This window comes from Curtobacterium sp. PhB115, assembly GCF_003752025.1.
GTDB lineage: Bacteria > Actinomycetota > Actinomycetes > Actinomycetales > Microbacteriaceae > Curtobacterium.
The window spans coordinates 1-55579 of record NZ_RJKR01000013.1; the positions used below are offsets into that span (position 1 = coordinate 1).

General features: G+C 71.5%; 58 protein-coding genes and 3 tRNA genes (1 of these 61 cut by a window edge). 33 read left to right on the forward strand and 28 right to left on the reverse strand.

Features of this window, described 5'->3' with window-relative positions:
* Positions 1-223: 223 nt before the first annotated feature.
* From EDF19_RS17760 to EDF19_RS19470, 5 genes are all read left to right on the forward strand, one after another.
* A complete protein-coding gene (locus EDF19_RS17760; RefSeq protein WP_123682197.1) occupies positions 224-1153 on the forward strand; it encodes an ATP-binding cassette domain-containing protein in 930 nt (309 codons plus the stop codon).
* Positions 1150-2151 (forward strand): D-isomer specific 2-hydroxyacid dehydrogenase family protein, encoded by a 1002-nt coding sequence (locus tag EDF19_RS17765; RefSeq protein ID WP_260217278.1) that lies wholly within the window; start codon positions 1150-1152, stop codon positions 2149-2151. The genes EDF19_RS17760 and EDF19_RS17765 overlap by 4 nt, the downstream gene beginning before the upstream one ends.
* A 114-nt stretch (positions 2152-2265) precedes the next feature.
* Positions 2266-2338 (forward strand) — tRNA-Asn (locus tag EDF19_RS17770).
* 151 nt (positions 2339-2489) lie between these two features.
* Positions 2490-4049: a hypothetical protein gene (locus tag EDF19_RS19465; protein ID WP_123682198.1), complete on the forward strand. Its 1560-nt coding sequence runs from the start codon at positions 2490-2492 to the stop codon at positions 4047-4049.
* Positions 4046-4756 carry a pentapeptide repeat-containing protein gene (locus EDF19_RS19470; protein WP_311317127.1) on the forward strand — a complete coding sequence of 237 codons (711 nt, stop codon included), beginning with the start codon at positions 4046-4048 and terminating at the stop codon, positions 4754-4756. Before EDF19_RS19465 ends, EDF19_RS19470 begins: the two co-directional genes overlap by 4 nt.
* A gap of 23 nt (positions 4757-4779) precedes the next feature.
* On the opposite strand, the gene EDF19_RS17785 is transcribed toward EDF19_RS19470, so the two are convergent.
* Positions 4780-6183, reverse strand: a complete 1404-nt coding sequence (locus tag EDF19_RS17785) for a glycosyltransferase family 39 protein (protein WP_123682199.1) — start codon at positions 6181-6183, stop codon at positions 4780-4782.
* Between the two features lie 143 nt (positions 6184-6326).
* Here EDF19_RS17785 and EDF19_RS17790 point away from each other — a divergent pair, with 143 nt between their 5' ends.
* Positions 6327-6812, forward strand: coding sequence for a hypothetical protein (locus EDF19_RS17790; RefSeq protein WP_148071146.1), 486 nt, complete (start codon positions 6327-6329; stop codon positions 6810-6812).
* 28 nt (positions 6813-6840) lie between these two features.
* On the opposite strand, the gene def is transcribed toward EDF19_RS17790, so the two are convergent.
* On the reverse strand, positions 6841-7416 hold the full coding sequence (gene def / locus EDF19_RS17795; RefSeq protein WP_123682201.1) for a peptide deformylase: 576 nt from the start codon (positions 7414-7416) through the stop codon (positions 6841-6843).
* Between the two features lie 39 nt (positions 7417-7455).
* Here def and EDF19_RS17800 point away from each other — a divergent pair, with 39 nt between their 5' ends.
* The 6 genes from EDF19_RS17800 (at position 7456) to EDF19_RS17825 (ending at position 12443) form a co-directional block, all read left to right on the forward strand.
* Positions 7456-8367, forward strand: coding sequence for a DMT family transporter (locus tag EDF19_RS17800; protein ID WP_185022934.1), 912 nt, complete (start codon positions 7456-7458; stop codon positions 8365-8367).
* 125 nt (positions 8368-8492) lie between these two features.
* Positions 8493-9704, forward strand: coding sequence for a glycosyltransferase (locus tag EDF19_RS17805; protein WP_123682202.1), 1212 nt, complete (start codon positions 8493-8495; stop codon positions 9702-9704).
* Between the two features lie 10 nt (positions 9705-9714).
* A tRNA-Ile gene (locus EDF19_RS17810) sits at positions 9715-9789 on the forward strand.
* A gap of 7 nt (positions 9790-9796) precedes the next feature.
* Complete coding sequence (locus tag EDF19_RS17815) at positions 9797-10921, forward strand: AI-2E family transporter (RefSeq protein ID WP_185022948.1); 1125 nt, start codon at positions 9797-9799, stop codon at positions 10919-10921.
* Entirely contained in the window at positions 10918-11763 is an 846-nt protein-coding gene (locus EDF19_RS17820) for a DUF1684 domain-containing protein (protein ID WP_123682203.1), read from the forward strand. Before EDF19_RS17815 ends, EDF19_RS17820 begins: the two co-directional genes overlap by 4 nt.
* A 179-nt stretch (positions 11764-11942) precedes the next feature.
* Positions 11943-12443 carry a DUF3145 domain-containing protein gene (locus EDF19_RS17825; protein WP_260217279.1) on the forward strand — a complete coding sequence of 167 codons (501 nt, stop codon included), beginning with the start codon at positions 11943-11945 and terminating at the stop codon, positions 12441-12443.
* 170 nt (positions 12444-12613) lie between these two features.
* On the opposite strand, the gene EDF19_RS17830 is transcribed toward EDF19_RS17825, so the two are convergent.
* The 6 genes from EDF19_RS17830 to aceE all read right to left on the reverse strand — a co-directional run bounded on the left by EDF19_RS17830 (position 12614) and on the right by aceE (position 20314).
* A complete protein-coding gene (locus EDF19_RS17830) occupies positions 12614-13858 on the reverse strand; it encodes a beta-ketoacyl synthase (RefSeq protein WP_123682205.1) in 1245 nt (414 codons plus the stop codon).
* 87 nt (positions 13859-13945) lie between these two features.
* Positions 13946-14194 (reverse strand): acyl carrier protein, encoded by a 249-nt coding sequence (locus EDF19_RS17835; RefSeq protein WP_017886710.1) that lies wholly within the window; start codon positions 14192-14194, stop codon positions 13946-13948.
* 87 nt (positions 14195-14281) lie between these two features.
* Positions 14282-15286 carry a beta-ketoacyl-ACP synthase III gene (locus EDF19_RS17840; RefSeq protein ID WP_123682206.1) on the reverse strand — a complete coding sequence of 335 codons (1005 nt, stop codon included), beginning with the start codon at positions 15284-15286 and terminating at the stop codon, positions 14282-14284.
* The gene (locus tag EDF19_RS17845; protein ID WP_123682207.1) at positions 15283-16224 is read right to left on the reverse strand and encodes an ACP S-malonyltransferase; all 942 of its coding nucleotides are present in this window, start codon (positions 16222-16224) and stop codon (positions 15283-15285) included. The genes EDF19_RS17840 and EDF19_RS17845 overlap by 4 nt, the downstream gene beginning before the upstream one ends.
* 93 nt (positions 16225-16317) lie before the next feature.
* Positions 16318-17472: a CdaR family transcriptional regulator gene (locus tag EDF19_RS17850; protein WP_123682370.1), complete on the reverse strand. Its 1155-nt coding sequence runs from the start codon at positions 17470-17472 to the stop codon at positions 16318-16320.
* A gap of 97 nt (positions 17473-17569) precedes the next feature.
* Positions 17570-20314, reverse strand: coding sequence for a pyruvate dehydrogenase (acetyl-transferring), homodimeric type (gene aceE / locus EDF19_RS17855; RefSeq protein WP_123682208.1), 2745 nt, complete (start codon positions 20312-20314; stop codon positions 17570-17572).
* 242 nt (positions 20315-20556) lie between these two features.
* Between aceE and EDF19_RS17860 the strand changes: the two genes are divergently transcribed.
* Both EDF19_RS17860 and EDF19_RS17865 read left to right on the forward strand, forming a co-directional pair.
* Positions 20557-21045 (forward strand): peroxiredoxin, encoded by a 489-nt coding sequence (locus EDF19_RS17860; RefSeq protein ID WP_123682209.1) that lies wholly within the window; start codon positions 20557-20559, stop codon positions 21043-21045.
* Between the two features lie 53 nt (positions 21046-21098).
* Entirely contained in the window at positions 21099-22025 is a 927-nt protein-coding gene (locus EDF19_RS17865) for an alpha/beta fold hydrolase (RefSeq protein ID WP_123682210.1), read from the forward strand.
* Between the two features lie 189 nt (positions 22026-22214).
* Here the strand turns inward: EDF19_RS17865 and EDF19_RS17870 are convergent, their stop codons facing one another.
* From EDF19_RS17870 to EDF19_RS17890, 5 genes are all read right to left on the reverse strand, one after another.
* On the reverse strand, positions 22215-23801 hold the full coding sequence (locus tag EDF19_RS17870) for an alpha/beta fold hydrolase (RefSeq protein ID WP_123682211.1): 1587 nt from the start codon (positions 23799-23801) through the stop codon (positions 22215-22217).
* Positions 23798-24745: an amino acid--[acyl-carrier-protein] ligase gene (locus EDF19_RS17875; RefSeq protein WP_221180697.1), complete on the reverse strand. Its 948-nt coding sequence runs from the start codon at positions 24743-24745 to the stop codon at positions 23798-23800. Before EDF19_RS17875 ends, EDF19_RS17870 begins: the two co-directional genes overlap by 4 nt.
* Positions 24742-25923, reverse strand: a complete 1182-nt coding sequence (locus EDF19_RS17880) for an acyl-CoA dehydrogenase family protein (RefSeq protein ID WP_123682212.1) — start codon at positions 25921-25923, stop codon at positions 24742-24744. The genes EDF19_RS17875 and EDF19_RS17880 overlap by 4 nt, the downstream gene beginning before the upstream one ends.
* On the reverse strand, positions 25920-26207 hold the full coding sequence (locus EDF19_RS17885; protein WP_123682213.1) for an acyl carrier protein: 288 nt from the start codon (positions 26205-26207) through the stop codon (positions 25920-25922). The genes EDF19_RS17880 and EDF19_RS17885 overlap by 4 nt, the downstream gene beginning before the upstream one ends.
* Before the next feature lie 101 nt (positions 26208-26308).
* Positions 26309-26686: a holo-ACP synthase gene (locus EDF19_RS17890; RefSeq protein WP_185022935.1), complete on the reverse strand. Its 378-nt coding sequence runs from the start codon at positions 26684-26686 to the stop codon at positions 26309-26311.
* A gap of 103 nt (positions 26687-26789) precedes the next feature.
* On the opposite strand from EDF19_RS17890, the gene EDF19_RS17895 reads away from it, so the two are divergent.
* Together EDF19_RS17895 and EDF19_RS17900 are read left to right on the forward strand one after the other, a co-directional pair.
* Positions 26790-27830, forward strand: a complete 1041-nt coding sequence (locus tag EDF19_RS17895; protein ID WP_123682372.1) for a hypothetical protein — start codon at positions 26790-26792, stop codon at positions 27828-27830.
* Positions 27827-29410, forward strand: a complete 1584-nt coding sequence (locus EDF19_RS17900) for a phenylacetate--CoA ligase family protein (protein WP_260217282.1) — start codon at positions 27827-27829, stop codon at positions 29408-29410. Before EDF19_RS17895 ends, EDF19_RS17900 begins: the two co-directional genes overlap by 4 nt.
* A gap of 196 nt (positions 29411-29606) precedes the next feature.
* On the opposite strand, the gene EDF19_RS17905 is transcribed toward EDF19_RS17900, so the two are convergent.
* Genes EDF19_RS17905 through EDF19_RS17915 form a run of 3 tightly spaced genes read right to left on the reverse strand, consistent with a single transcriptional unit; the run spans position 29607 to position 31698 of the window.
* Positions 29607-30158, reverse strand: a complete 552-nt coding sequence (locus EDF19_RS17905; RefSeq protein WP_123682215.1) for a hypothetical protein — start codon at positions 30156-30158, stop codon at positions 29607-29609.
* Positions 30155-31135, reverse strand: a complete 981-nt coding sequence (locus EDF19_RS17910; protein WP_123682216.1) for an aldo/keto reductase — start codon at positions 31133-31135, stop codon at positions 30155-30157. The genes EDF19_RS17905 and EDF19_RS17910 overlap by 4 nt, the downstream gene beginning before the upstream one ends.
* Before the next feature lie 35 nt (positions 31136-31170).
* The gene (locus tag EDF19_RS17915; RefSeq protein WP_123682217.1) at positions 31171-31698 is read right to left on the reverse strand and encodes a hypothetical protein; all 528 of its coding nucleotides are present in this window, start codon (positions 31696-31698) and stop codon (positions 31171-31173) included.
* 40 nt (positions 31699-31738) lie between these two features.
* On the opposite strand from EDF19_RS17915, the gene EDF19_RS17920 reads away from it, so the two are divergent.
* The 4 genes from EDF19_RS17920 to EDF19_RS17935 all read left to right on the forward strand — a co-directional run bounded on the left by EDF19_RS17920 (position 31739) and on the right by EDF19_RS17935 (position 34447).
* Positions 31739-31811, forward strand: a tRNA-Val gene (locus EDF19_RS17920).
* Between the two features lie 24 nt (positions 31812-31835).
* Complete coding sequence (locus EDF19_RS17925; protein ID WP_148071147.1) at positions 31836-32447, forward strand: hypothetical protein; 612 nt, start codon at positions 31836-31838, stop codon at positions 32445-32447.
* 147 nt (positions 32448-32594) lie between these two features.
* Complete coding sequence (locus tag EDF19_RS17930; protein ID WP_123682219.1) at positions 32595-33167, forward strand: helix-turn-helix domain-containing protein; 573 nt, start codon at positions 32595-32597, stop codon at positions 33165-33167.
* A 35-nt stretch (positions 33168-33202) separates the two neighbouring features.
* Positions 33203-34447, forward strand: a complete 1245-nt coding sequence (locus EDF19_RS17935) for an MFS transporter (RefSeq protein ID WP_123682220.1) — start codon at positions 33203-33205, stop codon at positions 34445-34447.
* Between the two features lie 125 nt (positions 34448-34572).
* On the opposite strand, the gene EDF19_RS17940 is transcribed toward EDF19_RS17935, so the two are convergent.
* Positions 34573-35286 carry an MBL fold metallo-hydrolase gene (locus EDF19_RS17940; protein ID WP_123682221.1) on the reverse strand — a complete coding sequence of 238 codons (714 nt, stop codon included), beginning with the start codon at positions 35284-35286 and terminating at the stop codon, positions 34573-34575.
* A gap of 53 nt (positions 35287-35339) precedes the next feature.
* Here EDF19_RS17940 and EDF19_RS17945 point away from each other — a divergent pair, with 53 nt between their 5' ends.
* The 5 genes from EDF19_RS17945 (at position 35340) to EDF19_RS17965 (ending at position 39159) form a co-directional block, all read left to right on the forward strand.
* Positions 35340-35888, forward strand: coding sequence for a TetR/AcrR family transcriptional regulator (locus EDF19_RS17945; RefSeq protein ID WP_123682222.1), 549 nt, complete (start codon positions 35340-35342; stop codon positions 35886-35888).
* Between the two features lie 126 nt (positions 35889-36014).
* Positions 36015-36434: a YciI family protein gene (locus tag EDF19_RS17950; RefSeq protein ID WP_123682223.1), complete on the forward strand. Its 420-nt coding sequence runs from the start codon at positions 36015-36017 to the stop codon at positions 36432-36434.
* Positions 36412-37707 carry an RNA polymerase sigma factor gene (locus tag EDF19_RS17955; protein WP_123682224.1) on the forward strand — a complete coding sequence of 432 codons (1296 nt, stop codon included), beginning with the start codon at positions 36412-36414 and terminating at the stop codon, positions 37705-37707. The genes EDF19_RS17950 and EDF19_RS17955 overlap by 23 nt, the downstream gene beginning before the upstream one ends.
* A gap of 163 nt (positions 37708-37870) precedes the next feature.
* Positions 37871-38503 carry a GNAT family N-acetyltransferase gene (locus EDF19_RS17960; RefSeq protein WP_123682374.1) on the forward strand — a complete coding sequence of 211 codons (633 nt, stop codon included), beginning with the start codon at positions 37871-37873 and terminating at the stop codon, positions 38501-38503.
* A gap of 59 nt (positions 38504-38562) precedes the next feature.
* Positions 38563-39159 (forward strand): DoxX family protein, encoded by a 597-nt coding sequence (locus EDF19_RS17965; RefSeq protein ID WP_123682225.1) that lies wholly within the window; start codon positions 38563-38565, stop codon positions 39157-39159.
* 85 nt (positions 39160-39244) lie between these two features.
* On the opposite strand, the gene EDF19_RS17970 is transcribed toward EDF19_RS17965, so the two are convergent.
* Entirely contained in the window at positions 39245-40441 is a 1197-nt protein-coding gene (locus EDF19_RS17970) for a ScyD/ScyE family protein (RefSeq protein ID WP_185022936.1), read from the reverse strand.
* A 391-nt stretch (positions 40442-40832) separates the two neighbouring features.
* Here EDF19_RS17970 and EDF19_RS17975 point away from each other — a divergent pair, with 391 nt between their 5' ends.
* Positions 40833-41147 (forward strand): hypothetical protein, encoded by a 315-nt coding sequence (locus tag EDF19_RS17975; protein ID WP_123682227.1) that lies wholly within the window; start codon positions 40833-40835, stop codon positions 41145-41147.
* Between the two features lie 24 nt (positions 41148-41171).
* Here the strand turns inward: EDF19_RS17975 and EDF19_RS17980 are convergent, their stop codons facing one another.
* Positions 41172-41510 carry a hypothetical protein gene (locus EDF19_RS17980; RefSeq protein WP_123682228.1) on the reverse strand — a complete coding sequence of 113 codons (339 nt, stop codon included), beginning with the start codon at positions 41508-41510 and terminating at the stop codon, positions 41172-41174.
* A 116-nt stretch (positions 41511-41626) separates the two neighbouring features.
* Between EDF19_RS17980 and EDF19_RS17985 the strand changes: the two genes are divergently transcribed.
* On the forward strand, positions 41627-42562 hold the full coding sequence (locus EDF19_RS17985) for an AraC family transcriptional regulator (protein ID WP_260217377.1): 936 nt from the start codon (positions 41627-41629) through the stop codon (positions 42560-42562).
* Between the two features lie 63 nt (positions 42563-42625).
* On the forward strand, positions 42626-43042 hold the full coding sequence (locus tag EDF19_RS17990) for a VOC family protein (protein WP_123682230.1): 417 nt from the start codon (positions 42626-42628) through the stop codon (positions 43040-43042).
* Here the strand turns inward: EDF19_RS17990 and EDF19_RS17995 are convergent.
* From EDF19_RS17995 to EDF19_RS18005, 3 genes are all read right to left on the reverse strand, one after another.
* Complete coding sequence (locus tag EDF19_RS17995) at positions 43023-43982, reverse strand: isoprenylcysteine carboxylmethyltransferase family protein (protein ID WP_123682231.1); 960 nt, start codon at positions 43980-43982, stop codon at positions 43023-43025. The genes EDF19_RS17990 and EDF19_RS17995 overlap by 20 nt on opposite strands.
* Positions 43983-44120: 138 nt before the next feature.
* Positions 44121-45020, reverse strand: coding sequence for an SDR family oxidoreductase (locus EDF19_RS18000; protein WP_123682232.1), 900 nt, complete (start codon positions 45018-45020; stop codon positions 44121-44123).
* Between the two features lie 11 nt (positions 45021-45031).
* Positions 45032-46261, reverse strand: a complete 1230-nt coding sequence (locus tag EDF19_RS18005) for a zinc-dependent alcohol dehydrogenase (protein ID WP_123682233.1) — start codon at positions 46259-46261, stop codon at positions 45032-45034.
* A 124-nt stretch (positions 46262-46385) separates the two neighbouring features.
* On the opposite strand from EDF19_RS18005, the gene EDF19_RS18010 reads away from it, so the two are divergent.
* The gene (locus EDF19_RS18010) at positions 46386-46721 is read left to right on the forward strand and encodes a DUF3140 domain-containing protein (RefSeq protein WP_123682234.1); all 336 of its coding nucleotides are present in this window, start codon (positions 46386-46388) and stop codon (positions 46719-46721) included.
* Positions 46722-46758: 37 nt separating this feature from the next.
* Positions 46759-46977, forward strand: coding sequence for a hypothetical protein (locus EDF19_RS18015; protein ID WP_123682235.1), 219 nt, complete (start codon positions 46759-46761; stop codon positions 46975-46977).
* Between the two features lie 57 nt (positions 46978-47034).
* Here the strand turns inward: EDF19_RS18015 and EDF19_RS18020 are convergent, their stop codons facing one another.
* Complete coding sequence (locus EDF19_RS18020) at positions 47035-47298, reverse strand: hypothetical protein (RefSeq protein WP_123682236.1); 264 nt, start codon at positions 47296-47298, stop codon at positions 47035-47037.
* A 75-nt stretch (positions 47299-47373) separates the two neighbouring features.
* Here EDF19_RS18020 and EDF19_RS18025 point away from each other — a divergent pair, with 75 nt between their 5' ends.
* Positions 47374-48336, forward strand: coding sequence for an SDR family oxidoreductase (locus EDF19_RS18025; RefSeq protein ID WP_123682237.1), 963 nt, complete (start codon positions 47374-47376; stop codon positions 48334-48336).
* A 209-nt stretch (positions 48337-48545) separates the two neighbouring features.
* The gene (locus tag EDF19_RS18030; RefSeq protein ID WP_123682238.1) at positions 48546-49781 is read left to right on the forward strand and encodes a hypothetical protein; all 1236 of its coding nucleotides are present in this window, start codon (positions 48546-48548) and stop codon (positions 49779-49781) included.
* Between the two features lie 24 nt (positions 49782-49805).
* On the opposite strand, the gene EDF19_RS18035 is transcribed toward EDF19_RS18030, so the two are convergent.
* The gene (locus EDF19_RS18035) at positions 49806-50441 is read right to left on the reverse strand and encodes a hypothetical protein (protein ID WP_123682239.1); all 636 of its coding nucleotides are present in this window, start codon (positions 50439-50441) and stop codon (positions 49806-49808) included.
* A gap of 205 nt (positions 50442-50646) precedes the next feature.
* Between EDF19_RS18035 and EDF19_RS18040 the strand changes: the two genes are divergently transcribed.
* A complete protein-coding gene (locus EDF19_RS18040) occupies positions 50647-51654 on the forward strand; it encodes a transporter (RefSeq protein ID WP_123682240.1) in 1008 nt (335 codons plus the stop codon).
* Positions 51655-51759: 105 nt separating this feature from the next.
* On the opposite strand, the gene EDF19_RS18045 is transcribed toward EDF19_RS18040, so the two are convergent.
* The 4 genes in view from EDF19_RS18045 to EDF19_RS18060 are tightly spaced (at most 45 nt apart) and all read right to left on the reverse strand, a layout consistent with a single transcriptional unit that may run on beyond the window.
* Positions 51760-52782 carry a Gfo/Idh/MocA family protein gene (locus EDF19_RS18045; protein ID WP_123682241.1) on the reverse strand — a complete coding sequence of 341 codons (1023 nt, stop codon included), beginning with the start codon at positions 52780-52782 and terminating at the stop codon, positions 51760-51762.
* 44 nt (positions 52783-52826) lie between these two features.
* On the reverse strand, positions 52827-53819 hold the full coding sequence (locus EDF19_RS18050) for a Gfo/Idh/MocA family protein (protein WP_123682242.1): 993 nt from the start codon (positions 53817-53819) through the stop codon (positions 52827-52829).
* Positions 53820-53864: 45 nt separating this feature from the next.
* On the reverse strand, positions 53865-55256 hold the full coding sequence (locus tag EDF19_RS18055; RefSeq protein ID WP_185022938.1) for an ABC transporter substrate-binding protein: 1392 nt from the start codon (positions 55254-55256) through the stop codon (positions 53865-53867).
* A protein-coding gene (locus EDF19_RS18060) for a carbohydrate ABC transporter permease (RefSeq protein WP_260217292.1) crosses the window boundary here: on the reverse strand, positions 55253-55579 show its final stretch. Its footprint extends 579 nt past the window's final position; the window shows 327 of its 906 coding nt (coding positions 580-906); its start codon lies off the right edge, out of view; the stop codon is at positions 55253-55255. The genes EDF19_RS18055 and EDF19_RS18060 overlap by 4 nt, the downstream gene beginning before the upstream one ends.

The window sequence follows — 55579 nt, forward strand, 5'->3', positions numbered from 1 at the left end:
GGCCGGGCCCCCCCCCCGGGGCGCCGGCGGGGGGGCGGCTGGCGGGGGCCCACGGCCCCCCCGGCGGGGGCCCCCCCCCCCCCCCCGCGGGGGGGGGGGGGGGGGGCGCGGCCCCCCCCCCCCCCCGCCTCCAGGCTGGTCGCCTCCACCGCAGCACGTACGACGGTCCTGCCCACCCGGCCCGTCGAGAACCGCCGCCAGGGGGCGGCGTGGAAGGGGATCCATGATCGCGGTCAACGGACCGGCGGTCGTCGCGGACGACGTGTCGATCGAGTACCGAGGCGGGCGGGGGTCCGAGACGATCCGAGCGGTCGACGGGGTGAGCCTGTCGGTCGGTCAGGGCGAGATCCTGGCGATCCTGGGGGAGTCGGGGTCCGGCAAGTCGACGTTCGCGGCCGCGATCGCCGGGCAGCTCGGCTCCCACGGCGAGGGCGAGGGGGCCCTCCGCCGGCACATCGTCGGGGGCGAACTGACCGTCCTCGGCCAGAAGGTCCGTGGGCTCCGCGCGTCGTCGCGGAAGGCCGAGCGCCTCAGCGGCCGGATCGGCTACCTGCCGCAGGACGGTGCCGACCGGCTCAGCCCGAACCTGACCGTCGGCGAGGCGATCGCCGAACCGATCTACCAGCGCGACCGGCGCTTCGACCGGAAGGAAGCCGGCCTCATCGTCGCGCGCCTGGTCGACGCCGTGCACCTGCCGCTCGGGATCATGCGGCTGAACACGTGGGAGCTGTCGAGCGGGCAGCGGCAGCGCGTCGCCCTCGCTCGCGCCCTCGTGCTCGAACCGGAGCTGCTCGTCGCCGACGAACCGGCCCGTGGCGTCGACGTCCTCGTCCGCCAGTCGGTGCTCGAGGCCCTCGCCACCCTGCAGCGCAACCGCCACTTCTCCGCGGTCGTCGTCTCGAGCGACCTGCGCGAGGCCGGCGCCCTCGCCGACCGCGTCGCCGTGATGGCCGACACCCGACTGGTCGGTCTCGGCACCTTCGACGAGGTGCTCGACAACCCCGTCGACCCCTACGTGAAGACCCTCGCCGCGACCGCCGCCCGCGGGGTGAAGCGCCGCCCTGCACCGACCACCCCGCGTCGGTCCACAGCGCCGCGCCGCCCCGTCACCGCCGGCACCGGCCCCCGCACGGATCGACAGGAGACCCTGTGAGCACCGCCGCCCGAGGCCACCGAGCCGTCGTCCCGACCTCCGGCGCACCGCTGCCGATCGACCCGCCGCACGCCGGCCCCGTCGCCGTGCTGCCGGAGCCGACCGACCTGCACGTGACCGCCGTGACCGAGGCCGGCGGGACCGTCGCGCCGCTCGACGCGGACACCCGCGGGGTCGTCTGGCTCGACCCGCGCGACCCGTCCGGCCTGGCCTCCGCGCTCGACGCGGCGCCCGGCATCGGCTGGGTGCAGCTGCCCTTCGCCGGCGTCGACGCCTTCGCGCACCTGATCGCGTCGCACGGCGACCGGGTGCTCTTCACCTCCGCCAAGGGCGCGTACGCCGAACCCGTTGCCGAGCACGCCCTCGCGCTGACCCTCGGGACGCTGCGGGTGCTGCAGAAGCGTGCCCGAGCGACGTCGTGGGCGACCGAACCGGAGGGCGTGTCGCTCTACGGCCGGAACGTCGTGGTCATCGGTGCCGGTGGCATCGCGCTCGAGTACCTCCGGCTGCTCGCACCGTTCGACGTGGACGTCACCGTCGTCCGTCGGTCGGCGGACCCGGTGCCGGGAGCCTCGCGCACCGTGACGACCGAGCAACTCGACGAGGTCCTGCCGGAGGCCGACGTCGTGATGATCGCGGCCGCGATGACCTCCGGGACGGCGAAGCTCTTCGGGGAGCGGCAGTTCGCGCTCATGAAGCCGTCGGCCCGACTCGTGAACATCGCCCGCGGGGGACTCGTCGACACCGACGCGCTGGTGGAGGCCCTGCGGACCGGGGCCATCGCGGCGGCCGGTCTCGACGTCACCGACCCGGAGCCGTTGCCCGACGGTCACCCGCTGTGGTCCGAGCCCGGGGCGGTCATCACGCCGCACCAGGCGGACACCCCGGAGATGGTCGCGCCGCTGCTGGCCGAGCGGGTGCGGCTCAACGCTGCGGCGTTCCTGGCCGGCACGGGCGAGGGCTTCGTCGGCGTCGTGGACCCGGTCGCGGGCTACTGACACGGGGCTCTGCCGCGCGGCGCGCCCGGGCGGCGTGTCCGATGCGGTGGAGCGGCTCGGGGTCCTGCTATGCTGTTACCCGTTGTTCGCACGACATTCGCCAGCGGACAGTGATCCTCGATAGCTCAATTGGCAGAGCAGCCGGCTGTTAACCGGCAGGTTGTTGGTTCGAGTCCAACTCGGGGAGCGTCTGGCCCGGATCCTCACGGATCCGGGCCTTCTGCGTTTCCGGGCCGTCTGGGTTCCCGGGCCTTGTGCGTTTGCGGGCCTTCTGTGTTTCCGGAGCATCTGGTGGCGTTCTGGGTTCGCATTGCGAGCGCTATATCATCGACTCCGCTATGACGATGGGTCAGGAGTCCGTGCGCGGGCGCTCGGAGCGTGTGCCGCTCACCGGTCCGCTCGGTCCGCTCGGCGGGCTCCGCGGGCTCGGTGCGCTCGACCGGGCGTTGTCGAGCCGCGCGGCGTTCGTGGTCGTGCTCGTGGCGTTCATCGTGATGGGGCTCGGGTTCGCCGCGACGTTCCACGTGCACGCCACCGCCGCCCCGGACGAACGCGGGCACGTCTGGAACATCCTGCTCTACGCCGAACGACCACTGGCTGCCGGGCCGTTCCTGGACCGGATGGAGCCGTCGCAGCTCTGGATGGGTGAACTCGTCCGGTCGCCGCTGTACTTCTACCACTACCTGATGTCGTTCCCGGCCCGCGCCGCACTCGGCCTCGGGCTCGGGTACGATCAGGTCGTCGTGGTGCTCCGTGCAGTGGACGTCCTCTGGGCTGCGGCCGGGCTCGTCGCCCTCCGCATGCTGTTCCGGAACGCCGGGGTGCCCGCCTCGATCGGCCTCCTCGCGATCGTGGCGACGGCGTTCACCGGGCGGTTCACCTGGCAGGCGGCGACCGTCAGCTACGACGCACCGGCGATGACCGCGCTGTTCGTGTTCGCCGCCGTCGCGGTCCGGTTCGTGCGAGGGGGTGGCCTGCGGACCCTGGCGTGGCTGGTCGTCGCGGCCCTGTTCGCGCTCCTGATGAAGTACTCGCAGGCGCCGTTCGTGCTCGCCGGGGGCTTCTTCGCGATCCTGCTCCGGTACCGCTCGGACGGGTGGGTGTGGCTGCGGCACCCGCTGCGGCGCGCCGTGCGAGGGGTTCGGGAGCGCCCGTGGGGGACGCTCCTGCTCGTGGTGTTGGGCGGCGGCCTCCTTGCGCTCGCCCTCGAACGGTTCGGCGTGAACCTGCTGCAGTTCCACGCGCTGAACCCCGCCTGCACCGCCTTGCACAGCCGCGCGGAGTGCATGGACTACGCCATCTTCCGGCGGAACTACGCCGCGACCCGGGCGCACGACCTGGCCGAGGTGAACGGCACGCTCCCGGCGTTCGCGCCGCTCTCGTTCCTCGGGTCGTGGGCGTCGACGTACTTCCAGTCGCTGTTCTTCTTCTGGGGTGCGTCGCTGCCCTGGCGGCCGAACGCAGCCGTCCTCGTCATCGGGGCCTCGAGCGTCGTCGTGGCCGTGGTGATCACGCTCTCGCAGCTCAGACGGCTCGTCGTCGATCCGGCGCTGGTGTGGTGTGCCGCGGTCGCCGGGTCCTACGTGTTCGCCGTGCTCTGCTTCAACGCGGCGACGATGGTCAACCTCGGGGAGTCCTACGCCTTCTCCGGCCGGTACCTGTTGCCCGCGATGCCCCTGGCGGCCGCCGTGGTGCTGCTCGGGATCCGGTCGTGGCTGCACCGCCTCGGTCCGCGGGCGCGGGTCGTCGCGACGGTGTCGGTCGGCGTGGTCCTGCTCGTGCTGTTCCTGCTCTACGACCCCGTCAGCGCCTTCTTCCCCTACGCCCGCTCCGCGGCGTGGTACTCCGACTGGGCGCTCCACGGACTGCCGGGCTGGTTGACCGGAGCAGCCTCGTGACGGCGTCGCCGCGCGTCCGGTCGGTGGTGGTCGGTGTCGCGTCGTGTGCCTTCGTCCTGGCGATCGGGGTCGCGGCGTTCCTGCGGCCGGGCGACGACGGCGGTTCGACGCACCAGGTCGACGGGTGCGCGGTCGTGTCGGCTCCGGCGCCCGGTGTCGTGACCACGTGCCCCGACGCGGCGCTGGCATCGGCCGACCTGTCCACGGCGGACCTCCGGTTGGCACGGTTGCGCGGCGCCGACCTGCACGGTGCGGACCTGTCGGAGACGGTGCTCTACGGCGCCGACCTGCGCGGGGCGGACCTCAGCGGGGCCGACCTGCGCGGTGCGGACCTGCACGCGGCCGACCTGCGGGACGCGGACCTGCGCGGCGCGCGCCTGTCCGCCGCCGACCTGTCGTCCGCTCGGGTCGACGGCGCCGACCTCGCCGACGCGGACCTGTCCGGTGCCCGGCTCGAGGGCATGAGCGTGCGTGACACGGTGCTCGAGCCGGCCGCCCTGACGCTCGGGAGCAGTGACGGGCGGGCGGTCCGTGCGTCGGTCCGGCTCGACCTGCCGACCGGGGTGACGTCGCCGAACTGCACCGACCGCTCGGTGACCGCACCCGTCGGCACGACGACCGTCCGGTGCCAGCTCCGGACGGACGCGCGGCACGGCGGGCGGCTCGAGGTGCCCGTGCGCGTCGTCGTCACCGACCAGACGCGCTGAGCGGCGGCGCCTGCGCTTCCTGCTCAGGGAGCGATGCGGAGCGTGCCGTCGCGGTTGTTGTCCTTGATGGTGCCCTGCCACGGCACGTAGACGTCGAGGTAGTCCAGGCGGAAGTGCTCGAGCTCCGAACGGTTCTCGTCCAGGAAGGTCCGCACCTGCTCGGGCATCGTGCGACGCGTGTCGGAGCCCACGACGACGGCGTCGAACGGACCGTTCTCCGGTTGCATCGAGCCTCGGTCGCCGAAGTAGATGCGCCAGGTGTTCGCGCTGAACTGGCTGAAGAGGATGCCCGCGGAGTCGTGGCCCCGGACCTCGAGCGCGTCCGAGAGCAGCGCGATGCCGCTCGGTCGGGTCTGTGCGACCGCGACGCCGAGCCGGACCGTGGGGACGAGCAGGCACGCGACGAGGACCGCGGCCGCGATGCGTCCCACGGGTGGGCGGACCGTAGCCAGTCGGGCGTACCCGATCGCGGCGAGGGCGATGACGAGCGGCATCCACGCGTCGTAGTAGTAGGGGAGCGAGACCTTCGCGACGATGACGTAGAACACGAGGAAGACCCCGAGGGCGATCCCGAGGTACGCGACGAGCCGGTCCGGACGGACGACGAGGGCCGCTATCACGCCGATGACGAGGACGGTCAGCAGGAACCAGCCGGTGCCGGCGAGCAGGAACGCGAAGTTCGCCCACCAGGGTGCCTCGGTGTAGACCGTTCCGAGGATCGTCGTCGGGTGCCCGTGCGCGTTCTGCTGCGCCTGGAACTTGAGCATGTGCCCGATCGCGCTGAACAGCCCGACGGGGAGGTACAGCAGCACGAAGACGACGACGAAGGCCACACCGCCGAACAGTGCGCCGACGCCCAGGTCGCGTGGCCGACGGAACAGCAGCGGGAGCGCCCCGATCGCGAGCACGAGGACCGCCGTCGACACCTTCGACGTCACCGACATCGCGAGCAGCGCCCCGGCCGCGGCGATCCACCAGCGGTTGCCGGTCCGCATCCACGTCCACGCGGCGGCGAGTGCGGCGACGGCGAAGAACATCATCAGCGGCTCGAGCATCGCGAACCGGTCGATGCGGGTCCCGATCACGGACCCGGCGTCGGCCCACGTGCTGCCGGAGCCACGGGGCGTCAGCCACCAGGCGCCGGCTGCGAGGAGTCCGGTCCAGAAGCCGACCTCGCGGCGGAGCCAGACGAACAGGACCCCGCCGGTGCCGAGCATCGCCAGCGCGGCGACGAGTCGCGGGCCGAGCGGCCCCTGGCCGAGCACGAGCTGCGCGACGCCGTACAGGTACTTCGCGGTCGGTGGGTGCTCGAGGTTGAGCGAGAAGTCGCCGTGCGCGTAGGCCCAGCTCGCCCGGAGGTACACGAACTCGTCGTTCACGATCGTCGAGCGGCCGAGGTGCCAGAACGCGACGAAGAGCGCGGCCACGACGACGGCCGAGAGGGCGGTCGCGCGGACGGGGCGGGAGTGCAGGCGGGGGATGGGGACCTCCAGGACGCAGGCGGTGCTGGACCATCATCGCAGCCCGAACCGTGCGGCTGCCTCGCGGGACATGCTGTTAGCGTTCACAGGTGCCCCGACCCCGATCAGCCCGCGCCGCCGTCCTCGGCGTGCTGTCGGTGGCGGTGCTCGGCCTCGTGGGGTGCAGCGGAGCCGGCCCGGACACCGACGCGTCCGAGGAGCCGACCAGTTCGGAGACCGGACTCGGGGCGGGCGCGTCGCCCGTCGTGTTCGCCTTCGTGTGCGACGACGGCCGTGACACCGAGACCTACACGACGTACTCGGCGGTGTGGGAGGCCGAGCGGACGGCGTGCACGGCGGAGCGGCTCACCGGGTCGGAGCCGTCCACGCAGCAGCAGGCCGCGGTCGACGCCGCGCAGGACGACGCCACCCTGGTCGAGCTCGCGAGCACGTGCGCGGTGCGGGGCACCGCGCCGTGGACGGCCGAGGTCTCGAGCGACGCGCAGGCGCACGTCGCGGCCGGGCTCCTGCAGTACTGCCCCGGACACCCGGAGACCGACCGTCTGCGCGACGCGTTGACGACGTACCGGAGCTGAGCCGGGCCTCCAGGCAGGGCAGTGGAGGTCAGCCCTCTGGGTGGTCGCGTCCCGGCAGCCAGGACTGGCCGGGGCCGCCCCAGCTGTTCTTGCGGATCGCCTTGGCGACCTGCTTGCCGTAGGGGTGCACGAGCCGGTCGGCGTACAGCCAGCCGTCGAGGTGGTCGTACTCGTGCTGGAAGATGCGGGCGAGCCAGCCGGACGCCTCGACCTCGAAGGGCTCGCCGTGCTCGTCGACGGCACGCAGGAGCGCACGCGGTGACCGACGCAGCGGGAACCGCTCGCCCGGGACGGAGAGGCAGCCCTCGGACTCCTCGTCCTCGTCGAGTTCCTCCACAGCCTCGGGGACCGGGGAAGTGATCCACAGGACGGGGTTCACGGCGACGCCGCGGTGCAGGACGTCGTCATCATCGGTGTACGAGTACACGAAGAGGCGCTGGCCGACACCGACCTGGGGTCCGGCCAGGCCCACACCGGGGGCCAGGTCCATGGTCTCGAACATGTCGGCGACGAGTGAACGGAGGTCGTCATCGAACGCGGTGACCTCGGCTGCACGCTCGTGCAGGACGGGTTCGCCGGTGATGCGGATCGGGAGAACGGCCATTCACCCAGGTTATCCGGCGGTGGACGATAGCCTCGACGCGTGACGACGGACCTCCAGCTGCCGGACGCAGTGAACCTGACGCCGTTCCAGGCGCTCATGATCCCCGTCGCGCTCGTCGGTGCGGTGTTCCTGTCGCTGGGGGCGCAGTTCCAGAGCCGGGGCGTGCAGCGGGTCGAGGCGCGGCTGGGGCGACAGTCGACGGGGCTGAGCGTCCGGCACGTCGTCGGGCTGGTCTCGAGCGGCTACTGGGTGCTCGGCACGCTGATGCTCGGCATCGCGGTCGTCCTGCAGCTCATCAGCATCACGTACGCGCCGCTGATCGTCGTGCAGCCACTCGGGGCGGTCGCGCTCGTGATCACCACGTGGTTCTCCTCTCGGTCGTCCGGCGTGCCGCTTGGCCGTCGGGCCAGGCGTGCGGTGTGGACCTGCATCATCGGTGTCGCGATCTTCGTCGGCATCGCGGCCTTCGTGGGGCACGAGAGCGCGATCACCCGGCAGCAGCTGGTGACCGTCCTGATCATCCTGGCCGTGGTGCTCGTGCTGGTGCTGGTGTCGTTCCGACTCGTGGCCAAGCACAAGAGCGCGCTCTACTACATCGTCGGCGCCGGCATCCTCTACGGGTTCGTCGCGACGCTCGCCAAGGTCGTGCTGAACCGGTTCGTGAACGGCACGTTCGACTGGTTGACGGTGCTGGCGATCGTGGGGGTGGTCGTCGCAGCGTCGTTGGGTGGGTACTTCGTGCAGAACGCGTACTCGAGTGGGTCGGCGGACCTGGTGATCGCGGGGTTGACGGTGATCGATCCGATCGTGGCGGTCGGGATCGGTGTGATCGTGTTGGACGAGGCCTCTGGTGCGCCGTGGATCGCGGTGGCGGGGTTCGTGGTCGCTGCGGCGATCGCGATCACGGGGGTGTTCCTGCTCGCCAAGCACCACCCCCAGACCCGGACCTGACCCCGACGGGTCGCGGCCCCGCCGGGCGACCCCCGGGTCCTCCGCGCGGCTGATGCGCCCCCGGATCGGGGTGCGGTACCGTTCCAGTCCGACCAGCCATCGCCCACGAGAGGACGACGCCCGCCGTGTCAGGAGACGCCACCACCGCCACCGCCGGACCGACGGGTGCGACGGGCGGAGACCGACCGCTGCGCGTGTTGATCGCCGCGGACACGTTCCCGCCCGACGTCAACGGCGCCGCCACCTTCGCCGAACAGCTCGCGGTCGGCCTCGCCGAACGTGGGCACGAGGTCCACGTCGTCGCCCCGGCATCGAGCCGCCACTACGGCACCTTCGACGAGGAGCACCAGGGCGTGACGCTCGTGGTGCACCGACTGAAGTCGTACAAGTGGCCGCTGCACGCCTGGCTCCGCTTCGTCTGGCCGTGGAGCGTCCGGAAGTGGACCGGCCCGATCCTCGACGCCGTCGAGCCCGACGTCCTGCACATCCAGTCGCACGTGGTGATCGGGCGCGGCATCGTGCCCGAGGCCAACGCGCGCGGCATCCGGGTCGTGGCGACGAACCACTTCATGCCCGAGAACCTGCTCGAGTACACGCCGTTCGGCAAGTGGACGCTGCCGATCGCGTTGAAGATCGCGTGGAGCGACGCCGCGAAGACCTACCGGCTCGCCGACACGATCACGACCCCGACGAACCTCGCAGCCGACTACCTCCGCAAGGCCATCGCCGGGCAGCGGGTGCTCGCGATCTCGTGCGGCATCGACGCCACCCGGTACGTCGCCCGCGAGGGGCGTCCGGTGAACAACGACATCGTCTTCGTCGGCCGCGTCGCGCCCGAGAAGAACCTCGACGTCCTCGTCCGCGCGCTCGGGCTGCTCCCGGCCGAGCTCTCGGCCACGCTGACCATCGTCGGCGACGGTGAGATGATCCCGAAGCTCACCGCGCAGGCGAAGGAGCTCGGGCTCGAGGACCGCATCCGCTTCCTCGGGTTCGTCTCCGACGAGGACAAGCGCACCGCCCTGACGAACGGCACCGTGTTCGCGATGCCGTCGACGGCGGAGCTGCAGAGCATCTCGTCGCTCGAGGGCATGGCCTCCGGGCTGCCGGTCGTGGCCGCGGACTCGATGGCCCTCCCACACCTGATCGACGGCAACGGGTACCTCTTCACCCCGGGTGACGAGCACGACCTCGCCGCCAAGCTCGAGGCCGTGCTCACCGCCCCGGAGTCGGAGTACCTGGCGATGCGAGCGCGCAGTCTGGCCATGATCGAGGCACACGACATCAACCGCACGCTCGCGACGTTCGAGTCGCTGTATCGTGGTGAGCCGGTGGCCTGACGGTCGCCGAGGGGCGGTAGCCAAGCTGGTCAAGGCAGTCGGCTCATAACCGAACGATCCGCGGGTTCGAGTCCCGCCCGCCCTACGTGCATTTGCCCAAGAAGCGCGAGACACAGCAGGACGACCACGCACCGACCCCGAACGTCACGTTCGAGGTGACCCGTGGTGGCACCGGCGTGCGCGTCAACGCGTTCCGGATCGGCTTCATGGGCGCGATCGGCGTGCTCGTCGCGTTGCTCGCCGGCACGATCATCGGCGAGCTCAGCACCGTGCTCGTCTACATCGGCGTTGCGCTGTTCCTGGCACTCGGCATCGATCCGCTGGTGTCGTTCCTCGAGCGGATCATCCCGCGCTGGGCGGCGATCACGAGCGTCGTCGTCGGGGTCCTCGCGGCCTTCGCCGGGGTGGTGTTCGCCGTGGTGCCGATCCTGGTGGAGCAGGCGAGCAACCTCATCCAGAACTTCCCCGAGGTCGTCGACGACATCTCGAAGCAGCATTGGGTGCAGGACCTGTCGAAGCAGTTCTCCGGGTCGTTCGACATCGACCACGCGCTGCAGTCGCTGCAGTCCTTCGTCGAGAACCCGGGGAACCTGCTCAGCGTCGGTGGCGGCATCCTCGCGGTCGGCAGCGGGATCCTCTCCGGTGCGACCGGCGCGTTGATCGTCCTCATCCTGATGCTCTACTTCCTCGCGTCGATGCGGGGCATGAAGCGGGCCGCGTACCGGTTCGTGCCGGCATCCCGCCGCGAGAACTTCATCGACGTCAGCGAGCAGATCACGCAGGCGGTCGGCCGGTACGTCGTCGGGCAGGTGTCGCAGGCGCTCATCAACGGCATCCTCAGCCTGGTGTTCCTGCTCATCATCGGTGCGCCGCTGCCCGTGCTGCTGGCGTCGTTCGCGTTCCTCGGCTCGTTGATCCCGCTCGTCGGCACGCTCGGCGCCGCGGTCGTCATCTCGCTGCTCTGCCTGTTCGCCTCGCCGGCGACGGCGCTGGCGGCTGCGATCTACTACCTCGTCTACATGCAGGTCGAGGCGTACCTCATCTCGCCGCGCATCATGTCGCGTGCGGTGCAGGTTCCCGGAGCGCTCGTGGTCATCGCAGCGGTCGCCGGCGGGACCATCGGCGGCGTGCTCGGCGCCCTGGTCGCACTGCCGGTCGCCGCGTCGATCATCATCATCGTGCAGAAGGTCATCTACCCGCGGCAGGAGCAGGCGTGACGAGCGGTGCCGACTCGATCGCGCGTGCCTTCGCCGACCACGTCGCCGAGCGCGACCGCTGGGCCCGTGGTCCGCGCGGACCGTTGGCCCTTGTCAACGCTCAGCGCGTCGACCACGAGCAACCGGTGTGGCCGGTCCCCGGCACGTGGGCGCCCGCGCTGGGCGGCCTGACCGTCACCGCTCGTGCGGACGACGGCGTCGTCGTGGACGGGGTGCCGGCGGACGGCACCGTCCTGGTCGCCGGGGACACCGCGGTCGTCCCGTCGACGGTCGCGTTCCCGGACGGCTTCGCGGGCACCGTCTCCGGCTCGACCCTGCGGGTCTGGGACCCGGCAGCCGAGCCGATGGCCCGGTTCGCGCGCATCGCCCGGTTCGACCGGTCCGACGACTGGGTCCGGTCCGGCAGGTACGTCCCGTCGGACATCGGTGACGGCGACGACAGCCTGGAGGCCCGTGGCAGCGTCCTCGACGCAGCCGGCGACGCGCTCCCGGTCGCGGGGCACATCGAGACGGCCTTCGGCAGCACCGTCGTGCGGTTGCTCGCGGTCCGGTCGGCGTCGTTCCGGGGTGCTCCGCGCCTGCAGCTCATCGTGCAGGACGCCACGAGTGCCCTCGCCGAGGACGACCCCGGCAGCACGTACTCGATGGGCCGCTTCCTGTACCTCGACGATCCCGGCACCGCGGCGACGGTGGAGCTCGACTGGAACCTGCTCGTGCTCCCGCCTTGCGCGTTCTCGTACCAGTTCGCGTGCCCGATCCCGCCGCCGGAGAACCGCGTGCCCGTGCCGATCACGGCGGGGGAGCGGCACCCGGTCGACGCCGACGGCGCCGTCCTGCACTGAGGCCCTTCGGTTCTCCACCGGGGCGGGCGGGTCCTTGCCGTTCCCAGCCGGCACGCTGCATAATGGGCGTGTCCTCTCGGACGTCACAATCGCATACCGAATGGTTCCGCGGCTCGCCGCCGCTCGGATCCTCCACACCAGGTCGATGGGGAAGTCGCACCTGACGTATCGGAGGAACCGTGAACGGAACGACGACAGGAGTGCTCTACGTGCACTCCTCACCCCGCGCGCTCTGCCCGCACGTCGAATGGGCAGCAGGTCGCGCGATGAACCGCGCCGTGAACTTCTCGTGGCTCGACCAGCCCGCGCAGGACGGGGCGCGTCGGACCGAGTTCACGTGGACCGGCGCCGTCGGTGCGGGTGCCGCGATCGCGTCGGCGCTCCGCGGGTGGGAACACCTCCGGTACGAGGTCACCGAAGAGCCGACGAGTGACTCCGACGGTGGCCGCTGGATGCACACGCCGGACCTCGGGGTGTTCTACGCACAGACCGACGTCACCGGCAACATGGTCATCCCCGAGGACCGCGTCCGCTACGCGATGGAGGTCGCGGGCAGCAACGCGCTCGAACTCCACCGTGAGCTCCGACTCGCCCTCGGGCAGGCCTGGGACGACGAGCTCGAACCGTTCCGTCACGCCGCCGAGGGCAACCCCGTCGTCTGGCTGCACCGCGTCGGCTGACCGCAGCGCACCACACGCCGGCGTCTCCTCCGTTTCGTGCTGACCGACATCTCACGCGACGCCGAACCCGTGGAGTGTCGCCCAGCCCGAAACCAGCCAGGCGAGCCACACGCACGACCGAGGCCCGCCCCGACGACGCGGGACGGGCCTCCAGGCTGGTGCTGTCGTGACTAGACGCTGCGGAACGCGACCACGGCGTTGTGCCCACCGAAGCCGAACGAGTTGCTCACCGCGAGCAGGTCACCGTCGGGCAGCGCACGCGGCTCGCGCGCGACGTCCATGACGATCTCCGGGTCCTGGTCGTTGAGGTTGATCGTCGGCGGGGCCACGCGGTTGTGCAGCGCGAGGACCGTGAACGCGGCCTCGATCGCACCGGCGCCACCGAGCAGGTGTCCGGTCGACGCCTTGGTGGCGGACACGACGATGTCGTCGAGGTGGTCCCCGAAGACCCGACGCATGGCGTGGTACTCGGCGACGTCGCCGACCGGGGTCGACGTGGCGTGCGCGTTGACGTGCACGACGTCCTCGCGGCTGGCACCAGCGTGGTCGAGCGCCTGCAGGACCGCACGGGCGGCGGCGCTGCCCTCGGGGTCCGGCGCGGTGATGTGGAACGCGTCCGAGGTGATGCCGGCACCGGCGACCTCGGCGTAGATCGTCGCGCCGCGGGCCTCGGCGTGCTCCTTCGACTCGAGGATCAGCGCCGCGGCACCGTCGCCGAGCACGAAGCCGTCACGGGTGACATCGTAGGGGCGGGACGCGGTCTCGGGGGAGTCGTTGCGCCGCGACAGGGCCTGCATCGCCGCGAAGGCCGCCAGGGGCAGCGGGTGCAGGGCAGCCTCGGCGCCACCGGTGATCACGATGTCGGCGTCGCCGTCCGCGATGTGGCGGTAGCCCTCGGCGAGGGACTCGGTCGATGACGCGCAGGCCGACAGGTAGGTGCGAGCGCCACCGCGGGCGCCGAACTCCATCTCGATGGCGGCAGCAGGGCCGTTCGCCATGAGCATCGGGACCGTCATCGGCAGGACGCGACGCGGACCCTTCTCGCGCAGGGTGTCCCACGCGTCGAGCAGGGTGTTGACGCCGCCGATGCCGGTCGCCCAGTCGACGATGAGTCGCTCGGGGACGACGGACTCGTCGTCGATGCCGGCGTCGGCCCAGGCCTCGCGCGCCGCGACGAGCGACAGCTGCGACGAGGGGTCGAGGCGCTTCGACTCGGGGCGGGTCAGCTGGTCGGTGAGGAACCGGCGCGCCTGGCCGGCGAACTCGACGGGGAGTTCCAGCTCGGCGTAGCGCGGGTCCTCGATGCGGGTGATGCCGGACTTGCCGGCGAGGAGTGCTTCCCACGTCTCCGGGGCGGTCGCGGCGAGGGGTGAGATCGCACCGATCCCGGTGACGACGACGGTCTTCTTGGTCATGGAACGACGTGTTCTTTCGTTGGGGTGAACAAGATGAGCGCCGCGGCCGACGGGGGTCCGCTGGCCGCGGCGCTCAGGAAGCTCGTGTCAGGCCTGGGCCTTGACGATGTAGTCGACCGCGTTGCCCACGGTCTTGAGGTTCTTGACCTCTTCGTCCGGGATCTTCACGTCGAACTTCTCCTCGGCGTTGACCACGATGGTCATCATCGAGATGGAGTCGATGTCGAGGTCGTCCGTGAAGGACTTGTCGGCGGCGACGGTGTCGGTGGCGATACCGGTCTCGTCGTTGATCAGCTCGGCCAGGCCGGCGAGGACTTCTTCGTTGGACAGGGCCATGAGTTTCTCCTTGAGGGGGGTGTCGTTTGACCGTTGACCAGCCTAGGGCACGCGGGGTCCGGGTGCGCGGAGGCTCGTCGGGATGGGTTAGGGGAGGACGACCACCTGGGCGCCGAACACGAGGCCGGCGCCGAACCCGATCTGCAGGGCGAGGCCGCCCGACAGCTCCGGGTGCTCCTCGAGCAGGCGGTGGGTGGCGAGCGGGATGCTCGCGGCTGAGGTGTTGCCGGTGGTGGTGATGTCGCGGGCGATCGTGACCGACTCGGGCAGACCGAGCTGCTTCGCGAACTCGTCGATGATGCGGATGTTCGCCTGGTGCGGCACGAACGCGGCGAGGTCCTCCGGGCGGACGCCGGCGGTCTCGAGCGCCTCGCGCGCGACCTTCACCATCTCCCACACGGCCCAGCGGAAGACCGTCTGGCCCGCCTGGCGCATGGTGGGACGGGGTGCGCCGGCTGCCCACTCGTTGTACGTCGCCGTCATGCCGATGGCGTCCCACTTGGAGCCGTCGGAGCCCCAGATGGTCGGGGCGATGCCCGGGAAGTCGCTCGGGCCGACGACGGCCGCGCCGGCGCCGTCACCGAGCAGGAACGAGATCGAGCGGTCCGTGGGGTCGACGACGTCGCTGAGCTTCTCGGCACCGACGACGAGCACGTGGTCGGCGAGCCCGGACTTGATGAACGAGTCGGCCTGGGCGATGCCGTAGGCGTACCCGGCGCAGGCGGCGCTGATGTCGTAGGCGGCGGCCGGCGTGGCGCCGATCCGCTCGGCGAGCAGGGACGCCATCGACGGGGTCGCCACGGTGTGCGTCACGGTGCTCACCAGGACGACGCCGATCTGGTCGGGGGACAGGCCGGCCTTCTCGATCGCCTCGCGTGCTGCGGCCTCGGCGAGGTCGACTGCCTGCACGTCGGCACCCGCGCGCTTGCGGGTGATGATGCCGGTGCGCTGGCGGATCCACTCGTCGGACGAGTCGATCGGACCGACGAGGTCGTCGTTCGGCACGACGTTCTCGCCGCGGGCGGCACCGAAGGCGAGGATGCGGGTGAACTCGTGTCCGCGTCGCTGCGAGAGGGTGGGACGTTCGGTCATGCGGTTGCGTCTGCTTCCTGGCCCGCGCTCTGCAGCAGGTCGATCGCTGCAGGCAGGTCGTCGGGGGTCTTGATGGCGACGGTCGGCGTGCCGCGGAGGCCGCGCTTCGCCAGACCGACGAGTGCACCGGCGGGTGCGAGTTCGATGATGCCCGTGACGCCGGCGCCCGCGAAGGACTCCATCACGGCGTCCCAGTGCACGGGGTTCGCGATCTGGTTCACCATGAGGTCGACGAAACGGCGGCCGTCGTCGACCCGGGAACCGTCGGCGTTGGTCCAGATCGGGAGCGTCGGGTCCTGCACGGTCGCGGCGGCGGCGACCGGGGCGACACGCTCGACGGCGGGGGCCATGTACCGGGTGTGGAACGCACCGGCGACGGCGAGCGGGATGACGCGGGCCTTGGCGGGCGGGTCGGCCGCGAGTGCCTGGATCGCCGCGGCGGCCCCGGCGACGACGGTCTGGCCGCCACCGTTGTGGTTCGCGGGGACGAGTCCGTGCGCCTCGAGCGCTGCAGCGACCTCGTCGGCGTCGCCACCGAGCACGGCGGCCATCGACGTCGGCTCGAGCGCGGCGGCGTCCGCCATCGCCCGTCCGCGCTCGGCGACCAGCGCGACGGCGTCGGTCGGCTCGAGGATCCCGGCGACCGCGGCGGCGGTGAACTCGCCGACCGAGTGGCCGGCGACCCCGCCCACCAGGGCGCGACGGCCCTCGGCGAGCAGCGCGTCGGCGGTCACGAGACCGGCCGCGACGATGAGGGGCTGCGCGAGTGCGGTGTCCTTGATGGTGTCCGCGTCCGAGGTGGTGCCGTGGGCGGCGAGGTCCACCCCGATCGCCTCCGACCACGCACCGACGCGTTCACGAACTGCGGTGTCCTCGAGCCAGGGGGCGAGGAAACCGGGGGTCTGGGAGCCCTGTCCGGGCGCGACGACGACGATCACCGGACAATCCTGCCGCCCACGCACCGCGGGGCCCGTGTGGACTTCCCACACGAAACCCCGCGAGACGTTGTGGGGATCGTCACCCGATCGGCCCTACCGTCGCGCGACGGGACGTCGGCGACCGGTCGCCGATTCCGACATCGCGCCGAGGATCAGCGCCGACTGCACGATCAGGGCGTCGCGGGCGTGTGTGGCGTCCCACCCGATGATGTCGGCGACCCGGCGGAGCCGGTACCGCACCGTGTTCGGGTGCACGAACAGCTCGCGTGCCGTGGCCTCGAGCGACCGACCGGTGTCCAGGTAGCACCAGAGGGTCTGCAGGAGCTCGGTGGACTGGTCCTTCAGCGGCACGTAGATGCGCTGCACGAGGGCGGAGCGGGCGAGCGGGTCGCCCGCCAGCGCACGCTCGGGCAGCAGGTCGTCGGCCAGCGCCGGACGGGGCACCCCGCGCCAGGCCCGTGCGACGGCGAACCCGGCGAGGGCGGCCTTCGCGCTGGTCGACGCGTCGACGACCCCGGGGACCTCGTTGCCGAGCACCAGGTGGCCCTCGCCGAACAGCGGTTCGAGCGCCTGCGCGATGGTCGTGAAGGAGACGGGCTCCTCGCCCTCGGGGACGTCGTCCCGCGGGGTCGCCCGACCGATCACGACGACGAGCCGCGAACCCTGCACCCCGACGAGCACGTCGGCGTCCATGTGGCGAGCGGTGCGACGGACCTGGTCGACCTCGAGTTGCTTCGGCGCCGTGCCGACGAGCACCGCGACCTCGCCGTGTCCGTGCCACCCGAGGGCGGCGATGCGGGACGGCAGCTCGTCGTCGTACTCGCCCGACAGGATCGAGTCGACCACGAGCGCTTCGAGCCGGGCGTCCCACAGGCCGCGGGCCTCGGCCGCGCGGGCGTACACGTCGGCCGCCGCGAAGGCGATGTCCCGCGAGTACTTCAGGATCGCTTCCTGCAGCATCTCGTCGTCGGCGGCACGTTCCTCGACGACGGTCACCACGACGCGGATGAGCTGCAGGGTCTGCTGCAGGCTCACCGAGCGCAGGAGTTCCCGCGGCGCGGAGCCGAAGACGTCGGCCGCGGCGATCCACGGTGTCGACGCGGTGCCCTCGAGCCAGCTGATGAACGAGGTGATGCCCGCCTGGGCGACGAGGCCCACGGCGGAGCGACGCCCCGGTGGCATCTCGCTGTACCAGGGGAGGGTGTCCTCGAGGCGCTTGATCGTGGCGGTGGAGAGTTCCCCGGACACCTGACGGAGCCAGGAGAGCGCCCGCTCGCGCGCGCTCTCCTGGCTCTGGGCCTTCGAGAGGCCCTCTGTGTCCGGTCGGACTGGCGTCACCGGCTGATCAGCTCTCGCCGCCCGCGCTGCCCGTGGTGCCGGCGGTCACGTCGTGCAGGCGGTACTTGTCGATCGCCTGCTGGACGAGCGCGCCGTCGACCTTGCCCTGACGGGCGAGCTGCTGCAGCGTCCGCACGACGACCGAGGGGCCGTCGATGTGGAAGAAGCGGCGAGCGGCCGGACGGGTGTCCGAGAAGCCGAAGCCGTCGGCGCCGAGGGTGGCGTAGTCGGTCGGCACGAACGGGCGGATCTGCTCCTGCACCTGGTGCATGAAGTCGCTCACGGCGACGACGGGGCCCTCGGTGCCGAGCAGACGCTCGGTGACGTACGGCGTGCGCGGGGACTCGTTCGGGTTGAGGAACGCCTGCTGGTCCGCGGCGAGACCGTCGCGGTACAGCTCACCCCAGCTCGTGACGCTCCACACGTCGGCGGAGACGCCCCAGTCCTCGGCGAGGAGCTGCTGCGCCTCGAGGATCCACGGCACCGCGACACCCGACGCGAGCAGCTGGGCCTTCGGGCCGTCGTGCTCGCTCTGCTTGAGCAGGTACATGCCCTTGACGATGCCCTCGACGTCGACGCCCTCCGGCTCGGCCGGCTGGACGATCGGCTCGTTGTAGACCGTCAGGTAGTACATGACGTTCGGGTCGGCGTGCTTCGGCGAGCCGGCCTCGTCCGTGCCGTACATCCGGTCGAGGCCGGCCTGCACGATGTGCCCGATCTCGTAGCCGTACGCGGGGTCGTAGGACACCACGGCCGGGTTCGACGCCGCGAGGAGCAGCGAGTGGCCGTCGGCGTGCTGCAGGCCCTCGCCCGTCAGCGTCGTGCGACCAGCGGTGGCGCCGATCATGAAGCCGCGGGCCATCTGGTCACCGGCGGCCCAGATCGCGTCACCGGTGCGCTGGAAGCCGAACATCGAGTAGAAGACGTAGACCGGGATGAGCGGCTCGCCCTGCGTCGAGTACGAGGTGCCGACCGCGGTGAACGCCGCCAGGGCACCTGCCTCGTTGATGCCGACGTGGATGATCTGGCCCTGCGGGCTCTCCTTGTAGGCCAACAGGAGCTCGCGGTCGACCGACGTGTAGTGCTGGCCGTTCGGGTTGTAGATCTTCGCCGTCGGGAAGTACGCGTCCATGCCGAACGTGCGTGCTTCGTCCGGGATGATCGGGACGACGCGGTCGCCGAAGTCCGGGGAGCGGAGCAGGTCCTTCAGCAGCCGGGCGAACGCCATGGTGGTGGCGATCTCCTGCTTGCCGGAGCCCTTCTTCACGACCTGGTACTTCGAGTCCTCGGGGAGGGTGATCGAGGTGTACTTCGTGCGACGCTCCGGCACGTAGCCACCGAGCGCCTGACGACGCTCGTGCATGTACTGGATCGCCTCGTCGTCGTTGCCCGGGTGGTAGTACGGCGGCGTGTAGGGGTTCTCCTCCAGCTGCGCGTCGGAGATCGGGATGCGCATCTCGTCGCGGAACTGCTTGAGGTTGTCGAGCGTGAGCTTCTTCATCTGGTGGGTCGCGTTGCGGCCCTCGAAGCTCGGGCCGAGGCCGTAGCCCTTGACCGTCTTCGCGAGGATGACGGTCGGCTGGCCCTTGTGCTCGGTCGCGGCCTTGAACGCGGCGTAGACCTTGCGGTAGTCGTGGCCACCGCGCTTGAGGTTCCAGATCTGGTCGTCGGAGTAGTCCGACACCAGCTCGAGCGCCTTCGGGTCGCGACCGAAGAAGTTCTCGCGGACGTACGCGCCGTTCTCGGCCTTGTACGTCTGGTAGTCGCCGTCCGGCGTCTGGTTCATCAGGTTGAGGAGCGCGCCCTCGGTGTCGTTGGCGAGCAGGGAGTCCCACTCGCGGCCCCACACGACCTTGATGACGTTCCAGCCGGCACCGCGGAAGAACGCCTCGAGCTCCTGGATGATCTTGCCGTTGCCGCGGACCGGACCGTCGAGTCGCTGCAGGTTGCAGTTGATGACGAAGTTCAGGTTGTCGAGGCCGTCGTTCGCGGCGACCTGGAGCTGCCCGCGGGACTCGACCTCGTCCATCTCGCCGTCGCCGAGGAACGCCCAGACCTGCTGGTCGGAGGCGTCCTTGATGCCGCGGTTCGACAGGTACTTGGCCTGCTGCGCCTGGTAGATCGCGTTGATCGGGCCGATGCCCATCGACACGGTCGGGAACTGCCAGAAGTGCGGCATGAGCCGCGGGTGCGGGTAGGACGACAGGCCGCCGCCGGCGTGCGACTTCTCCTGACGGAACCCGTCGAGCTGGTCCTCGCCGAGGCGCCCTTCCATGTAGGCGCGGGCGTACATGCCGGGAGAGGCGTGGCCCTGGAAGAACACCTGGTCGCCGCCGGACGCGTGGTCCTGCGCGCGGAAGAAGTGGTTGTAGCCGACCTCGTACAGCGCGGCGCTCGACGCGTACGTCGAGATGTGGCCGCCGACGCTGATGCCCGGCCGCTGCGCGCGGTGCACCGTGATGGCCGCGTTCCAGCGGATCCAGCGGCGGTACCGGCGCTCCAGCTCTTCGTCACCGGGGAACTCGGGTTCGTTCTCCGGAGCGATGGTGTTCACGTAGTCCGTCGTCGGGACCATCGGCACACCGAGGTGCAGTTCCTTGGACCGCTTGAGCAGGCTCAGCATGATCTCTCGACCGCGCTGGTGTCCGTGGGTCTGGACCAATCCGTCGAGGGACTCACGCCATTCGGCGGTCTCCTCGGGGTCCTGGTCGTTCGCCCCGGTGCTGTACGGGTCCTGGTCGTTCACCGTCACCCTTGACCTCGTTCGTTCTCGTGGTGGTGGACATGGCGGCTCCGGTGGTCGGGTCACGACCGGCTGGGGCCCCGTCCACTCTAGGCCCCAGCACCGACGCTGATGCTGATGGTGACGCGCAGGTGGACGGGTGCTTGCATTCGCGTGTCGTCGGCGTAGCATGGCCGATCGTGCACACGCGATCCGCGTGCGCACGGACCCGACGGGCACACCCCACGCCCGAGGAAGAAGCACACGTACCGATGGCACTGGAGATCGGCTCACTCGCGCCGGACTTCGAGCTCCCGAACCAGTTCGGTGAGCACGTCCGACTCAGCGACTTCCGCGGCAACCGCCCGGTCGCACTCGTCTTCTTCCCGCTCGCGTTCTCGTCGACCTGCACGAACGAGCTCTGCGCCCTGCAGGACAACATCGCGATGTTCCAGGACCAGCGCATCGAGCTGATCGGCATCTCGGTCGACTCGAAGGCCACGCTCCGGTCCTTCGCCGAGGTCAACGGCTACGACTTCGAGCTCCTCGCCGACTTCTGGCCGCACGGCGCCGTGTCGAAGGAGTACGGGGTCTTCCTCGAGCACAAGGGCTTCGCCACCCGCGCGACCTTCGTCATCGACGTCCAGGGTCGCATCAAGGCGTCGATCATCACCGAGCCCGGCCTGCAGCGCGACGTCGCCGAGTACAAGGCAGCGCTCGACCGCCTCGCGGCCTGCGCCGCACCCGTCCCCGTCGGCTAGCGTTCCGAATCCCTCCTGCGACGCATCCGCGTCGCCAGCGGACGGGAGGCACGGTGCACGCCATCGACACGGACGCGCGTGAGCGTGTGGTCACCGCCGAGCCCTACGCGCCCTTCCCGGTGTCGGCCACGGCCGCCACGTGGCACCTCCGGCGCACCGAGGTCCCGACGCCGTCCGGGCCGATCATGGTGCACCACCGGCCGGGGCACGACCCGCTCCTGCTGCTCCACGGCGTCGCTGGGTCCTGGTCGACCTGGACCCCGGTGCTGCGGGCCGCGCACGGCATCGGCGACCGCGGGCTCGTGCTCGTCGACCTGCCCGGCTGGGGGTCGTCACCGGCCCCGGACGGACCGCTCGACCTCGACGTCGTCGCCGGGGCGCTGACCACCGTCCTCGACACGCTCGGGGTGGACCGCGTCGACGTCGTCGGGCACTCGATGGGGGCGTTCGTCGGCCTGCACCTCGCCGTCGTGGCGCCCGAGCGGGTCCGCTCCGTCGCCCTGGTGTCCGGCACCACGGTCGCGACCGCAGACGCCGCCCGGCACCCGCTGCGAGGACTCTGCACGCTGCCGGCGTTCACGCTCCTGCGCGCAGGACTCACCGTCACCGGCGAGGCGGCTCGGCCGATGCTCCGCGGACTCGCGCGGGTGGGGCTGCTGCCGCTCGTCGCCGCGCCGGTGTTCACGCACGTGCGCCGGCTCGACGCCAGTGTCCTGGACGCCTTCGTCGAGGAGCTCCGGCCGACGCGGTTCACCGACGCGGCGCGGGCGGCAGGCGACTACGACCTCGGGCGCTGGCGGTCGGTGTCCTGCCCGGTCACCGCGATCGCCGGGCGCGACGACGTGTTCGCGAGGGTCTCGGACCTGGAGGCCCTGCGGGCGCTCGTGCCGCAGACCCGCACGGTGCTGCTCGACGACTGCGGCCACTTCGCCCACGTCGAGCACCCCACCGCGGTCGCCCGGACGCTCGCCCTCGTCTGACCCCGGCGCGCGGATGCGTCTGCATCGGGCGACGACACACGAGTTGTTCGACGCGTGGATCGTCGCAACATGCACTCGCATCGGATGCGTGTGCATTCAGCGACGGACCACGAGTCGTTCGACGCGTGGATCGTCGCACCATGCACCCGCACGGACTGCCCGCACGGACTGCCCGCCGAGCGCCCGCGGTCAGGTGCGGACGGGGAACGTCGCCGCGACGCGGGAACGCACCTCGGCGACGACGGCTTCGCGCATCACCGGTGAGAACAGCGCGTGGTCGCCCTCCTCGACCCGGACGACCGACACCGACCCGCGGGCACCGGAACCGCCGTACCGACGGACCGCCCTCGGGCCGCCGAGCTGGTCGAAGATCGCGGCGTCCTCCGGAGCGACGATCATCACGACGTCGGTGCCCTGCTCGACCAGGGGCCGGACGTGCCCGACCACCCCGCCGATCCGGTCGCGCCGGGCGATCCGGTCACGCACCGCCTTCGGGACGAACACGTTGTAGCGCTGCCGGACCCAGGCACGGGCGGCCGACGGGGCGTCGATCGCGCGCACGGCGTCGGCGTAGCTGCCGGGGTCGGCGGGGACGCGGCGGTAGTCGTTGGGGCTGATCTCGACGACGAGTCGTGGGGCCTCCTCGACCGCGCGGCCGGCGACCCAGGCGCCTGCGCACATCCCGACGAGCACGAGCCGGTCGGACGGGGTCCCGAGGGCGCTCAGGACGGCGGTCTGGTCGTCGACCCACTCCTGGCCGAAGAGGAAGCTGCGCTCGTCGTCGTGCACCGCAGAGCTCTCGCCGGTGCCGCTCCTGTCGACACGGACCACGCGGGCCCCGTCGCGTGCGAGCGCGCGGGCGAGCCCGACCTGGTAGTCGGTGGCGCCGACACGGTGTTCGGCGCTGCCGTTGTGCAGCACCACCACGGGGGCGTCGTGGTCCTGCGCCGATGACACGGTCTCGATCGCGAACAGTTCGTCGGGACCGAGCCGGACGATGCGCTCGGACACCCGCCCGTCGATGTCGAGGACCTCGTCGAGCGCGGGTGCCAGTGTCCGCACGGTGCCGGTCGGCGCCCAGTCGTCGAGCCAGGCGACGACGGTGTCGACGGCGGCGCCGGGGATGCGGGCGTGGATGCTCGTGCCGTCGAGGAGCTCGGCGCTGCCGGTGACCTCGGTGGTCGGGACGGCGCCGAGGCCCTTCGGCGCGCGGGAACCCGGACGCACCAGTGCCACGGTCGGCCCGGAGCGGGGGACGAACGCGAGGGCGGACAGCTCGGCGGCCTCGTCGGGCCCGAGGTCCATCCCGATCAGGCTCTCGACCCCGTCGACGATCCGGTCGGAGCCGATGGTGATCGCGGCGAGGGCACGTTGCCGACGGAGCCAGCCGCGGCCGGACTGGGGCGCGTCCCAGAGCACGAGCCCGTCGTCGTCCTGTGCGGCAGCGGCGGCGACGAGTGCGGCGGAGGCCAGCCCGACGAACGCGACCTGGCCGATCCCCGCCGTGCGCAGCACGGCGGCCGCGTGGCGCGCGGACCGGACCTGCGCGTCGGAGGAGGCGTCGGGTGCGCCGTCCCCACGTCCGGACGGGTCGTAGCGCACCGAAGCGATGCCACGGGCCTCCAGGCGGTCCGCCAGCAGGCGGAGTGTGCGGTACGCGATGACGCCCTCCTGCCCGAGCGGAGGGCAGATGACGACGCCCGCCCGGGCGGCGGACGGCAGCTGCACGGCGACCCGGACGGCCGGCGACCCGGACCACCCGTGCAGCGTCGTCACAGTGCCAGGGCCGCGCGGACCGACGCCGGCCAGGCGTCGACGTCCGTGCCGTGTGCGGCGAACAGTGCGATGGTGATGCGTTCCAGACCGAAGGCGATGCACGCGCTGTGGGCGACCTCGCCGTCCGGGGTGCTGAGGCCGAACGAGGTGCCGAAGTGGTCCTCGTGCAGGTTCGCGGAGCTGATCGCCGTGGTCGGGTGGTCGTCGCCGTACACGGGCGTGACGAACTCGAACTTGAGCGCCTGCTCGACCTGGTTCCTGGCGAGCATCTGTCCGACGCGGCCGAAGAACGGGTCGTTCGCGGGGACGACGTCGATCTCGAGGCCGAACGACTCCAGCAGCGCGCGCATCACCGGGATCCGGCCGTCACGGTGCTGCTTCGCGGACTCAGGCGTGCCGATGTGCACGAACTCGTGCATGTGGAAGGCCTGCAGGCGCATCGGGTCGCGCGACGGCTCGCGGCGGAACGAGTCGCCGACGATGTCGAAGAAGCGGCCCTCCTGCGGGACGGTGTCGCCGACCAGGCCGTAGACCGGGTGGCACACGGCGGGCGTGAGCATGAGGTCGGCCGGCTCGAGGAAACCCTCCCACCGTTCGCCGCGCTCGCGTGCGGCGAGGAGCGCCCGGTGCGTCCGGTCGTCGCCCGTGAAGGCCGAGATCGACGCGGCGAGGTCCGGGAAGGACGCGATGTAGTCGGTGCGCTCGAACGACGCCAGCGGCTCGACCGGCGGGAAGCGGAGCACCTCTGCGTCCAGGTCCTGCTGGCTGCCGGCGGCGGCGGCGTCGACCGCGGTGTACACCCGCTCGAAGACGCCGGTGCGTCCGTAGAGGCCGGGGGAGCCGAGGTCGATGAGCACGCCGTCGGCGAGCAGTCGGGCGCGGAGCGCTGCCCGTGCGGCGTCGAGGTCCGGCGCGGTGGTCGTGGTGTGGTCGGTGATCGTCACAGGATCACTCCCGTCATGAGTGCCAGGTCGGCGTCGTTCTTGAGGAGACGGTCGTTGCTCACCATGACGGCGGCACCGTGGGCGTCTCGGAGGTGTCGGGCGATGCTCGTCGGACCGGAGGCCGCGTAGCCCGCGATCCCGACGATGCGCAGCGCCTTCGTGACGATGTCGGTCACCCGCTCGGACGACCCGATCTTCAGGGCGTTCGCGGCGAGGGCGTAGGCGCTCGAGGCGAGGACCTCGGGCTCGTCGGCCGCGGCGTCGAACCGTTCGGCCGCGTGTCGCACGGTGTCGGCGAGGCCCTGCAGGTCGACCAGGAGCTCGGCGAGCCGGAGGGCACCGGGCGGCGTCGTCCCGATCGCCGCGCGTGCCTGCTTGCGCACCGCACTCCGCGCCCGTTCGGACGCCGAGGTCGCGATGCCGAGCCAGACCGAGGCCCACAGCACGTGCGAGACCGGCAGCACCGTCTGCGCCGAGATGGCCGCGTAGTCGTCGCGGAACACCCGGTCGACGGTGGTCTCGGTGTCGAGGACCCACCCGTTGCTGCACGTCCCGCGGAGGCCCATCGTGTCCCACGTCGACGTCTGCGACAGGAGCATCGCGTCGGTCCGGCAGATCACGAGGCGCTGGTCGGAGGCCGGAGCATCCGGGTCGCGACGTGCGGTGACGAAGACCATGTCGGCCTCGGTCGCGTACGAGATCACCGGCGCGTCCTTGCGCAGGCGGATCCGGCCGTCGTCGGTGGGTTCGATCGAGCAGGTGGAACGACGGGCGTCGCCGCCGACACCACGTTCGGTGGTGGCGGAGGCGACGAGGGCGCCGTCGCGCACGGCCGCGATGGCGTCGAGCACGCCGGCTCCGTCACCGCCGTGCCGCCAGAGGGCCATCACCTGGCCCTGGTGCATCGCGAAGACCATGCCCGTCGCGGCGCACGCGCGCCCGAGTTCGGTGGCGATCGCGGAGAGCTCGGCGACGGTCGCACCCTCGCCGCCGTGCTCGAACGGGACGGCGGCGGCCAGCAGGCCGTACTCGCGCATCGCGGCGATCGCCTCGCGCGGCGGGCGTGCGTCGCGGTCGACCTCCTCCGCGAACTGCGCGGCGACCTCGGCGACGGCAGCCGCCCGCTCGGCGAACCGGTCGACGATCGAGGGTGCCGGAAGGGTCGGTGCCAGGGTCACGACGCCAGCTCCGCGGCGGCCACGATGGACTCCACGGTGGCGAAGGTCGAGCGGTTGAGCACCGAGTCGGGGAACTCGACGTCGAGGTCGGACTCGACGGCGAGCATCACGTTGACCGTGGCGTGCGAGGTCAGCCCGAGCGCGTAGAGGTCGGCGATCGAGGCGACGTCCCACGCGTCGACGGTGAGTCGTCCGTGGTCGGCGAGTGCGCGTCGGACGGCATGGTCGGTGCTCGCGTCGACGAGTGTGGCGGTGGTGCTGGAGGGGTTCGGGTCCTGGTCCATGACGGCAACCATATGGAGGAGCGGGCCTCGGGAAACCGCCGTGCGGGTGCGCGAAACCGCACGCGGGAAACCGCCGCTGTACTGCCGTACAGATCCCGGTGTCAGCGGTCGGAGAGCGCCACCGCGGTCGCGACCGCCAGACCCCGCTCGTGCGCCAGGGAGACGGCGATCGGCCCGCACCCGATCGCCTCGGCGAGGGCCGCGGCGGCTCCTGAGAGCTCGACCGTCGGTGCACCCCGGTCGTCGAGCACGATGGCCACATCACGCAACGGGACCGCGTCGCCGAGCGCCGGCCGGAGGAGCTTCACCACGGCTTCCTTGCCGGCGAACCGCGCGGCCAACCGCTCCGGGTCGTCGCCGGAGTCCGTGCGCTCACGGTGCGTGAAGAGCCGGTCGAGGTAGCGGTCGCCGTGCGCCGTGATGCCCGCGACGACGTCCTCCGCCGCAGCGAGGTCGGTGCCGGTCCGGATCGTGGTCATGGACAGGAGGCTACGGGGCCGGTGTCCGGTGCGCATGCCGCGAGGAGCATGCGCGTCGGAGGCGGTTCGTATGATCGGTGCCAGGGACCACCGAGGGGGAACGATGGCATCACCGTGGACGGGCATCATCGAGGACGCGCGGCACTACCCGTCGCCGCACAACTCACAACCGATCGTCGTGCGGGTCGAGGACGACCGCACCGCGACCGTGTTCTACGACCTGCGGCGGGGGCTGCCGGCCGAGTCGTTCGGCATCCCGTTCGGACACGTCTGCGCCGGGGTGTTCCTGGCGGGGCTCGAGGTCGTCGCCCGTGCGCACGGCTACTCGGTGCGCGAGCGGCTCGACCACGCCGAGATGGACTTCGGTCGCCTCGAGCACGGCGACGGCGACGACCACCTGCACGAGCTCGGCACGGTCACGTTGCGTCCGCGCACGGTCACCGCGGACGACCGGGAGGCACTGGGTCGCTTCCTCGCCAGGCGCACGTCGCGCAGGCCCTACGACGCGACCCTGGTGGACGACTCCGCGATCGCGGCCGCGTCCGCCATCGCGTCCGCAGCAGGGCAGCGCTTCCGGAGCACGGCCGACCGGGCGACCGTCGACGAGATCGTGCGGGTGAACCAGGAGACCCTGTTCGACGACCTGCAGCACGACTCCGTGCACGACGAGATCCTGCACTGGCTGCGGTTCTCGAAGCGCCAGGCGGCGGCCACCGGCGACGGGCTCTCCGCCGAGACGATGCTCATGCCCGGGCCGGTGCTCCGGTTCGCGATGGAGCACCGCGGGCTCTGGGAGGCCCCGGGCGTCGGCGGGGTGTTCCGGAAGGTGTACCTGTCGACGATGCGCGGGGTCCGGCAGCTCGGCTGGCTCGAGGGGCCGTTCAGCACGCCGGCGGAGTACCTCGAGGCCGGCCGCGTCTTCATGCGGATCTGGCTCGAGTTCACCGCCCGCGGGATCGCCCTGCACCCGTTCGGCACCGTGATCACGAACCCGCGCTCGCACGCCGCGTTCGTCGAACGGGCCGGAGTCGACGAGTCCGACGGCCGGATGGCGTGGATGCTCTTCCGGTTCGGCCACAGCGCGCCACCGCCCCTCGCGCACCGCAGACCCGCAGCAGCGATGACCGTCGGGGGTGCCCGGTGAAGCGCGCGGCGGTGTTCTCGGTCGTCTGGGTCGTCGAGACCTTCGTGGCGCTGTTCATGCCCCGGGTCGGCACCCACAAGCTCCTGCTCACGCCGGGCATCGAGCCGCTCCGCTGGACGCTCGGGCGCTGGCGTGCCTGGCGGACCGCCGAGCGGGCGGCGAAGCGGGTGCCCGCGTACCGGGCGTTCCTGGCGGAGGCGGGGCGCGCCTCCCGGCCCTTCCGCCTGGACACGCGTGGCGGGATCGCCGCAGCCATCTCGAGCCTGCCCGAGATGGACAAGGACTCCTACGTCAAGCGCTGGAGCATCCCGGAGCGTTGCGTCGACGGACGGCTGCCCCGGCGCGGCGTCGTCGTGGACGAGTCGAGCGGGTCGAGCGGCACGCCGACGAGCTGGGTCCGTGGGCCGGACGAACGGCAGGCCACCCGGCAGCTGCTGCAGCTCGGGTTCTCGCGCACCGCGAAGGACCTGCCGAAGCAGCCGTTCGTGCTCAACGCGTTCTCGCTCGGGGCCTGGGCGACCGGCATGAACGTCACCGCGTCCCTGACCGAGTCGTCGATGATCAAGTCGATCGGGCCGGACCGCGACAAGATCGTGCAGACGATGCGGGAGTTCGGCACCGACTTCACCTACATCATCTGCAGCTACCCGCCGTTCCTGAAGGCGCTGTTCGAGGACGACCGGCTCGACTGGAGCGAGTACACGATCGTCGCGGCGTTCGGTGGCGAGGGCATCAGCGAGAACATGCGCGCCCACATCGAGCAGTACGCGCAGGCCGTGCTCGGGTCCTACGGGGCGAGCGACCTGGAGATCAACCTCGGCATCGAGACGCCGTTCAGCGTGCAGCTGCGCCGGGCGATCGCGGGGTCGCCGGAGCTCTCGGCGGCGCTGACGAAGCAGGCCGAGTACGGCGTGCTGCCGATGGTGTTCCAGTTCAACCCGTTCGGGTACCTGATCGAGACGAACGAACTCGGGGAACTCGTCGTGACGATCACCCGCTCCGAGAACATCAGCCCGCGGATCCGGTACAACATCCACGACCGCGGGCACGTCGTGCGGATGCGCTCGCTGCGCCGGGTCCTGCACGACCACGGGTTCGACGAACTCGCCGACGCCGCGGAACTCGACCTGCCGCTGCTGTTCCACTACGGCCGCTCGGACCTGTCCGTCGACTACAACGGGGCTGTCGTCGCGCCCGACGTCGTGCGGGACGTGGTCTACGGCGACCCGGCGCTGCTCGAGGCCGTGGAGAACCACCGGCTCATCAGCTACGAGGACGACCGGGGTGACCGGCAGCTGCACATCGCGTTCCAGCTCGCTGCGGGGGCGGGCGGCTTCGACGCGGACGCGGCACGTGGGGCCGTCGTCGCCGAGCTGCGCCGGCTCAACAAGGACTTCTCGAACGCGATCCGGACGGCGCCGCCGGGGACGCTGCCGACCGTGGCGTTCTACCCGTACCGGACGGGGCCGTTCCGCGAGGACGGGAAGAAGCTCAAGAACGAGTACGTGTGGCAGCTGCCGGCCGGGGCCGCGTCGCAGTGGTCGCTCGACCTGTCGTGGGTGGCGCCGAAGGAGGCGTGAGGGGGCGCGGGCGCGCGTGCGCTCGGCGCTCGTGCGCGTGTGCGCGTGTTCTCGTGCGCGTGCGCGTGTGCTCGTGCGCGTGCGCGTGCGCGTGCGCGTGCGCGTGTGCAGTGTGCGAGGTTCCGCGCGGTGTGCGAGGCGATCGGCGTCGCACGGTGCTGGGAACCTCGCACGGTGCGGGTCGGCGGTGCTGCGGTCAGTGGTACTGCGGGGGCCAGTCGAACGGGGCCGGAAGGTGCGGGACCTCGCCGATCGTGGTGACGACGAGGACGACCTCGCGCAGGTTCGTGAGCTCGACGGAGCGCGGGTTGCCGATCCGGCGGTGACCGTCGACCCACACGGTGAGCTCACCGCGCAGGCCGCCGACGTGCTCCGGGCCGAGCGAGACACCCCACTCGTCGAAGAACTGCCCTAGCGTGAACGTCTGCTCGGTGGGGGACTCCACGTGCACGATGCCCGAGGTGTCGTGCGTGTGGATCTCGGCGGCGAACTCCTCGTCGTCGGAGTGCCCGATGTTCGCCGGCACCGTCACCGGGTCGTCGCCGTCCAGGATCGTCAGGTGGGTGTGGACGTGCTCGGCGAGCCGCTCGCCCCAGACGTTCCGGAGCCCGGCTGCTTCGGCACGCGCGGACAGGTCCGTCGGCCGCGGCCAGGGTGGAGCGTCGCGGGAGGCCACTGCTCCGGGGGCCGCGCAGCCCGACAGCAGCAGCAGTGCGGCCACCGCGACCGCGACGCTCCGGGTCCTCACCAGCGGTCGTGCACCGTCGCGCGGAAGAACGTGTCGTACAGGTCGTGCACGGTCGCGTCGAGACCCGCGATCGGCTGCAGGTCACCCGCCGCGGCGTTCGACCGGGCCTGCTCGGGGTTGCGCGCGCCCGGGATCGCCGCGGTCACGCCGTCCTGGGCGATGATCCACGCGAGGGCCGCCCGCGGGACGGAGACGGCATCCGGCAGGGACGCCGCGAACGTCTGCGCCGCGCGCACGCCGTCGTCGTAGTCGACACCGCTGAAGGTCTCGCCCTGGTCGAAGGCCTCGCCGTGCCGGTTGTAGTTGCGGTGGTCGCCCTCGGCGAAGGACGTCTCGCTCGTGTACTTGCCGGACAGCAACCCCGATGCCAGCGGAACGCGCGCGAGGATGCCGACCCCTGCCTCCAGGGCGGCCGGCAGCACGCGGTCGAGCGGCTTGAGACGGAACGCGTTGAGGATGATCTGGACGCTCGCGACGCCGGGCCGGGCGATCGCGGCCAACGCCTGGTCGGCGGTCTCGACGCTGACGCCGTAGGCGGCGACGGAGCCGTCGGCGACCAACGCATCGAGGGCGTCGTGGACGGCGTCGTCGGCGATGACCTCGGACGGCGGGCAGTGCAGCTGCACGAGGTCGAGCGTGTCCTGCCGCAGGTTCGTCCGGGAGCGGTCGACCCACTCGCGGAAGTTCGCGGCGACGTAGTTCGAGGGGACCTGGTCGGCGCGGCGGCCCATCTTCGTCGTGATCGTGAGCGGCACGTCGGGGTTCGCCGCGCGCCAGGACCCGATGAGCTGCTCGCTGCGGCCGTCGCCGTACACGTCGGCGGTGTCGAAGAGCGTGACGCCGGACTCGACCGAGGCGTCCATGACGGCGTTCGCGTCGGCCTCGCTGACGGGACCCCAGTCGCCGCCGAACTGCCACGTGCCGAGACCGATGGGGGAGACTTCGCGGCCGGTGCGACCGAGGGTGCGACTCTGCATGGTGCCGAGCGTAGTCAGGCGCTCCGGCGAGGGCCTCAGCCGGGGGTCGAGACGCCACGGCGCAGGAGCGCACGTGCGGCGCGTGCCCGCGGGATGACCCAGGCCGCGCTCCAGAGACCGAGCCCGACCCAGAGCAGGATCAGCATCGTGGTGATCAGGGCCGGGTGCTGGTCGCGCATCGACCACGTCATCGCGATCCACAGCGTGCTCATCACGAGCTTGCCCCACCCGGCCTCCTCGCGCTGCGCCTGCGCCTGCACGAGGGGGATCCACTGCTCGGCGGGGACGTGGTTCGGGACGTGCCCGTCGGCGATCCACTCGCGGACGACGACCGAGCGGCCGTACCCGCCCTCGGAGCGCCAGGCACGGCGTTGCAGGACGACGGCGATCGCGGCGCCGACCGCGGCGGAGGGGATGCCCACCGACACCAGGACCGTGGTGGTGGCCTCGGTCCAGGACGACAGGACGAGCATCACGAGCACCACCGCGAAGGCGGCACCGGTCACCCCGGAGCCGAGGAGCCGCAGCCGCCCGGCTTCGTCGAGGACACCGACACCGTTCACGAGGGCGAGGCTACCCGGGTGGCCCCTAGAATCGTCGTGAGGGCCTTTAGCTCAGCTGGTAGAGCGCCACGTTTACACCGTGGATGTCGTCGGTTCGATCCCGGCAGGGCCCACCTCGGGACCGGAAGGTGCACCTCGTGAGACTGCCGTCCACGGTGATGACCCCGGGCGGACTGTCCGTGCGGGGCGCCGGCCCGGAACTGCTCGCCGAGCTCCTGCTCGAGGTCGACGCCGTCTGTCTCCGTGACGGGTACGACCTGCAGGAGACCATGGCCCCCGGGGTGACGCGCGAAGTCATCGACGCGGCCTGGGCACCTCGGGGCATCGCCGTGCCGGAGGAAGCGATCGTGTGGTGGGGCTGGCACAACGGTGCGCGGCCTGATCTCGGCAGGTACGCCGGTGTCAGGCAGGTGTCCGTCGCGTTCAGCGCGGAGAGCTGGGATCTCAAGACCAAGGGCACGAGCGCCTACACCTGGAACCGTTCCTGGATTCCGGTGTGGGGACCCGGGCCCGACCACATCGCCATCGACACTCGGGACCACCGTGACGTCTCTGTCCGCGCGACCGAGTTCGACCTGAACACCCAGGAGACCGCCGACACCCCCGGCGTGATCTCGTTGTGCACACCGATCACGTGGTGGCTGACCGCCCGGGCCGAGGGCTGGGTCGCACCCGGCCCCGTCGCTGACGTGTGGAAGACCGAGCTGATCCCCACGGCGTGGTTGGCGACTGAACTCGCTCGCCTCTGAGCCGCAGAGGGGTTCCGCAACGAGGTCGTTGCGCCTGCCCTGCTGTGTGCTCGACGAGCGGGAGCGTTCGTCGATCTGAAAGACATTTGCAGGTTTGTCCGCGCCGACGTACGATCTGAAAAAGCATTTCAGATCGAGGGAGTCCCGATGCAGGAGAACCGTCCGAACCTCGCCGACCCCGGCGTCCTCGATGCGTTGTCCCACCCGGTGCGCCTCGACGTCCTCGGGTACCTCGCCTCCGCGGGGCCAGCGACGGCGTCGCAGTGTGCCCGCGCGGTCGGGGACACCCCGTCGAACTGCAGCTACCACCTCCGCGTCCTGGCTTCCCACGGGCTGGTCGAACCGGATCCGTCGGGCGATGGTCGGTCCCGGCCCTGGCGCACGAGCATCACCGGGTTCACCACGGACGACGTCGACCCGGCCGACCTAGCCGGCCTCGACCGGATGCTGGCAGCTTCGGTCGAGCTCGACCACCACCTCCTGCGCGAGTACCTCCGCGGCCGTGACGCGGTTCCGCCGGAGTGGCGAGCGGTCGACCTGCACGGGACCTACGGGCTCGCGCTCTCGCCGGCCGAGCTGTCCGAGATCGTCGAACAGCTCGACGCGGTCGTCCGCCCCTACATCCAGGCGACCCGGAAGGACGCGCCCGTCGACGCCGAGCACGTGCACCTGACGCTCAGCGCCTTCCCGCGGTTCGGGTTCGGATCGGACCGGCGGTGACGACGACCGCCCGGCCCGGCATCAGGGACTCAGCGATGGCGGTGCCCGCCTTCCGGCGACTCTGGCTCGCCGGGCTCGTGTCGGACACCGGCGACTGGCTGATGTTCATCGCTCTGCCGCTGGTCGTCCTCCAGCTCACGGGTTCCGCGTTCGGCACGTCGTTCGCCTTCCTCCTCGAGCTCGCCCCGCCGGTCCTGCTCGCGCCGATCGTCGCGCGGGTGACCGACCGACTGTCGCACCGGCTCGTGATGGTCGTGGCGATGATCGGGCAGGCGCTGACGCTGCTGCCGCTGCTCCTCGTGCACACCTGGTCAGACCTGCCGATCGTCTACGGGGTCATCGTGGCTCAGGCGTCGTTCGGCGCCTTCTTCCTGCCTGCGAAGAACGCGCTCCTGCCGACCCTCGTCGGGCTCGAGCGGGCGAACTCCGCCAACGCGCTCGTCGGGCTGAACAACGACCTCGGCCGGATCGTCGGTGGCCCGCTCGGTGGCGTGCTCCTCGCGGTCGGGTCGATCGGCACCGTCGCGCTGATCGACATGTGCTCCTACGTCGTCGCGGCGGCCCTCGTCCTCAGCCTGCCCCGCGAGCGGCGAGCCGATCCGAGCCGGCGCGCAAGCGAGCAGCCTGGCCGACCGAGGACCAGCGGCGTCCTCCACGCCCTCGCCGACCGGACCACGCGTCACCTCATCCTGGTGAACACCGTCGCGTCGGTCGCACAAGGACTCTTCCTCGTCCTGTTCGTCTTCTTCGTGACCGACGTGATCCGCGGGGACGCAGCCGACGTCGGCCTCCTCCGCGGCGTCCAGGCGATCGGGGCGATCGGGGCCGGCCTCGCGCTCGGCGTCCTCGGCGCGAGGATCGACGCCCTGCGGCTCGCGCTCGTCGGCGCGAGCGCGTTCACGGTCATCACGGTGCTCTGCTGGAACGCGTCCTTCGTCACCCACGCCGTGCCGCTCTACGCGCTGCTCTTCGCCACGATCGGCGTGCCCGCGGTGTTCATGGGGGCGGGACTGACGAGCCTCCTGCAGCAGGCGACGCACGGCGCACGCCGGGGAAGCGCCTTCGCCGCGCTCGGCCTCGGGCAGGCGGTCGGCCAGGCGCTCGGGATCACGATCGCCGGGCTCCTCCAAGAACCGCTCGGCACGATGCCCCTGCTCGAGGTCCAAGCCGGCACCTACGCGCTCACCGGCGTGCTGGCCTTCGTCCTGCTCGCTCGACGACCACGCGGCGCGTCCGGCCGGGCCCCGCGACCGGATCCCGCCCCGGGCTCGCTCGGGTGACGCATCGCCGCTCCGTCGACCCTGGCAGCGGATCGACGGGCTCCGGTCGAGCGCAGCCGGCATCGCGTTCGTGCAGTTCCAGGGCCGACCGGCTGGTCAGCCCCCGGGAACGGGTGCGACCCCGGTCAGCGGGCGGCTGCCTCCACCGCTGCCACCGCGGCCGCGACACCGTCGCGGTACGGGGCACCGTGGCCCGGCAGTACCCACGTGGCTCCGGTCGGCAGCAGTGCTCGCAGCGAGGTGATCGCCTGCGCGGGCTCGTCGGTGAACGGCGCCGGTGCCGGTCCGACGTCCCCGGTCAGCACGTGCCGTGTGGTGAGCCCGTCGCCGACGAACACGGCATCGACCGCCGGGACCCAGACCGCGATGCTCCCCGGCGAGTGCCCGGGCATCCCGATCACGTGCGGTTCGCCGGGCAGGTCGAGCACGTCGCCGTCGTGCACCTCGACGACCTCGCGGAGCCACACCGGTCGGGCCCCACCCTTGCGCAACGAGTACGTGACGAAGCCCAGCAGGGCCCCGAGCCGCATGCGCTGCTTCGCGCCGGACGGCTTCTTGCCGCCCTTGGCGCGCTCGGCGTCGGCTGCGTGGACGTAGACCGGGACGCCGTGCTCGCGGCGCAGTCGTTCCGCGAAGCCGACGTGGTCGGAGTCGCCGTGGGTGAGGACCACGCCGCGCACGTCGTCGAGGGAGCGTCCCATCGCGCGCAGTTCGGCGACGAGGTCGCGCCAGTGGCCGGGGAGTCCCGCGTCGATCACGGTGACGCCGTCGGGGGAGTCGACGAGGTAAGCGGAGACGATGTCGCTGCCGATGCGGCGGAGGGAGGGGGCGAGTTCCATGATGGCTACGTTACATAGCCATCATGGCTACGGTCAATAGCTATACTGGGATCATGCCCACTCCGGACCGCACCACGCTCGAGGCCATCATCACTGCTGCTCGCGACCTCCTCGAGGAAGCAGACGGACTCGCGGGTGTCACCATGCAGGCCGTCGCCGTCCGGGTGGGGGTCCGTGCTCCGTCGCTGTACAAGCGGGTCGAGAACCGCGATCGGCTCGTGCAGCTCGTCGCCGAGCAGACCCTCGTCGAACTGACCGTGCGGTTGGATGCGGCACGGGACGCCCGTGCCCTGCTCGACGCGTACCGCGCGTTCGGCAAGGAGCGGCCCGCGGCCTTTCGGCTCGTGATGACACCGGGAGCGGGGACACCGATCGCCGACCGCGCGGTCCAGGCGGGGTCGAGCGCGGCGATCCTCCGCGTCGCCGCCGAGCTGGCGGGGGAGCCCGACGCGCTCGAGGCCGCTCGTCTGCTCACGGCGTGGGCGACGGGGTTCATCAGCATGGAGCTGAACGGAGCCTTCCGCCTCGGCGGCGAGATTGACCGTGCGTGGGACTACGGCGTCACCCGCATCGTCGCTGCGGTGTCCCGCGTCGAGCAGTGAGGATTCCCGCGTTCCTGATCGGTTCTCCACATCGTGTCGATTTCCGCTCGCGCCGTTCGTCCTCTGGGTGAGAAGGTCGACCAGCGGCCTTCCGATGGATGACATCGAACGAGATGGAGAACCGACATGCCCAAGTACATGCTGATCTGGCGAGCGACCGACGAGTCGATGGCGGCCATGATGAACACCGACTTCACCGAGATGCTCGAGTCGATGGGCCGTTTCAACGACGAGCTGATCCGCGCCGGCGTGCTGCTCGCGGCCGAGGGGCTGGACGACCCGTCACAGGGTGTCGTCGTCGACTTCACGGGCGAGACCCCGGTGGTGACGGACGGTCCCTACGGTGAGACGAAGGAGCTCTTCAACGGTTTCTACATCCTCGACGTCGCCTCCGTGCAGGAAGCCGTGGAGTGGGTGAAACGTGCTCCGATGGCGGCCGGCAGCAAGGCGGAGATCCGGCGGATCCCGTCGATCGACGAGTTCCCGCAGGACAACGAGTGGGTGCAGAAGGAGCGCGCCTGGCGTGAGCAGACCGGGCAACTCTGAAGCGCGGGCCGCGGTCGCGGCGGTCTGGCGGATCGAGTCCGCCCGGATCGTCGCGGCCCTGGCCCGGTACACCGGCGACTTCGAGCTCGCCGAGGACCTGGCGCAAGAGGCCGTCGCGGCTGCGCTCGTCTCCTGGGCGGTCGACGGGGTGCCGGACGCACCGACCGCATGGCTGCTGACGACCGGTCGCCGACGGGCGATCGACACCTTCCGTCGGCGCGGCGCTCGGGACGAGCGGTACGCGTTGCTCGCTCGCGACCTCGACGAGGCGGCCCCGGGGCCCGATGCGCTCTTCGACCCGGACGCGATCGACGACGATGTCCTCGCGCTGATGTTCGTGTCGTGCCATCCGCTGCTCTCGAACGAGGCACGCATCGCCCTCACGCTGCGGGTGGTCGGTGGGCTCACGACGGACGAGATCGCGAAGGCGTTCCTCGTGCCGGTGCCCACCGTGCAGGCCAGGATCACTCGTGCGAAGAACACGCTGTCGGCCGCCCGGGTGCCGTTCGCCGTTCCGGAACCCGGAGAGCGCGCGGCGCGCCTCGGCTCGGTGCTGCAGGTGGTGTACTTGATCTTCACCGAAGGGTCCTCGGCCTCGAGCGGCTCCGAGTGGATCCGGACGGATCTGGCCTCCGAGGCTCGACGTCTCGCCCGCGGGTTGGTCGCCCTGGCTCCTGAGCCGGAGGTGTTCGGTCTGCTCGCGCTGCTCGAGTTGACCTCGGCTCGGTTCCCCGCGCGTCTCGACGCCGACGGCAAGGCCGTGCTGCTCGAGGACCAGGACCGCCGTCTGTGGGACCAGGCATCGATCCACCGCGGCCGGGCTGCCCTCGCCCACGCCGTCGCCGCCGGCCGGGGGCTCGGCTCCTACGGCCTCCAGGCGTCCATCGCCGAGTGTCACGCGGTGGCGCCGTCCGTTGCGGAGACCGACTGGGGCCGCATCGTGGTCCTCTACGAGGCGCTCGGGCGTCTGCAGCCCTCGCCGGTGGTCGAGCTCAACCGTGCCGTGGCGGTCGCGATGGCGTCGGGTCCGTCCGAGGCTCTGCCGCTGGTGGACGCGATCGCCGACCGCGGCGAGCTCGGGTCGTCGCACCTCGTCCCCACGGTGCGTGGGGAACTCCTGTTCCGCCTCGGCCGGATGCCGGATGCGATCGGTGCGTGGGAGCGCGCGTCGGAGCTGTGCGGGAACGCCGCCGAGCGAGCCGTCCTGACCGAGAAGATCGCGAGCGCACGACGTACGGCTCGCGGGGCAGGACGCGCAGCACGCATCGAGTGAGCAGAAGATGTCGGGTGCGGTGCGCCGACCCGACATCTTCTGCTCACCGAACGCGCCGAGCCGCACGAGACCGCGCGCACGAGACCGCGCGCGCACGAGGACACCCGCGCACGACCACCCCGACGGTGGCAGGATGGCGCCGACGGACGGGGCCGGTGAACCCATGACGACGACGCACGAGGTCAAGCCGCTCAGCGCGGAGACCTTCCCGGCGTGGCAGGCCCTCGCGGCGAAGCACAACGGGGTGTGGGGCGGGTGCTGGTGCTCGTACTTCCACGGCGACACCGAGCAGACCGTCAAGGCCGAGCACCGCGGTCCGGAGTTCAAGGAGCGGCTCGTCGGCGAGGGGATCGCGCACGCCGCCCTCGTGTTCGACGGCGACGCCGCGATCGCCTGGTGCCAGTACGGCAGTCCGCTCGAGCTGCCGAACATCTACCACCGCAAGCAGTACGACGCCGGCGAGACCCGGCCGGCTCCGTGGCGCATCACGTGCTTCTTCGTCGACCGTGACCACCGGCGCTCGGGGGTGGCACGAGAAGCGCTCGACGGTGCGCTCGCGCTCATCGCGCTGGCCGGCGGTGGCGAGGTGGTCTCGTTCCCGAACGAGCTCACGGCGGGGAAACGGACGTCGTCGTCGTTCCTGCACAACGGCACGCGGGCGATGTTCGAACAGGCGGGCTTCACGTTCGAGCGGCACATCGGGAAGAGCAAGACCGTGATGCGGAAGACCATCCCACCGGAAGACGCCCAGCGGGCGCACGACCGAGCAGCGCACGACCGAGCAGCACGCGACTGACGGACCGGCGGGGAGCTCGGGCGTACCGTCTGCCGCACATCGACGAACGGGAGAACCGCATGAGCACCAGCACGGGCACCACCACCGCCTCGGTCACCGCCAAGACCCTGCTCCGCATCGCCCTCGGCGCGGTGCTCGTCTCGCACGGCGCCCAGAAGTTGTTCGGCGCGTTCGGCGGCGGCGGCATCGAGGGCACCGCGCAGGGCATGCACGCGATGGGCTTCCGTCCGGCGCGACGGAACGCCGTGCTCGCGGGCCTCGGGGAGGCCGGCTCCGGCGCCGGCCTGATCCTCGGCCTCGCGACGCCGATCGCCGGGGCCGGCGCTGCGACGACGATGGGCGTGGCCTCGAGCGTGCACACCCCGAACGGCTTCTTCAACGCGGACGGCGGGCTCGAGTTCCCGGCGACCCTCGGCTTCACGGCGGCGATGTTCGCGCTGGGTGGTCCGGGTCCGGTCTCGCTCGACCACGCCACCCGGCACGTGTTCGACCGGCCGTGGCTGCGGGCACTCGCCCTCGCTGCGGTCCCGGTCGCGATCGCGGCGCAGGTCGTCCAGCGGCGGAAGGCCCTGGCGGCGGACGCATCGGCACCGTCCCCGGACTCGCAGGCGGAGACCCCCGAGGCCCAGGGCTCGACCGACCCGAACGGCGCGTGAGCGCCGCTCGATGGGCTGACGGCCGGACAGACGGGAGGCACGGTGCGGGCCCGCACCGTGCCTCCCGTCCTTCAGGGGGTCACCATCACTGCTCCGCGCGCTTGCCGTCGTCCCCCCACCGGTGGTGGTGGGCCCGGTCGGTCACGGTCCACTGCGTCAGCTGGCCGTTCGCCTGCGGTGCACCGTTCTCATCCGGCACGAACGCCGAGGTGAGCCCGGACAGGACGCCGTTCCGCAACTCGAGCGCCGACGGCGACGTCACGGCGATCCGCTGGGTCACCCGCCCGCTCCAGGGCGAGACCACGGAGATCTGCCCGGTCCCGGCTGCTCCGCCGAAGAGCTCGGCGACGAGGACGGTGCCGGATCGCTGGTCGACGGCGAGGCCGGTCGCCCCGACGAACCCGGTCGCGACCCGCTGCACGGCGCCGTTCCACGGGGTGACCCGGTAGACGCTGCCGCGGGCACCGAGGCTGGCGTCCTCCGGTCCTCCCGGCAGGGTCGACACGTACAGGGCGCCGTCGGGACCGCTCTCGACGTCGGTCGGGACGGCCTCGAACGAGTACCGGTAACCGACCGAGCACGCGGGCAGGCCGGCTTCCGCGGCGAGCGCCGCGGTCACGGTCACGGGCGGCTGCGCGGGGAGCACGGCGACGGTCCAGACGCGGCCGTCGTAGCCCACGCGCAGGATGTCGTTGCCGCCGGCGTCGGCGACGTAGACCCCGTCACGGAGGGCGAGCGAGGCGTACGGGTGGGAGTCGACGACGCCGCGGTAGCTGGCGGGACCGGAGGGTCCGGCGGGGTCGACCTGTGCGGCGCACGCTGCCGGCAGTCCGCGGAAGCCGTAGCGGTTGACCCGGTCGGGGTTCCGTGACGCTTCGTAGGCGTGCAGGTCGGCGAGCTGCCGTGGGCCGCTGCCGGAGCTGAGGGCCATCAGCAGTGCGACGCCGTTCGGCTGGTCGTTCTGGGCGTAGTAGACGGTGTCGCGTCGAGAGGACACGGCGCCGATCTCGAGCCCGGGCGCGGCGGTGGCCAGGGTGGTGCGGGTCCCGTCCGCGCTGACGCGGTCGAGTTGGCCGATGAAGTTCTGCGACAGGACGGCGTTGCCGTGCCAGTCGACGTCGAGGCTCAGGGGCGTGGTGAGACCGCTCGCGAGCGTGGTGGGGGAGCCGAAGCGCAGGCTCGGCGCGTCGCCGTGGCGACCCCCGGCCTGTGCTGGCGCAGCGATGACGACGGACGCCAGGGCGGCCGCGGTCACGGCGCCGAGGAGCAGCGCTTTCTTCATGGGGGAGTTCCTTCTGTCGGGTTCCGATGCGGAACGACAGGGTCGGGCACGGGTCGGGCGGCGGCGCGGGGAGGCCCACCGCTTCGCTGTGGTGGCCTGGTCCCGTCCGGCTCGGCAGAGCCCCGTCGACGGCTGCAACCTATGACTTCCCCATGAGTGGTATTCCTCGCTGGGCCGGTCGTGCGGTTTGCCGCACGATCCGTGCGGAAACCCGCATGGTCCTGGATCGCGAGTGGACGACGGCCTGGAGGCGCGGGGCGGGCCGGCACCGCGCCTCCAGTCCGTCATGGGGTCGGATCGATGTGCGCACGCACATCGGCGACGGGCTACAGTCCGGGGGGATCAGGGACCCGTTACCGCAGCGGTTGCTCTCTTCGAGAGGGAGCCGTTCGTGAAGTACGTCAACTACGCAGGGACCGTGCGTGTCCTGACGAGCGACGAGATCGCCGACGCGGTCATCCGGTACGCCGCAGCGCTCCACCAGAGTCGGTTGAGCGACGTGGTGTCGGTGCCGACCGCCGACGTGTTCGGCACGGCGAGCGTCGTCGACCTGCTGCTCGCACCGTCCATCGCCGTGGCGCTCGAACCGGCACCCGACGACGAACTCGAACCCGAGGACGCAGCGTTCCTGCGCGAGATCGGACGACGCACCGAGGCCGTGCTCGCCGTCGACGCGAGCGCGTACCCACCCGACTTCGGCCGCTGAGGGCCGGGCAGCCGTGTGCGCCGGTCAGCTCTTCACGTCGTCGTTCCCCGGGGTGAGGTCGGACCGCGTGTCGGCGTGGATCGGCTTGCTGTGACCGAAGGTCTCCGCAGCGGCGCGCAGCCGAGCCACGAACTCGCCGTTCTCGACCTCGAGCTCGTCCTCGTCCGCGTCCTCGATGACGATCTCGCTCGACGGTCCGATCAGGATCTTCGTGGTCGTCATGGTGCCGTCCTGTGCGACCGCCGGGATCGCCACGGTGTCCGCGCGGTCCCCTCCGGCGAGTGCGGCCGCGTACTCGATCACGGCGTCGGCGATGTCGTCGCTCGTCAGGATCGTCGACCCGTCGTACTGGATGTGCTTCATCGGTTCTTCCTCCCGCACACCAGTCAAACGGTCGCGGGCTGGCCGTGTTCCAGGAAACCCGCCGACGGCTCGTTGCGCGGATGCCCACATGTCGCAAGGATCAACACGTGCCCGAGATGATGCACCGCACGCAGCGGGAGATCAGGACCCGTGAGCCCGCCGAGGCTGCGGACGCGTTGTCGACGACCCACGTCACGGACGGACTGACCGTCGAACGCTCCGGGGCGGAGTTCCTGTTCGAGGAGCGGGTGCGCGGCAGTGAACTGCTCTGCCTCGAGTCGACGAGCTGCGCCGGGGTCGTCAGCGGTGCGGTGCAGCCCGGGTCCTCGATGCTGATCGTCTGGATGAAGTCCGGGGTCGGGCACGTCGACGACGACCCCGTGAAGATCGGCCGTCCACTTCTCTACCGCCAGGACCCGCAGCGGATCCGGTGGGCCGACTTCCAGCAGGACGCCCTGCGCATCGACCGCGAGACGGTGGAGCAGGTCGCCGCCGAGCGCGGCGACTGGGCTCCGGGCCCGCTCGAGTTCCGGCCCCGGCACGTGCCGGAGGGTCCCGAGCTCGCCGCCTGGTGGCTGATGGTGCGATCCGTCGCCGAACACGTCCTGCGCGGGCCGTCCGAGGTGTCGGCGGCGCAGGAGCGGGAACTCACCCGCTTCGCCGCTGCGGGCCTGCTGACCGCGATCCCGCACTGGCCGGTCGGGCAGCACGAGCAGCCGCTCGCGTCGACGGCGCGGTTCGCCCGGGCCGAGGCGTTCCTGCTCGAGCACGCGACCGAGCAGATCACCGTCGACGACGTCGCCGAGGCCTCCGGGCTGAGCGTCCGTGGGCTGCAGGCAGCGTTCCAGCGGCACCACGGGATCACGCCGACGATGTACCTCCGGTGGATCCGGCTCCTGCTGGCGCGCGAACAACTGCAGTCCGGCGACGACCGCAGTGTCGCGGAGATCGCACGGGACGCCGGGTTCGCGCACCTCGGGCGGTTCGCCGGCAGCTACCGCAAGGAGTTCGGCGAGCTGCCACGGCAGACCTGGCAGACCGCGCGGGAGTGATCGGCGTCTGCGAGGATGAGCGCACCGCGGGCGACGGCGCCCGCGCTCACGAGGGAGTCCACCATGTCCGTGCGTCTGAACCCGTACCTCGGTTTCCGTTCCGGGGCTCGCGAAGCCCTCGAGTTCTACCACTCGGTGTTCCACGGTGACCTCACCGTCGGCACCTTCGGTGAAGCCGGCATGAGCCAGGACCCGGCCGACGCCGACAAGGTCATGCACGGGCAGCTCGAGGGCGAGAACGGCCTGCTGCTCATGGCGTCGGACGCGCCGACGGGCATGACGACGCCGTCGGAGAGCACCATCTCGCTCTCGCTCAGCGGTGACGACGAGGAAGCCCTCACCCGTTACTGGAACGGGCTGGCGGACGGTGCGACGATCATCGAGCCGCTCACGACGGCGCCGTGGGGCGACACGTTCGGGATGCTCACCGACCGGTACCGGGTGTCCTGGCTGGTGAACATCAGCGGGACGGCGTCCTGACGGCGACACCTCGCACCGAGGCGGCGATCGGCCACCGCGGAACCCAGCACCGCACCGCGTCCGCGTAGCGCCGGAAGTCGTCGCCGAACCGGCGCTCCAGGTCGGCCTCCTCGAGCGGCCGGACGACGCAGTTCCAGACGATCGAGCCCACGAGCGCGTAGACGACGACCATCCACGACCCGAGGAGCAGCCCGACGGCGACGCCCTGGGCGATCCCTGCGAGTGCCATCGGGTTCCGCACCGACCGGTACGGGCCGGCGACCACCAGGCGGTTGGCGCTTGCGGAGGGCAGCGGGGTCCCGGCACCCTTCGTCGACATCGCGGCCGCCGACGCGATGCCGAGCGCGCTGGCGGCCACGAGCACCACCAGGCCGACGACGACCAGGGTGACGGCGATCGGACCAGGCAGCGTCGGGTGCAGCCGCCAGCGGTGCTCGGCGAACGCGATGACCACCGGGAACACCCCGAGGAACAGGCCCCAGAACACGACGATCTGCCCGACGGTCGCGAGGACGTGCCGCGATCGGGCGGCCCCGGGGTCGGCGGTGCGGAACCGCAGCGGACCGGAGGTGAGCAACTCGGTCGGCACCCGGCCGAGCAGGACGAGCGCGAGAGCCAGCCCCGACCCGACCGTCGCCACGGTCATCACGACGACGCCCCACCCGGCCTCGGTGGTGACGGTCGCCCAGACGGCGAGTGCGACCAGGACGACGGCGGTCCAGATGGTGGCGACGACCGCCGCGACCCGGCCGATCCGCGCGGGGGACAGGGCGGCGACGGCGGACGCGACGACGAAGAGCGGGACGTCGAACGCCGCAACGGTGACGGGGTCGAGCGAGCCGAGGGTCAGTGTCCGCACGCCGGGCACGGTCGCGACGGCGATCCACCAGACGGCGCCGCCGAGTGCCTGCAGTGCGAAGTACAGCCGGCCCCGGGACACGGCAGCACGCTAGCAGTGCGGCACTTCGTGAGCAGGAATGGTCGGGACGCCACGCGCCACTCCACCATTTCTGCTCACGAAGCGCGGCGCGCGGCGCGGCGCGGCGCGGCGCGCGGCGGCCTCCGCGCCGCCCGCGCCTCACGGCGTGACCATGCCGCCGTTCACGTTGAGGGTCTCGCCGGCGACGTAGCTCGACTCCTGCGACGCCAGGAACACGTACGCGGGCGCCAGCTCGGCCGGCTGCGCCGCACGCCCCATCGGCGACTCGCTGCTGCCGAACTCCGGCAGCGTCGACGGGTCCACGCCACCGCTCGGCTGCAGCACCGTCCAGGTCGGCCCCGGCGCGACGATGTTGACGCGGATCCCGCGCTCGATGAGGGCCTGCGACAACCCCTTCGACAGGTTGTTGATCGCACCCTTCGACGCCGCGTAGTCGAGCCGGTCGGGGGCGGGCTGGTACGCCTCCATCGAAGCCGTCGTGGTGATCGTCGACCCCGGCTCGAGGTGCGGCAGCGCTGCCCGCACGAGCCGGAACAACCCGAAGACGTTCACGTCGAACGTCGCCTCGAACTGGTCGTCGGTGAGCTCGAGCACGTCGGGTTGCCACCGCTGCTTGCCGGCGACGCTGACGAGCGCGTCGACGCCGCCGAGTCCGGCGACGGCCTGGTCGACGAGTTCCTGCGCGTACGCCTTGTCGCGCAGGTCGCCGGGGATCGCCACCGCGGTGCGCCCGGCGGCACGGATCTGCTCGATCACGTGGTCGGCGTCGGACTGCTCCTCGGGCAGGTAGGCGAGGGCGACGTCGGCGCCTTCGCGCGCGAACGCGATCGCGACGGCACCGCCGATCCCCGAGTCGGCGCCGGTGATCAGGGCCTTGCGGCCGGCGAGCCGGCCGGTGCCCCGGTACGTCGTCTCGCCCAGGTCCGGGATCGGGTCCATCTCGGACTGGAGGCCCGGCTCGGCTTGCGTCTGCGGCTTCGGCTGGACATCGGGGTAGCGAGTGCGGGGGTCGCCGTGTTCGTACTGGTCGATGGGCATGCGGTGTCCTCCTAGACGGTCGCGGTCGGGGTCAGCTCGACCTTCACCCAGCCCGGCTCGCGCCGGTCGAAGGCTTCGTAGGCCTCGATCGCCGAGGCGATCGGCTCGTGCTCGGTGATGAGTGCGGTGGGGTCGAACTGCCCGGCAGCCACCATGTCGATGAGGGGCGGCGTGACCGAGTGGTGGTCGCAGTTCCCCATCCGGATGGTGAGGTTCTTGAGCATCGCCTCGCCGATCGGGTAGTGCTCGGCGGTCGGTCCGTAGACGCCGATGATGCCGATGCGGCCGTACTTCGCGACGCTCGCCACCGCCCAGCGGGCCGCCTGCGAGGGGCCGTCGCCGGGCTTCCACTGCTGCGCCTCGCCGAACCCGTCGGGCGAGGCGTCGGGTGCGACGGCGGCGACCTCCGCGTCGAACGCCGCGGCCTGGTCGGCGTCGACCGCCGCCGGCCCGCGCTTGGGTCGCTCCGCGTCCACCCCGACGGCGTCGATCACGCAGTCCGCACCGATGCCGTCGGTCAGCGACATGATCGCCTCGACGGGGTCCTCGGCGTTGTAGTCGACGACCTCGCAGTGCTGGGCGAGCGCCGCGGCCAGGCGGGTCTCCTCGCCGTCGACGACGATCACGCGTGCTGCGCCCTGCTTGTACGCGGAGGCTGCCGCGAACTGTCCGACGATGCCGGCGCCGAACACGACGACGACGTCCCCGCGGGTGACCCCGGCGAGTTCGGCGCCGAACCAGCCGGTCGGGAAGATGTCGGACAGCAGGATCGCCTGCTCGTCCGAGACCGTGTCGGGCAGCGGGTGCATGGTGTTCCGGGCCCAGGGGACCCGGACGTACTCGGCTTGCATCCCGTTCACCGGACCGGTCGACGCCGGTCCACCGAAGAACGCGGTACCGGCCTGCGGACCGTTGCTGTTCGAGCGGTCGCACTGCGCGGTCTTGCCCATCCGGCAGTACCGGCAGGCGCCGCACGACACGGTCGAGTTGATGACGACGCGGTCGCCGGGGCTGAAGCCGCGGACCGCGTCGCCGACCTCGGTGACGACGCCGACGGCTTCGTGCCCGAGGATGGTGCCCTCTTCCATCGGCGCCATGGTGCCGCGGACGAAGTGCAGGTCGGTTCCGCAGATCGCGCTGCGGGTGATCCGGACGATCGCGTCCTCCGGGTCCTGGATCGTCGGCTGTGGGACGTCCTCCAGCCGGATGTCGCCGATGCCGTGCCAGACCACTGCGCGCATGCTGTCGCCTCTTCCTTCTCGTGTGACGGGTACCAGCAACCACCGAACTCCGGGCGCGCTGGACCGGCGCAGAGGTGATCCGCTCTGCGCGACCGTCCAGGCCGAGACGGGTTGTCTCGTCCCCATGAGCGACGACGACCAGCAGACCCGGGCCGACTTCGACGACGCGGTGAACATGACCGCCTCGGAGCTCCGCAAGTGGCTCGACACCGACGAGTCGAAGAGCGTCGGGCAGAAGTCGGGCGGGGCGACCGAGTCGACCGGCCACGAGAGCGGTCGGCACATCGTCCGGATCCTCGGCAAGGAGCAGGCCGACTTCACCGACGACGACTACACCCACATGCGGAAGGTCGTCGGGTACGTCTCCCGGCACTCGAAGCAGCGCCCGCACGGTGACGTACACGACACCCCGTGGCGGTACTCGCTGATGAACTGGGGCCACGACCCCGAGAAGCGCTGACGTTCGTCGGCGGCCGCCGGTCAGGCAGAATGGACTCGTGAACGAGACGGGCATGCCGCGCTTCCGACGGATCTGGTCGACGGTGCAGGTCGGCGTGCTCGCGATCGCCGTGGTCTTCTGCATCGTGATGCTGGTCATCGGGCAGGGGAAGCTCGACCGGGTCTACGCCGTCGCCGCGATCTTCTTCGGCCTCGCACTCGTCGGCCACAGCACGTACCTCTGGCTCGTCGCGCGGAGCGCCCGCGACCGTCCCTGACGATCGCCGCGGCCCGAGCGCGCTGAGCCGAGCTGAGCCGAGCGCGCTGGCTCGGAGCTACTCGGCGAACCGGAACGCGAGCGGGACGAGCAGCCCCGCCACCCAGACGAGCACCATCACGAGGGCGCCGACCGCGATGAACCGGCGGCGCCGACGCAGCTTCGGGCTCCGTTCCTCGCCCCACATCTGTGCGCGCACCAGCACCCGGTTCGCCTGCTCGACGACCTTGCGGACCTCGGGGTCGTCGAGCTCGAGGGCACCGGACCGGGCGTGTTCGGCGATGACCGTGGCCTCGTCGACGGTGAGGTCGTCCTTGCGCATGCTCCATCTTCGCACCGGGTCGAGGGGTACGGCCCGGCTGTGCGGGAACGGACCAGCGGCGCGTACCAAGGACGCATGGGACATCGGTACCGCGGGAAGATCGTCGTCGTCACCGGAGCATCGAGCGGCATCGGGAGGGCCGCGGCGCACGAGTTCGCCCGGCAGGGCGCGACGCTCGTGCTCGCCGCGCGCGGGCACGACAGCCTGGAGGCAGCAGCCGCCGAGTGCCGGCAGCTCGGCGTCGAGGCGGTCGCGATCCCGACCGACGTCGCCGACGAGCACCAGGTCAAGGACCTGATCGGCACGGTGACGAGCCGCTTCGGTCGCATCGACGTCTTCGTCGGGAACGCCGCGCTGTTCGTCTACGGCCTGTTCGAGCAGACCCCCACCGACGCGTTCAAGCGCGTCGTCGACACGAACCTGTACGGGCACCTCAACGCCGTCACGCACCTGCTGCCGCACTGGAAGCAGCGTGGGAAGGGCACGTACGTGCTCGTCGGGTCGATCCAGTCCCTGCTCTCGGCGCCGTACCAGTCGGCGTACGTGACGAGCAAGCACGCGGCGCTCGGCTTGATCGACGTCCTCGGTGACGAGTTCGCCGGCACCGGGATCCGTTTCACCGCGCTGCTGCCGTCGACGATCGACACCCCGATCTACCAGAACGGTGCCAACTACACCGGCAAGACCTCGCACCCGCTGCCGCCGACGGTCTCCGTCGAGCGTGCTGGACGTGCCGTGGTCCGGGCCGCGACGCACCCGAAGCGCTACCGCTTCGTCGGACGCATCCAGGCATCGCTCGTGCCGTTGCAGTACGTGTTCCCCGGTCTCTTCCACAAGATCACGAAGCCGATGGTGGAGACCTTCGCACTGCGGGGCAGGGGCGCGCCGACCGACGGCAACCTCTACGCGCCCGCCGACGCCGCGAACGCGACGAACGGCGGCTGGGTCGCGAAGCGACGGCGCGTCACGCGCCCGCTCGTGTGGCTCGGCATCGCCGCGGCGGGTGCCGCGGTCGTGCTCGGCCGCTCGCGTCGGTAGACCCACCCGGATGACGGACGGGAGGCGCGGTGTCAGCTGGCACCGCGCCTCCCGTCCGCAGTGTGCGAGGTTCCCACCCCCGTGACAGGCCGCGTGCGCCGCACAGCGCGCGGATCCTCGCACACTGCGGTTGATCGATGCGCTCGGCTCCGCGCGACCGGTAGCATTTCGGTGCGGCGCGTGGGGCGCCTGCGGATGTGGGGGAGCAGATGGCCGACGGCCGAAACGGGGCACGGGTCGAGGTCGACACCGAGGACGCTGCGCGGGCCCGCTCGACCGCCTCGCGGAGCCACTGGACCACCATCCTCGTCACCGCGTGGATCGTCCTGTTCGTCGTGTTCCTGGTCGTGTCCGTGTACGAGAACGCGTTCCGGTACCGCGACGTCGCCGTGTCGTTCTGGATCGGACTCGCGTGGACACTCCCGCCGTTGCTGGTCCTGCACGGCATCCACGCCGTGGTGCTCCGTCGGGCCGGGATCGGTCGGCTCGCGCCGTTCCGTCGTGCCGCTGCCCGCGTCGTCGCCGCAGCCGAGCAGGCCGGGTTCCCGGAACCGGACCGCGCCGGGGTCGTGTGGATGCTCCGCTCCCAGGACAACGGTCCGGACCCGGGGACGGGCGAACGCGGACTACCCGACTGGCCGCTCCTGCGCTGGGAGCTGCCGCTCGTCGCGCCGGCCGCGGATCGCGTGCTCGTCGCCGAGCGGACGGGGCGGCCCGAGCGGACGGTCCTCTCGGTCGTGGCGGTCGCTCCCGACGTGCCGGATCGGAGCACGGAACGACCGCGCCGGCTCCGGCACGTCCCGGCGGACGTGGACACGGCCGGCCAGGACGCCGGCACGCTCGTCCTCGGCGCGTACCGCTCGGACTCGCCGGCTCCGGTCACCGCGTCGCGCATCGGCGGAGCCCCGGCCGTGCCCGAGGGGTGGGAGTGGCCGCTGTGCGCCGAGCACGACGAGCCGATGCAGTTCACGGCACAGGTCGAGCACCGTGGCACCCTCGTCAGCGTCTTCGTCTGCCAGTTCGACCCGGGAACGTGCGCGTCGTGGGAGCCGGACCGCGGAGCCAACGCGGCGTTCGTGTTCACCGGTCGCGCGTTGCGGCAGGCCGGCTCCCCGGTGTCACCGCACGGCGACCCGGACGACTCGGACCCGGTGTGGCCGCCCCTGCTCCGGGACTCGATGCTGCTCGGACTCGCGGGGGTCGGCGTCGTCGCGGACGACGAGGAGCCCGACCGCGTGGTCGACGCTGCGACGGCCGCCGGGATCACGGTCGCGGGCCAGTACGGCGGGCGCCCGGAGTGGATCCAGGACGACGAGACGCCCGACGGTCTGGAGTTCGTCGCGTCGATCGAGCCAGGACCCCTCGGGTTCGACTTCGGCGACGGCGGACGGGCCTACGTCTTCAGCGACGGCTTCCGCGCCGCGGTGCTCTGGCAGTCCTCGTGACGACGCAGCATCCCAGGACCGTCGTCACTCGACGGGCCTCGGGAGCGCCGGGGGACGGGCTCGTGGCGCAGCCGACCCGCCGTGGGTCCACTCGCCGCCGAGCAGGAACGACCGGTCCGGTTCCGCCGACGCCAGCGCCGTGGGCAGGTCCGTGAGTTCGCCGTGCGGCTCGCCCGTCGGGTCGTCCCAGAGCCCGGCCTCACGGACCACGTCGGTCACGTACCGGCCGAGGTCGTCCTCGTCCCAGCTCATCTCGACGAGCTCGTCCAGGCAGAGGTGCACCACCGGGTGCTCCGTCCGATCGGCGACCGACCGGACGTCCTCCAGGAAGCGGCGAGCGGGCTCCTCGAGCTCGGGGACGGCCGCGACGATGCCGTCGAGCCTGCTGGCGTAGGCCTGTTCGGCGACGGACCACGCCACGACGATGTCGGTGACCGGCGGCTCCGGTGCTGCACCCTCGGCCATCGCCTCGGTCAGGCGGGCGCCGTGCGCGGTCCAGAACGCCGCAGGCACGAACCCGGCCCAGCAGAACGGCAGGAGGTACTGGACCTCCCAGAGCCCCGTGACGGTGGTGCCGGCGTCGTCGCCGGCGGCCGCGGGCGCGACGCCCTCTGCCGGCTCCGTCGCGGACCGGACGACGCACGTGACCCTGTTCCCCACGCTGTGCACGCTACCGCGTGGCGGCCTGGAGGCACGGTGCCAGGTCGCACCGCGCCTCCAGTCCGCAGTGTGCGAGGTTCCCACCCCCGTGACGTGCCGCGCGGGCCGCACTGTGCGCGGAACCTCGCACGTTGCACGAGCGACACGCGCTTCGCGCTCGCGCGGCGCGCACGGTCGGTGCCGAGCCGGGGAGAATGGGAGCCCTATGCCCAGCGCACACCCGACCTCCCGCATCCCGCTCAACACCCTCGCCGCACCGTTCGGCCTCGCAGGCTTCGCCGAGACGTGGTCGTACGCGGCACCCGTCCTCGGACTGCCCGCCGTCGTCCCGCAGGTCTTCTGGGTGGTCGCGGCGGTGGCGTGGGTGTGGTTGCTCGGCGCGCACGTCCTGCGGGGCGTCCGGGTTGACGAGCGCCTGGTCGACCAGCTCCGTCACCCCGCGCAGGGCCCGATCGCGGCCCTGGTTCCCGCGACCGCGATGCTCCTCGGCGTCGACCTCGCGCGGTTCTGGGAGATCGGCGGGCGGGTCCTCGTGCTGCTCGCGGTGGCGGTCGCTGCCGGGTTCGCGGCGTGGTTGCTGAGCACGTGGTTCGAGGGGCGCCTGACCCTGGAGGCCGTGCACGGCGGCTACCTGCTGCCGACGGTCGCCGCGGCCCTCGTCGCCGCCGTCGCGACGCACGAGGTGGGTGCGGGCTGGCTGTCCTGGGCGTGCTTCGGCGTCGGCGTGTTCTTCTGGGGCGTGATGACCGGGCTGCTCCTCATCCGGCTGTCGTTCCGTCCCGCACTGCCCGACCCGCTCGTCCCCACGATGGCGATCCTCGTGGCCCCGCCCGCAGTGGCGACGGTGTCCCTGTTCGCACTCACCGACGACGCCCGGACCCTGCCCGTGCAGGCGATCGCGGGCCTCGGGGTCCTCATGCTCCTCGTGCAGCTCGCGTTGCTGCCCCGCTACGTCCGGCTCGGGTTCTCGCTCGGGTTCTGGTCGTTCGTGTTCCCGGCTGCGGCGGTCGCCACGGCGGCGATCGAGTGGTTCCGGGTGCTCGACCTGCCGGTGGCGTGGGTGCCCACGACCGTGCTGCTGGTGCTGCTCACCCTGCTCGTCGTCGTGGTCGGGGTGCGGTCGCTGAGCCTGGCCGCGCGGCACCTGCTCGGGCAGGCCGAGTCGGTGCTGCACGCCGCCGACGACGAGGACGCGGCACCCGCCACGCACTGACGCGGTGCCGACGGCGATGCAGTGCGTCGGCACCCGGTCTGCGACGAACCACGCGCCGAACGACTCGTGGTTCGTCGCAGAACGGGTGCGCGATCGCGGGAGGCGTCAGGCAGCCACCGTGTCGTCGGCCGTCAGCACCGGCGCGATCGTCCCCGTCCGGGCCCCTTCGTACGCTGCCAGGATCATGCCGAGGACCGCGATGCCCTCCCGCTCGGAGTGGATCGGCCGGGTGCCGTCGCGGAGGCAGGCACCGAACGCACCGACCTCGGCCGCGAAGGTGTCGACCTCGTCGAACGTCACGGTCTCGCTGGTGCCGTCGAGCAGGTCCCAGCGCAGGGTGGTGCCGTCGCTCGTCAGGGCGCCGAGCTCCCCGACGACGCTGAACCGTTCGGTGCCGGCCGCCGGGTCGTACGCCCAGCTCGTCACGAGCTGCCCGACGGCGCCGTTGTCGAAGCGGAACAGCGCCTGCGCGGAGTCCTCGCCCTCCATGAAGGCCAGTCGGTGGGTGGACAGCATCGCGGTCGCCTGCACCGGGACACCGCCAGCCAGGTGCATGAGCAGGTAGCTCGGGTGGTAGCCGGTGTCGATGAGCTCGCCGCCGCCGCTCGTCGAGGCGTGTGCCCGCCACCCCATGTTCGACGGGTCGAACTCGTTGCGGAACGAGTCCGTGGTGCGCACCTCGTACACGGTTCCCAGGGCGCCGTCGTCGATGAGTTCCTTCGCCTTCGCGACCGCGGGCATGAAGAGCTGGTTGTGTGCGCACATCAGCGTGATGCCCGACTCCGACACGGCACGTTGCACGTCGGCGGCCTCGTCCGGGCTGAGGCAGAGCGGCTTCTCGCACAGTACGTGCTTGCCGGCCCGTGCCGCTGCCACGATCGCGTCGCGGTGCAGGTGGTGCGGCAGGCAGATGTCGACGGCGTCGATGTCGGCCTGTTCGAGCATCTCGAGGTAGTCGGTGAAGAACGGGACCCCGAGCTCGGCGCCGCGCTCCTCGGCCGTCGCGGCGAACGCGTCCGCCACCGCCGCGACCCGGATGAGCTCGGGGTGCTGCGCGTACCCGTTGATGTGGAAGGTGGCGATCCCGCCGCCGCCGATGAGGCCGACGCGGATGATGTCGCTGGACATGGTGACTCCTGTGGTTGGTTCGTGGTGCTGGACTGCTGGGGCGGTCAGGCGGGTGCGCCGACCAGGGTGTCGGCGGCTGCCGCGTGGTTCGCGGCCACCACCAGCCGCGTGAGCTCGACGGCCCTGTCGAGGTTGTCGTCGGCACGTGTGCCGGCGGCGGCGTGGCCCACCCACTGACCGAACGCGTCCTGGGTGTCCGCGGGGACGTCGAGGGTGACCGTCTCGTCGCCGTAGGCCGGTCCGCCGGCGGTGAGCCGGGCCTCCCGGTCGGAGTAGGCGAGCCAGCCCCGGGTGCCGGCCACGTCGATCGTGAACGGGGTGCCGGCGACGAAGCCGGCCTCGATGACCCCGATGGCCTGCGACGGGTAGCCGACGGTGACGACGGCGTGGTCCTCGACGGCACGGCCGGTGTACGAGCGGTAGACCGCCTCGACCGTGTCGGGGCGGGCGCCGAGGAAGAGCTGCGTCAGGTAGACGGGGTGGCAGCCGAGGTCGGTGAGGGCGCCGCCGATCGCCGTCGCCGGGTCGAAGAAGCGCTCCGGCAGCCACGGTGCGACGGCGCCGTCGTGCGAGAGCCGGACGCGGGAGTACGTGACGTCGCCGAGGCGGCCGTCCTCGATCTCGCGGCGGATCGCGGCGGTGGAGCCGTGGTACAGGCGGGGCAGGGAGACGACGAGCGCGACACCGGCCGCGTCGCAGGCGGCGATGACCGCTTCGCACTCCTCGACGGTGAGGGCGAGGAGCTTCTCGGTGAAGACGTGCTTGCCGGCCGCTGCCGCGCGCTCGATCACGTCGCGGTGGACGTCGGTCGAGGTCGTGATGGTGACGGCGTCGACGTCGTCGCGGGCGAGGAGTGCATCGAGGTCGTCGGTGTACGGGACGCCGAAGCGCTCGGCGCCCTCGCGGCCGCGGTCTGCGTCGTCGTCCCAGACGGCCACGAGCTCGGTGCCGGGGTGGTCGACGGTCTGCTGCGCGTAGTCGCCGGCGTGGACGTGCCAGAAGCCGAGGACGGCGACGCGCAAGGGGGTGGAGGGCATGTTTCGGTGATTCCTTTCGTTGGGGGACGACCAGAGCGTTCCCGCTCAGATCCGGACCTTGTCGTAGTCCTTCGGCAACGTGAACGGCGAGTAGGTCTGCATCATCGGGTCGACGCGGTTCTGCGCCCGCTCGACGGCTTCCTGCGGACTCGCGGTGCCGAGCAGCACGCTCGAGCGCGCGTCGGCGAGGGAGTCCCACCACGCGCCGCCGACGGGCAGCGGCGGGCGGCAGGTGGACGCGCCGATCGACTCGGTGAAGAAGCGGATCGACTTCGCGGAGCCCTTCGGGTCCTCGAGCGCCGCGATGTTCGACGGCACGCTCGTGGCCGGCACCATGTAGGTCTCCTGGCCCTGCTTGCTCGTGAAGTACTTCATGAGTTCCCACACGGCCTTGTTCTTCTTCGAGCCCTTCGGCACGCACAGCGCGAAGCCGCCGGACCACGTGTACTTGTCGCCGCCGTCCTGCTGGGTCGGCAGGTATGCAGTGCCCCAGTCGAGGTCCTTCGGGCCGTAGTTGTCGAAGGTCTGGATGGTGGAGGGGACGCTGACCATGAAGGCCATCCGGTCCGCCATGAACGCGGTCTGCCCCGGCGGGTGCCCGGTCGGCTCGTAGGTCGCGATGAAGGTGTCGGCGTCCTTGTAGCCGTACCGCCCCGCCCAGTCCTCGTAGAACTCGAAGATGCTCCGGACGCTCGCCGAGTCCATCGTCATCTTCGAGTCCTGCTGGTCGAAGTACGACGCACCGAGTCCGAGGCCCCAAGTGAACGGCCAGCCCTCGCCGTACCAGGGGAGCAGACCCATGTGCGTGTAGTTGCCACCGGACTTCTTCGTGACGCGCTCGCTGACCTCCCACATCCGGTCCATGCTCACCGGACCGTTGTGCTCCCAGTCGAACTCGTCCGGATCGACCCCGGCACCTGTCAGCATCGTGCGGTTCACGAACATGCCACGGGCGTCGGTGTCGTGGGGGAGCCCGTACGTCTTGCCCTGGTAGCTGACCTCGCCGATCGTGAAGCCGAGCCACTGCGCCAGGAACTCGTCCTTCGGCTGGTCCTCGAACTCCTCGATCATGTCGTCGATCGGTTCGATCAGCCCGATCGCCGCGTACTGCGCCGCACTGAACCGGTCGAGGAGCCACAGGTCGGGGGCAGTCCCGCCCCGCACGGCGGTGATGATGCTCGTCGCGTCGCCGGTGCCCTGCGACGGCACGACGTTCACCTTCACCGTCACCTCGGGGTGGATCTTGTTGAAGTCCTTGATCACCTTCGTCTGGAACGGCACGAATGTGCCCGTGACACCCCAGATGGTGACCTGGTTCGGGTTGCTCCGGCTCCCGGAGCCGGAGGCGCACGACGCCGCGAGGAGCGCGAGCGCACCCGCGCCACCGGTCGCCGCGGCACCGCGCAGGAACGTTCGTCGGTCGAATGCAGTGCTCACTTGAAGCTCCCGATCTGGACGCCCTTGATGAACGTCCGCTGGAACACGAAGAACAGGACCACGAGCGGCAGGATGATGAGCACCGATGCCGCCATCAGCTGGTTGAACTGGAAGTCCTGCGAGTTGTTCAGACGGAAGATCTGCAGGCCGATGGACAGCGTCTGCACGTTCTCGTCCTGCAGGTAGATGAGCGGTCCGAGGAAGTCGTTCCACGCACCGACCGCCGCGAAGATCCCCACCGTGACGAGCGCCGCCTTGGCCTGCGGGAACACGATCCGCCACAGGATGCCCCACTCGGAGGCGCCGTCCATCCGCGCTGCGTT

Bases quoted from the DNA above. Each gene is read 5' to 3' on its own strand.
- EDF19_RS17760 (WP_123682197.1), top strand. From the start codon at position 224: ATGATCGCGGTCAACGGACCGGCGGTCGTCGCGGACGACGTGTCGATC.
- EDF19_RS19465 (WP_123682198.1), top strand. From the start codon at position 2,490: ATGACGATGGGTCAGGAGTCCGTGCGCGGGCGCTCGGAGCGTGTGCCG.
- def (WP_123682201.1), bottom strand. From the start codon at position 7,416: ATGGCCGTTCTCCCGATCCGCATCACCGGCGAACCCGTCCTGCACGAG.
- EDF19_RS17830 (WP_123682205.1), bottom strand. From the start codon at position 13,858: ATGACCAAGAAGACCGTCGTCGTCACCGGGATCGGTGCGATCTCACCC.
- EDF19_RS17835 (WP_017886710.1), bottom strand. From the start codon at position 14,194: ATGGCCCTGTCCAACGAAGAAGTCCTCGCCGGCCTGGCCGAGCTGATC.
- EDF19_RS17840 (WP_123682206.1), bottom strand. From the start codon at position 15,286: ATGACCGAACGTCCCACCCTCTCGCAGCGACGCGGACACGAGTTCACC.
- EDF19_RS17860 (WP_123682209.1), top strand. From the start codon at position 20,557: ATGGCACTGGAGATCGGCTCACTCGCGCCGGACTTCGAGCTCCCGAAC.
- EDF19_RS17885 (WP_123682213.1), bottom strand. From the start codon at position 26,207: ATGGACCAGGACCCGAACCCCTCCAGCACCACCGCCACACTCGTCGAC.
- EDF19_RS17890 (WP_185022935.1), bottom strand. From the start codon at position 26,686: ATGACCACGATCCGGACCGGCACCGACCTCGCTGCGGCGGAGGACGTC.
- EDF19_RS17895 (WP_123682372.1), top strand. From the start codon at position 26,790: ATGGCATCACCGTGGACGGGCATCATCGAGGACGCGCGGCACTACCCG.
- EDF19_RS17910 (WP_123682216.1), bottom strand. From the start codon at position 31,135: ATGCAGAGTCGCACCCTCGGTCGCACCGGCCGCGAAGTCTCCCCCATC.
- EDF19_RS17930 (WP_123682219.1), top strand. From the start codon at position 32,595: ATGCAGGAGAACCGTCCGAACCTCGCCGACCCCGGCGTCCTCGATGCG.
- EDF19_RS17935 (WP_123682220.1), top strand. From the start codon at position 33,203: ATGGCGGTGCCCGCCTTCCGGCGACTCTGGCTCGCCGGGCTCGTGTCG.
- EDF19_RS17940 (WP_123682221.1), bottom strand. From the start codon at position 35,286: ATGGAACTCGCCCCCTCCCTCCGCCGCATCGGCAGCGACATCGTCTCC.
- EDF19_RS17945 (WP_123682222.1), top strand. From the start codon at position 35,340: ATGCCCACTCCGGACCGCACCACGCTCGAGGCCATCATCACTGCTGCT.
- EDF19_RS17950 (WP_123682223.1), top strand. From the start codon at position 36,015: ATGCCCAAGTACATGCTGATCTGGCGAGCGACCGACGAGTCGATGGCG.
- EDF19_RS17960 (WP_123682374.1), top strand. From the start codon at position 37,871: ATGACGACGACGCACGAGGTCAAGCCGCTCAGCGCGGAGACCTTCCCG.
- EDF19_RS17965 (WP_123682225.1), top strand. From the start codon at position 38,563: ATGAGCACCAGCACGGGCACCACCACCGCCTCGGTCACCGCCAAGACC.
- EDF19_RS17970 (WP_185022936.1), bottom strand. From the start codon at position 40,441: ATGAAGAAAGCGCTGCTCCTCGGCGCCGTGACCGCGGCCGCCCTGGCG.
- EDF19_RS17980 (WP_123682228.1), bottom strand. From the start codon at position 41,510: ATGAAGCACATCCAGTACGACGGGTCGACGATCCTGACGAGCGACGAC.
- EDF19_RS17985 (WP_260217377.1), top strand. From the start codon at position 41,627: ATGATGCACCGCACGCAGCGGGAGATCAGGACCCGTGAGCCCGCCGAG.
- EDF19_RS17990 (WP_123682230.1), top strand. From the start codon at position 42,626: ATGTCCGTGCGTCTGAACCCGTACCTCGGTTTCCGTTCCGGGGCTCGC.
- EDF19_RS18000 (WP_123682232.1), bottom strand. From the start codon at position 45,020: ATGCCCATCGACCAGTACGAACACGGCGACCCCCGCACTCGCTACCCC.
- EDF19_RS18005 (WP_123682233.1), bottom strand. From the start codon at position 46,261: ATGCGCGCAGTGGTCTGGCACGGCATCGGCGACATCCGGCTGGAGGAC.
- EDF19_RS18010 (WP_123682234.1), top strand. From the start codon at position 46,386: ATGAGCGACGACGACCAGCAGACCCGGGCCGACTTCGACGACGCGGTG.
- EDF19_RS18020 (WP_123682236.1), bottom strand. From the start codon at position 47,298: ATGCGCAAGGACGACCTCACCGTCGACGAGGCCACGGTCATCGCCGAA.
- EDF19_RS18025 (WP_123682237.1), top strand. From the start codon at position 47,374: ATGGGACATCGGTACCGCGGGAAGATCGTCGTCGTCACCGGAGCATCG.
- EDF19_RS18030 (WP_123682238.1), top strand. From the start codon at position 48,546: ATGGCCGACGGCCGAAACGGGGCACGGGTCGAGGTCGACACCGAGGAC.
- EDF19_RS18040 (WP_123682240.1), top strand. From the start codon at position 50,647: ATGCCCAGCGCACACCCGACCTCCCGCATCCCGCTCAACACCCTCGCC.
- EDF19_RS18045 (WP_123682241.1), bottom strand. From the start codon at position 52,782: ATGTCCAGCGACATCATCCGCGTCGGCCTCATCGGCGGCGGCGGGATC.
- EDF19_RS18050 (WP_123682242.1), bottom strand. From the start codon at position 53,819: ATGCCCTCCACCCCCTTGCGCGTCGCCGTCCTCGGCTTCTGGCACGTC.